At 61.2% G+C, this 56,068-nt stretch carries 54 protein-coding genes (1 of these 54 running past the window's edge); 31 read left to right on the top strand and 23 right to left on the bottom strand.

Annotated features, from left to right (window positions below; genetic code table 11):
• The 6 genes from ptsP to K5E37_RS01485 form a co-directional block, all read right to left on the bottom strand.
• A protein-coding gene (gene ptsP, locus K5E37_RS01510; protein ID WP_221532946.1) for a phosphoenolpyruvate--protein phosphotransferase crosses the window boundary here: on the bottom strand, positions 1-1,918 show its 5' portion. Its footprint begins 596 nt before the window's first position; the window shows 1,918 of its 2,514 coding nt (coding positions 1-1,918); the start codon lies at positions 1,916-1,918; its stop codon lies off the left edge, out of view.
• A gap of 35 nt (positions 1,919-1,953) precedes the next feature.
• Positions 1,954-2,976, bottom strand: a complete 1,023-nt coding sequence (locus K5E37_RS01505; RefSeq protein ID WP_139834502.1) for an SIS domain-containing protein — start codon at positions 2,974-2,976, stop codon at positions 1,954-1,956.
• Entirely contained in the window at positions 2,957-4,063 is a 1,107-nt protein-coding gene (gene nagA / locus K5E37_RS01500; RefSeq protein ID WP_221532945.1) for an N-acetylglucosamine-6-phosphate deacetylase, read from the bottom strand. Before nagA ends, K5E37_RS01505 begins: the two co-directional genes overlap by 20 nt.
• 30 nt (positions 4,064-4,093) lie before the next feature.
• Positions 4,094-4,825: a GntR family transcriptional regulator gene (locus tag K5E37_RS01495; protein ID WP_007954613.1), complete on the bottom strand. Its 732-nt coding sequence runs from the start codon at positions 4,823-4,825 to the stop codon at positions 4,094-4,096.
• Positions 4,826-5,156: 331 nt separating this feature from the next.
• A complete protein-coding gene (locus K5E37_RS01490) occupies positions 5,157-5,672 on the bottom strand; it encodes a murein L,D-transpeptidase family protein (protein WP_007954614.1) in 516 nt (171 codons plus the stop codon).
• Between the two features lie 102 nt (positions 5,673-5,774).
• Complete coding sequence (locus K5E37_RS01485; protein ID WP_085608171.1) at positions 5,775-6,326, bottom strand: NUDIX hydrolase; 552 nt, start codon at positions 6,324-6,326, stop codon at positions 5,775-5,777.
• 147 nt (positions 6,327-6,473) lie between these two features.
• Here K5E37_RS01485 and K5E37_RS01480 point away from each other — a divergent pair, with 147 nt between their 5' ends.
• The 5 genes from K5E37_RS01480 to purT all read left to right on the top strand — a co-directional run bounded on the left by K5E37_RS01480 (position 6,474) and on the right by purT (position 9,671).
• The gene (locus K5E37_RS01480; RefSeq protein WP_085608172.1) at positions 6,474-7,073 is read left to right on the top strand and encodes a CoA pyrophosphatase; all 600 of its coding nucleotides are present in this window, start codon (positions 6,474-6,476) and stop codon (positions 7,071-7,073) included.
• A 47-nt stretch (positions 7,074-7,120) separates the two neighbouring features.
• Complete coding sequence (locus tag K5E37_RS01475) at positions 7,121-7,645, top strand: gamma carbonic anhydrase family protein (RefSeq protein WP_007954617.1); 525 nt, start codon at positions 7,121-7,123, stop codon at positions 7,643-7,645.
• Positions 7,642-7,857: a DUF1289 domain-containing protein gene (locus tag K5E37_RS01470; protein ID WP_007954618.1), complete on the top strand. Its 216-nt coding sequence runs from the start codon at positions 7,642-7,644 to the stop codon at positions 7,855-7,857. The genes K5E37_RS01475 and K5E37_RS01470 overlap by 4 nt, the downstream gene beginning before the upstream one ends.
• 64 nt (positions 7,858-7,921) lie before the next feature.
• Positions 7,922-8,389 (top strand): preQ0 transporter, encoded by a 468-nt coding sequence (locus K5E37_RS01465; RefSeq protein WP_007954619.1) that lies wholly within the window; start codon positions 7,922-7,924, stop codon positions 8,387-8,389.
• 100 nt (positions 8,390-8,489) lie between these two features.
• A complete protein-coding gene (gene purT, locus K5E37_RS01460; RefSeq protein ID WP_064382418.1) occupies positions 8,490-9,671 on the top strand; it encodes a formate-dependent phosphoribosylglycinamide formyltransferase in 1,182 nt (393 codons plus the stop codon).
• A gap of 119 nt (positions 9,672-9,790) precedes the next feature.
• Here the strand turns inward: purT and K5E37_RS01455 are convergent, their stop codons facing one another.
• From K5E37_RS01455 to K5E37_RS01445, 3 genes are all read right to left on the bottom strand, one after another.
• Positions 9,791-11,107 (bottom strand): MFS transporter, encoded by a 1,317-nt coding sequence (locus K5E37_RS01455; RefSeq protein ID WP_085609287.1) that lies wholly within the window; start codon positions 11,105-11,107, stop codon positions 9,791-9,793.
• Positions 11,108-11,342: 235 nt separating this feature from the next.
• Entirely contained in the window at positions 11,343-12,584 is a 1,242-nt protein-coding gene (locus K5E37_RS01450) for a transporter associated domain-containing protein (protein WP_085609289.1), read from the bottom strand.
• 12 nt (positions 12,585-12,596) lie between these two features.
• Positions 12,597-13,409 (bottom strand): inner membrane protein YpjD, encoded by an 813-nt coding sequence (locus K5E37_RS01445; protein ID WP_007954625.1) that lies wholly within the window; start codon positions 13,407-13,409, stop codon positions 12,597-12,599.
• 209 nt (positions 13,410-13,618) lie between these two features.
• Between K5E37_RS01445 and ffh the strand changes: the two genes are divergently transcribed.
• From ffh to K5E37_RS01415, 6 genes are all read left to right on the top strand, one after another.
• Positions 13,619-14,995 (top strand): signal recognition particle protein, encoded by a 1,377-nt coding sequence (ffh, locus tag K5E37_RS01440; RefSeq protein WP_007954627.1) that lies wholly within the window; start codon positions 13,619-13,621, stop codon positions 14,993-14,995.
• A 411-nt stretch (positions 14,996-15,406) separates the two neighbouring features.
• Entirely contained in the window at positions 15,407-15,658 is a 252-nt protein-coding gene (gene rpsP / locus K5E37_RS01435) for a 30S ribosomal protein S16 (protein ID WP_003198088.1), read from the top strand.
• Between the two features lie 5 nt (positions 15,659-15,663).
• Entirely contained in the window at positions 15,664-16,200 is a 537-nt protein-coding gene (gene rimM, locus K5E37_RS01430) for a ribosome maturation factor RimM (RefSeq protein ID WP_007954628.1), read from the top strand.
• 3 nt (positions 16,201-16,203) lie between these two features.
• Positions 16,204-16,956: a tRNA (guanosine(37)-N1)-methyltransferase TrmD gene (gene trmD / locus K5E37_RS01425; RefSeq protein WP_007954629.1), complete on the top strand. Its 753-nt coding sequence runs from the start codon at positions 16,204-16,206 to the stop codon at positions 16,954-16,956.
• A 45-nt stretch (positions 16,957-17,001) separates the two neighbouring features.
• On the top strand, positions 17,002-17,352 hold the full coding sequence (rplS, locus tag K5E37_RS01420) for a 50S ribosomal protein L19 (RefSeq protein ID WP_003175895.1): 351 nt from the start codon (positions 17,002-17,004) through the stop codon (positions 17,350-17,352).
• A 90-nt stretch (positions 17,353-17,442) separates the two neighbouring features.
• A complete protein-coding gene (locus tag K5E37_RS01415) occupies positions 17,443-17,856 on the top strand; it encodes an acyl-CoA thioesterase (RefSeq protein ID WP_221532944.1) in 414 nt (137 codons plus the stop codon).
• 99 nt (positions 17,857-17,955) lie between these two features.
• Here K5E37_RS01415 and K5E37_RS01410 read toward each other — a convergent pair whose 3' ends face one another.
• The gene (locus K5E37_RS01410; RefSeq protein WP_221532943.1) at positions 17,956-19,764 is read right to left on the bottom strand and encodes a sodium:proton antiporter; all 1,809 of its coding nucleotides are present in this window, start codon (positions 19,762-19,764) and stop codon (positions 17,956-17,958) included.
• Positions 19,765-19,871: 107 nt separating this feature from the next.
• Here K5E37_RS01410 and xerD point away from each other — a divergent pair, with 107 nt between their 5' ends.
• The 7 genes from xerD (at position 19,872) to K5E37_RS01375 (ending at position 27,018) form a co-directional block, all read left to right on the top strand.
• Entirely contained in the window at positions 19,872-20,768 is an 897-nt protein-coding gene (gene xerD / locus K5E37_RS01405; RefSeq protein WP_085729749.1) for a site-specific tyrosine recombinase XerD, read from the top strand.
• 143 nt (positions 20,769-20,911) lie between these two features.
• Positions 20,912-21,643: a bifunctional protein-disulfide isomerase/oxidoreductase DsbC gene (gene dsbC, locus K5E37_RS01400; RefSeq protein WP_007954633.1), complete on the top strand. Its 732-nt coding sequence runs from the start codon at positions 20,912-20,914 to the stop codon at positions 21,641-21,643.
• 132 nt (positions 21,644-21,775) lie between these two features.
• On the top strand, positions 21,776-23,080 hold the full coding sequence (locus K5E37_RS01395) for a homoserine dehydrogenase (protein WP_018926703.1): 1,305 nt from the start codon (positions 21,776-21,778) through the stop codon (positions 23,078-23,080).
• A gap of 66 nt (positions 23,081-23,146) precedes the next feature.
• Positions 23,147-24,556, top strand: a complete 1,410-nt coding sequence (thrC, locus tag K5E37_RS01390) for a threonine synthase (protein WP_007954636.1) — start codon at positions 23,147-23,149, stop codon at positions 24,554-24,556.
• A 119-nt stretch (positions 24,557-24,675) separates the two neighbouring features.
• On the top strand, positions 24,676-26,046 hold the full coding sequence (locus K5E37_RS01385) for a transporter substrate-binding domain-containing protein (RefSeq protein ID WP_085609147.1): 1,371 nt from the start codon (positions 24,676-24,678) through the stop codon (positions 26,044-26,046).
• A 118-nt stretch (positions 26,047-26,164) separates the two neighbouring features.
• Positions 26,165-26,572: a DNA-binding protein gene (locus K5E37_RS01380; protein WP_221532942.1), complete on the top strand. Its 408-nt coding sequence runs from the start codon at positions 26,165-26,167 to the stop codon at positions 26,570-26,572.
• Positions 26,573-26,736: 164 nt separating this feature from the next.
• Entirely contained in the window at positions 26,737-27,018 is a 282-nt protein-coding gene (locus tag K5E37_RS01375; RefSeq protein WP_007954641.1) for a DUF3509 domain-containing protein, read from the top strand.
• Between the two features lie 175 nt (positions 27,019-27,193).
• Here the strand turns inward: K5E37_RS01375 and K5E37_RS01370 are convergent, their stop codons facing one another.
• Positions 27,194-28,087, bottom strand: coding sequence for a TIGR02285 family protein (locus tag K5E37_RS01370; protein WP_221532941.1), 894 nt, complete (start codon positions 28,085-28,087; stop codon positions 27,194-27,196).
• A gap of 13 nt (positions 28,088-28,100) precedes the next feature.
• Complete coding sequence (locus K5E37_RS01365) at positions 28,101-29,300, bottom strand: CaiB/BaiF CoA-transferase family protein (RefSeq protein WP_221532940.1); 1,200 nt, start codon at positions 29,298-29,300, stop codon at positions 28,101-28,103.
• Positions 29,301-29,446: 146 nt separating this feature from the next.
• Here K5E37_RS01365 and K5E37_RS01360 point away from each other — a divergent pair, with 146 nt between their 5' ends.
• The 4 genes from K5E37_RS01360 (at position 29,447) to K5E37_RS01345 (ending at position 33,716) form a co-directional block, all read left to right on the top strand.
• The gene (locus K5E37_RS01360; protein ID WP_007954646.1) at positions 29,447-29,989 is read left to right on the top strand and encodes a YaeQ family protein; all 543 of its coding nucleotides are present in this window, start codon (positions 29,447-29,449) and stop codon (positions 29,987-29,989) included.
• A 54-nt stretch (positions 29,990-30,043) separates the two neighbouring features.
• Complete coding sequence (recJ, locus tag K5E37_RS01355) at positions 30,044-31,753, top strand: single-stranded-DNA-specific exonuclease RecJ (protein WP_221532939.1); 1,710 nt, start codon at positions 30,044-30,046, stop codon at positions 31,751-31,753.
• 231 nt (positions 31,754-31,984) lie between these two features.
• The gene (locus K5E37_RS01350) at positions 31,985-33,091 is read left to right on the top strand and encodes an NADH:flavin oxidoreductase/NADH oxidase (RefSeq protein ID WP_085609151.1); all 1,107 of its coding nucleotides are present in this window, start codon (positions 31,985-31,987) and stop codon (positions 33,089-33,091) included.
• A gap of 91 nt (positions 33,092-33,182) precedes the next feature.
• Positions 33,183-33,716, top strand: a complete 534-nt coding sequence (locus K5E37_RS01345; protein WP_221532938.1) for a GNAT family N-acetyltransferase — start codon at positions 33,183-33,185, stop codon at positions 33,714-33,716.
• 12 nt (positions 33,717-33,728) lie between these two features.
• Here K5E37_RS01345 and K5E37_RS01340 read toward each other — a convergent pair whose 3' ends face one another.
• Entirely contained in the window at positions 33,729-35,357 is a 1,629-nt protein-coding gene (locus K5E37_RS01340; RefSeq protein ID WP_221532937.1) for a glucan biosynthesis protein D, read from the bottom strand.
• 403 nt (positions 35,358-35,760) lie between these two features.
• Between K5E37_RS01340 and K5E37_RS01335 the strand changes: the two genes are divergently transcribed.
• Positions 35,761-35,946 (top strand): hypothetical protein, encoded by a 186-nt coding sequence (locus K5E37_RS01335; protein WP_007954656.1) that lies wholly within the window; start codon positions 35,761-35,763, stop codon positions 35,944-35,946.
• Between the two features lie 10 nt (positions 35,947-35,956).
• Here K5E37_RS01335 and K5E37_RS01330 read toward each other — a convergent pair whose 3' ends face one another.
• Entirely contained in the window at positions 35,957-36,160 is a 204-nt protein-coding gene (locus K5E37_RS01330) for a hypothetical protein (protein WP_085609154.1), read from the bottom strand.
• Between the two features lie 99 nt (positions 36,161-36,259).
• Positions 36,260-36,766 carry a Bro-N domain-containing protein gene (locus K5E37_RS01325; RefSeq protein WP_221532948.1) on the bottom strand — a complete coding sequence of 169 codons (507 nt, stop codon included), beginning with the start codon at positions 36,764-36,766 and terminating at the stop codon, positions 36,260-36,262.
• A gap of 488 nt (positions 36,767-37,254) precedes the next feature.
• Between K5E37_RS01325 and K5E37_RS01320 the strand changes: the two genes are divergently transcribed.
• Both K5E37_RS01320 and K5E37_RS01315 read left to right on the top strand, forming a co-directional pair.
• Entirely contained in the window at positions 37,255-37,836 is a 582-nt protein-coding gene (locus K5E37_RS01320) for a ComF family protein (protein ID WP_221532936.1), read from the top strand.
• Between the two features lie 5 nt (positions 37,837-37,841).
• Positions 37,842-38,399: a hypothetical protein gene (locus K5E37_RS01315; RefSeq protein WP_085609157.1), complete on the top strand. Its 558-nt coding sequence runs from the start codon at positions 37,842-37,844 to the stop codon at positions 38,397-38,399.
• Between the two features lie 58 nt (positions 38,400-38,457).
• Here K5E37_RS01315 and K5E37_RS01310 read toward each other — a convergent pair whose 3' ends face one another.
• From K5E37_RS01310 to K5E37_RS01275, 8 genes are all read right to left on the bottom strand, one after another.
• Entirely contained in the window at positions 38,458-39,942 is a 1,485-nt protein-coding gene (locus K5E37_RS01310) for an APC family permease (protein WP_085609158.1), read from the bottom strand.
• A 144-nt stretch (positions 39,943-40,086) separates the two neighbouring features.
• On the bottom strand, positions 40,087-41,511 hold the full coding sequence (locus K5E37_RS01305; protein ID WP_007954662.1) for a gamma-aminobutyraldehyde dehydrogenase: 1,425 nt from the start codon (positions 41,509-41,511) through the stop codon (positions 40,087-40,089).
• Positions 41,512-41,682: 171 nt separating this feature from the next.
• Entirely contained in the window at positions 41,683-42,507 is an 825-nt protein-coding gene (locus K5E37_RS01300) for an ABC transporter permease (protein ID WP_085609159.1), read from the bottom strand.
• The gene (locus K5E37_RS01295) at positions 42,497-43,432 is read right to left on the bottom strand and encodes an ABC transporter permease (RefSeq protein WP_127797030.1); all 936 of its coding nucleotides are present in this window, start codon (positions 43,430-43,432) and stop codon (positions 42,497-42,499) included. The genes K5E37_RS01300 and K5E37_RS01295 overlap by 11 nt, the downstream gene beginning before the upstream one ends.
• Position 43,433: 1 nt before the next feature.
• Entirely contained in the window at positions 43,434-44,471 is a 1,038-nt protein-coding gene (locus K5E37_RS01290) for an ABC transporter ATP-binding protein (protein ID WP_221532935.1), read from the bottom strand.
• Positions 44,472-44,687: 216 nt separating this feature from the next.
• Positions 44,688-45,839, bottom strand: coding sequence for a putative ABC transporter substrate-binding protein YdcS (gene ydcS, locus K5E37_RS01285; protein WP_221532934.1), 1,152 nt, complete (start codon positions 45,837-45,839; stop codon positions 44,688-44,690).
• Between the two features lie 82 nt (positions 45,840-45,921).
• Positions 45,922-47,409, bottom strand: coding sequence for a gamma-aminobutyraldehyde dehydrogenase (locus tag K5E37_RS01280; RefSeq protein WP_085609163.1), 1,488 nt, complete (start codon positions 47,407-47,409; stop codon positions 45,922-45,924).
• A gap of 99 nt (positions 47,410-47,508) precedes the next feature.
• Entirely contained in the window at positions 47,509-48,423 is a 915-nt protein-coding gene (locus tag K5E37_RS01275; protein WP_007954670.1) for a LysR family transcriptional regulator, read from the bottom strand.
• Positions 48,424-48,599: 176 nt separating this feature from the next.
• Here K5E37_RS01275 and K5E37_RS01270 point away from each other — a divergent pair, with 176 nt between their 5' ends.
• From K5E37_RS01270 to K5E37_RS01245, 6 genes are all read left to right on the top strand, one after another.
• Positions 48,600-49,322: a tellurite resistance TerB family protein gene (locus K5E37_RS01270; protein WP_085609164.1), complete on the top strand. Its 723-nt coding sequence runs from the start codon at positions 48,600-48,602 to the stop codon at positions 49,320-49,322.
• Positions 49,323-49,581: 259 nt separating this feature from the next.
• A complete protein-coding gene (locus K5E37_RS01265; RefSeq protein ID WP_085609165.1) occupies positions 49,582-51,204 on the top strand; it encodes a methyl-accepting chemotaxis protein in 1,623 nt (540 codons plus the stop codon).
• A complete protein-coding gene (locus K5E37_RS01260; protein ID WP_085748077.1) occupies positions 51,204-51,740 on the top strand; it encodes a chemotaxis protein CheW in 537 nt (178 codons plus the stop codon). The genes K5E37_RS01265 and K5E37_RS01260 overlap by 1 nt, the downstream gene beginning before the upstream one ends.
• A complete protein-coding gene (locus K5E37_RS01255) occupies positions 51,737-53,014 on the top strand; it encodes a protein-glutamate O-methyltransferase CheR (protein ID WP_221532933.1) in 1,278 nt (425 codons plus the stop codon). Before K5E37_RS01260 ends, K5E37_RS01255 begins: the two co-directional genes overlap by 4 nt.
• Entirely contained in the window at positions 53,011-53,694 is a 684-nt protein-coding gene (locus K5E37_RS01250; RefSeq protein WP_127797036.1) for a chemotaxis protein CheW, read from the top strand. The genes K5E37_RS01255 and K5E37_RS01250 overlap by 4 nt, the downstream gene beginning before the upstream one ends.
• On the top strand, positions 53,691-55,982 hold the full coding sequence (locus K5E37_RS01245; RefSeq protein WP_221532932.1) for a hybrid sensor histidine kinase/response regulator: 2,292 nt from the start codon (positions 53,691-53,693) through the stop codon (positions 55,980-55,982). Before K5E37_RS01250 ends, K5E37_RS01245 begins: the two co-directional genes overlap by 4 nt.
• The last annotated feature ends 86 nt before the right edge of the window (positions 55,983-56,068 follow it).

The raw sequence follows: 56,068 nt of genomic DNA, 5'->3' as shown, positions 1-56,068 counted from the left end.
GGATTTCCGGGCGGGCCTGGGCCAGGCGAATACCGCGCAGGCCGAGCACCGGGTTGGCCTCGACCGGCAGTGGCAGGTAGTCGAGTTGCTTGTCGCCGCCGACGTCGATGGTACGGATGATCACTGACTTGTCGCCCATGGCATCGATCACAGATTGATAGGCGGCGCGTTGTTCTTCGACGTCCGGCGCAGTGTGGCGATCGACGAACAGAAACTCGGTGCGCAACAGGCCGACGCCGTCGGCGCCGTTGGCAAATGCATCCGCCGCTTCGTGGCTGGAAGCGACGTTGGCGACCACTTCGATGGCCACGCTGTTGCGGGTTTCCGCCGGCAGATAGGCCTGGGCTTGCTGGGCATCGCGCCGTTGTTGGCGGTCGATCTGTGCCTGGCGGACTTCGGTCAGACGCTCGGCATTTGGCGTCAGTTCGAGGCGACCGCCGTCGGCGTCGAGGACCACCGGTTGGCCTTGTGCTTGATCGAGCAGTGCAGAACCCAGTGCGACCATGCACGGCAGGCCTTTGCCCCGGGCCAGAATCGCCACGTGGGAAGTCGCGCCACCTTCGGCCATGCACAAGCCGGCGACGCCTTGCGCGCTGAGTTGCAGCAGGTCCGACGGCGTCAGTTCGTGGGCGGCGACGATGGCGCCAGCCGGCACTTCGTAATGCCAGGCTTCGCCGAGCAGGGCGCGCAGCACCCGTTGCTTGAGGTCGCGCAGATCGTTGGCGCGCTCGGCCAGCAGCGCGCTGCCGGTGTTTTGCAGCACTTCGCATTGCGCATCGATGGACTGGCTCCAGGCGTGAGTCGCCGCCGTGCCGGTTTCGATCGATTGCTGGGCGGCGTCGAGCAGGGCCGGGTCTTCCAGCAAGGCCAGGTGCGCGGCGAAGATCGCTTCTTCGTCGGCATTGCGCTGTTTTTTCGCCTGGGCGAGGGTGCCGTCGATTTCGCTGCGAACCTGGTTCAGCGCCGTGTCGAGAATCTGTAGTTGTTGCTCGGGCTGATGATTGCCGGTGTCGGCCGGCAGGCTGATCGCGTTCAGGCGAAACAGCGGCCCGCCGACCAGACCCGGTGCGGCGCACACACCGCGCAACACGCCAGCCTCGGCCGGGCGATTGCGTGGGGTAGCGGCAACCGGTGCGGCGGCGTGATGATCTTCGGCCAGGGCGGTGGCCAGTGCGGTGAGCAAGGCTTGCAACGCCGCCTGTGCGTCCGGGCCCTGGCAAGTGACCCGCACTTCGTCCTGCTCGCCAATCGCCAGGCCCATCAAACCGATGAGGCTGTTGCACGGTGCCGACTTGCCGGCGAAATGCAGCTGCGACTGGCTTTTGAAACCTTGCGCGGTCTGACGGATCAACGCCGCCGGGCGCGCATGCAGACCGCCGCGATGGGCGACCTGCACGTGACCGTGAACTTCCGGGCCGCCGAGTTCTTCTGTGTTCGCCGCTGCGCTGTGACGAGCGACGATGTGCAGCAGCGGCTCGCCCACCTTCACCGTTTTCAGGGTGATGGGGCGCGCCTGGAAATCCTGGCTGTTGGTCAGGATCAGCAGGCTGACCAGGCTTTTGCACTGGCGGCCGACCTTGTCCAGGTCATAGCGCAGCAGCGGCTGGCCATTGCTGACCCGCGCGCCTTCCTTGACCAGCATCGAGAAGCCTTCGCCCTGCAACTCCACCGTGTCCAGACCAAGGTGCAGCAACAGCTCGGCGCCGTTGTCGGCGCGCACGGTCAGTGCATGGCCGGTGCGGGCGACGTGGATCACCACGCCGGCGCAGGGCGAATACAGGGTGTCGTTCAGCGGATCGATGGCAATGCCGTCGCCCATCGCGCCGCTGGCGAACACCGCGTCCGGAACTTTGGCGAGCGTGAGCACCGGGCCGCTGAGCGGGGCGCTTAAAGTCAGCTCTTTATTGTTGTTGTGCATGGCTCGGTCTCATCAGGAAAACGTTCGGTTCGGACTCAGTGCGTACGGGTGACTTTGCTCAGGTGTCGCGGCTGATCCGGGTCCATGCCACGGGCCACGGCCAGACCGGCCGCCATCACGTAGAAACTCTGGATCGCCAGGATCGGGTCGAGCGCCGGATGCTCCGCGCGGCTCAAGGTCAGGTCACGTTCGCTCACGTCATCCGGGGCGGCCAGCAGCACGCGGGCGCCGCGCTGGCGCATCTCGGCCGCCAGGCTCAGCAGACCGGCCTGTTCGGCACCGCGCGGGGCGAACACCAGCAACGGGTAATGTTCGTCGATCAAGGCCATCGGGCCGTGACGGACTTCGGCGCTGCTGAAGGCTTCGGCCTGGATCGCCGAGGTCTCCTTGAATTTCAGTGCGGCTTCCTGGGCAATGGCGAAACCGGCGCCACGGCCGATCACCATCAACCGCTCGCAATCGCGCAGGGCGTCGATGGCCAGGCTCCAGTCCTGTTGCGCGGCTTCGCGCAGGCCCTCGGGCAGGGCGTTGTGCGCCTCCAGCAATTCGCTGTCTTCTTTCCAGTGGGCGATCAGACGAGCGCTGGCGCTGAGGGTGGCGATGAAACTCTTGGTCGCGGCGACACTGCTTTCGGTGCCGGCCAGCAACGGCAGGCTGAATTCACAGGCAGCTTCCAGCGGCGAATCGGCGGCGTTGACCATCGACACGCTGAGGGCGCCGCGTTTGCGCAGCAGGCGCAGGCTGTTGACCAGATCCGGGCTCTGGCCTGACTGCGAGAAGGCGAACGCGACCTGACCGCTGACCTTCAACGGCGCCTGTTGCATGGTCACCACCGACATCGGCAACGACGCCACCGGTACGCCAAGTTGCTGCATGGTCAGGTAGGCGAAGTAGCTCGCCGCATGGTCGGAGCTGCCACGGGCAACGGTCATCGCCACTTGCGGCGGCTGACGGCGCAGGCGCCCGGCGATCTCGATCATTTGCGGGTCGAGCTGTTGCAGTTGGGCTTGCACGGCCTCGAACGAGGACAGCGCCTCCTCAAGCATTTTTGAAGTCAATGTCTTCTCCTTCGACCATGACGGCGGTCAGTGTGAGTGAGCGATCCAGCCGCACGCAGTCGGCCCAGACGCCGGGTTGCAGGCGCCCGCGTTCGGTGATGCCGAGGTAGTCGGCGGGGAATTGCGAAAGACGTTGCGAGGCCTCGGCGATCGGCAGACCGATCTTCACCAGATTGCGCAGGGCCTGATCCATGGTCAGGGTGCTGCCCGCCAGGGTGCCGTCGGGCAGGCGCACGCCGCCCAGGCATTTGGTGACGGTGTGGCTGCCGAGCTTGTACTCGCCATCGGGCATACCGGCGGCGGCGGTGGAATCGGTGACGCAGTACAGGCATGGAATCGAGCGCAGGGCGACGCGGATCGCGCCGGGGTGCACGTGCAGCAAGTCCGGAATCAGCTCGGCGAATTTGGCATGGGCCAGCGCCGCGCCGACGATGCCCGGCTCGCGGTGATGCAGCGGGCTCATGGCGTTGTACAGGTGGGTGAAACTGGTGGCGCCGGCTTCGAGGGCGGCGACCCCTTCCTCGTAACTGCCGAGGGTGTGACCGATCTGCATGCGGATGCCACGGCTGCTCAACTCACGAATCAAACCGTCATGGCCGGCGATTTCCGGGGCGATGGTGATCACCCGGATCGGCGCCAGTGCCAGATACTCTTCAACTTCGGCCATCAACGCGGTGTGGGCGAAGTTCGGTTGGGCGCCGAGTTTGCCCGGGTTGATGTACGGGCCTTCGAGGTGAACGCCGAGCACCCGGGCGGCGCCTTTTGGACGCTGTTCGCAGAACTCGCCGACCTCCTTGAGCACGCTGGCAATCTCGGCACTCGGCGCGGTCATGGTGGTGGCCAGCAGCGAGGTGGTGCCGAAGCGCACGTGGGTCTTGGTGATGGTCTCGAACGCGCTGGCGCCTTCCATGATGTCCTTGCCGCCACCGCCGTGGACGTGCAGGTCGATGAAACCCGGCAGCAGATACGGCAAGTCATTGGTCGCCGGATCGCAAGGCACGCCTTCGATCGACACGACTCTGCCGTGTTCGTAAATCAGCCGGCCGCGAATCCAGCCGTCAGCGGTGAGGATGTTGTCTTCAGACATTTCGCTTCTCTCGTTTGGCCTGGCTGCTGATCAGCGGCGAAGCTCTGCAACAAAGTCGTAGTAGTCGTTGCGGCAATAGGTGTCGGTGACTTCGATCGGCGTGTTGTCTTCTAGGTAGCCGACCCGGGTCATCAGCAGCATCGCGGTGCCGGGGGCGATGCCGACCAGCGCGGCGAACTCGTCCGAGGCGTTGATTGCCTGGATGTGCTGCAAGGCGCGCACGATCGGTTTGCCGATGCTGTCGAGGTGTTCGTAGAGGGAATCGCCCACCACCTGTGGCTTGGGCATGATCGAGGCGGGCAGGGTGCTCATCTCGATGGCCATCACGGTGTCGTCGGCTTTGCGCAGGCGTTTCATGCGCGCGACCTTGTCGTTCGGCGACAGGCCGAGGCGGATCAGTTCTTCGTGGGTGGGCAGGGTGATTTCCCGCTCCAGCCATTGCGAGCTGGGTACGAAGCCCTTGAGGCGCAGCATTTCGCTGAACCCCGACAGGCGCGACAGCGGTTGTTCAAGGCGTGGGGTGATGAAGGTGCCTGAACCTTGCAGGCGGCGGATCAAGCCTTGATCGAGCAGGACTTCCAGCGCCTTGCGGGCGGTGACCCGGGAAATCCCCAGCATTTCGCTGAGATTGCGCTCCGAGGGCATCGCCTGTTCGGCTTTCCACTGGCCGGCATGGATCGCCGCTTCCAGGTTGCGCGCCAGTTGCAGGTACAGCGGCGTCGGCTGGGAGTCGTCAGGGCGCAGGGCGTGGAGATCGTTCATGCAAGGCACTTCCGGAGCTGATATTGGTTTGTTGTCGCTCGCTGTTTCGGCGAAAACTAATACCACTTGCATACCATGTCAACGCAGCGGAAAGGCCTGTAGTCCTTTGGAATCGGGTGTTTGAGAGAGGGTGGTTTCAAGTGGTATTAGCGGTGGGCTCTGGAAAGCAAAAGATCGCAGTCTGCGGCAGTTCTGGCGGGTGAAAGTGGTATCACCGTTCAGACGTTGCCGCAGGCTGCGATCTTTTTGATTTAATTTTTGCGAGCGACCAATGGTCGGGGGAAAGGGCCGCTTTTCGGCCCCTCGGGAGCGTGCTCCCTGGATGACAGAGTCAGGGGCGGATTTCGATCATCGTGCCATCCGGCACCAGGTTCCAGACTTCACGCATGTCGACGTTGCGCATGGCGATGCAGCCATCGGTCCAGTCCAGGGTGTGGAACAGTTGTTCCGGGTTGTCTTCGGAGTCCGGCGTGCCGTGGATCATGATCATGCCGCCAGGCTCGACGCCTTCGCGGCGGGCGCGGGCGGAATCGCTGATGTTCGGGTAGGAGATGTGCATCGACAGGTTGAATTTGTCGCTGGTCTTGCGCCAGTCGATCCAATAGAAACCTTCCGGTGTGCGCTTGTCGCCCTCAATCAGCTTCGGGCCTTTTTTCGCGCCCTTGCCCAAGGAAATGCGATAGCTCTTGAGTGGCTTGCCGTCGGCGATCAACTGCAGCTGATGGGCCGATTTGAGCACCAGTACTTTTTCGATGAGCGGGGTGTTCGAAGGCGTCACGGTGGTCACGAATGACGCTTGGGAGACGGTGACGAACGACAGGCAGAACAGGGCAAGCAACCAGCGCATTGAAACGATTCCCCAGAAATGAAGCAGATACTTTATTTATAGATAGTGTGCAGGCGCTGTCGCGGGCTGCGTTAGCCGGTTATCGGCCGGCTGCTGTCGAAATCAAGTGATGGCCGGTTGAGCGAGCGGCGGGATCGATTCGGAGCGAACCGGATAGACCTCGACGCGCCGGTCTGCAAAGAAGCATTCCAAAGTACGGCCCACCGTGCGGAAAGCCAGCTCGTCCCAGGGAATGTCGGCTTCGTCGAACAGTTGCACTTCCAGGCTTTCAGGGCCGGCGGCGAAGTCCAGATCCGCCAGCTCGGCGCGGAAAAACACATGCACCTGACTGATGTGCGGCACGTCGATCAGGGTGTAGATGCTCAGGTTGCGCACCCGGGCGCAGGCTTCCTCGGCGGTTTCGCGGATGGCGGCCTGCTCGATGGTCTCGCCGTTTTCCATGAAACCGGCGGGCAGCGTCCAGTAACCGAGGCGTGGCTCGATGGCGCGGCGACACAGCAGGACTTTGGTGCCCCAGGTCGGCACGCAACCGGCCACGATATTGGGGTTCTGGTAGTGAATCGTCTGACAGCTGTCGCAGACGAATCGCAGCCGCGAGTCGCCTTCGGGAATGCGCTGGGTCACCGGGTTGCCGCACTGGCTGCAAAATTTCATGCTGGGGTTCCTGAATGCTGCGCCTATCTTGGCGTGCAGCGGTGTCAGTCGGCAAGTTGTCGTTTCGCGACATGACGCCTGTTCGGGGCTTGGGCGGTCGCAATGATTGGTGCATGATGCAGGGTAAGGCACCGATCGAGAACACTTATGCTGGACGAGCTACTGCACCGGGTAAGCAATCACACGCCGCGCACGCTGGAGACCGACACGCGTTTCCCCGAGGCCGCTGTCCTGGTGCCGATTACTCGCAGTGACGAACCCGAACTTGTCCTCACCCTGCGCGCCAGCGGGCTCTCGACCCACGGCGGCGAAGTCGCCTTCCCCGGTGGACGACGCGATCCCGAAGACCCGGACCTGATTTTCACCGCCCTGCGTGAAGCCGAAGAAGAAATCGGCCTGCCGCCGGGACTGGTCGAAGTGATCGGTCCGCTCAGTCCGCTGATTTCCCTGCATGGCATCAAGGTCACGCCGTATGTCGGGGTGATTCCCGATTTTGTCGAGTACCAGGCCAATGATGCCGAGATCGCTGCGGTGTTCAGTGTGCCGCTGGAGTTCTTCCGCAAGGATCCGCGCGAACACACCCACCGCATCGACTATCAGGGTCGCAGTTGGTACGTGCCGAGCTACCGTTACGGCGAATACAAGATCTGGGGGCTGACGGCAATCATGATTGTCGAGTTGATCAACCTGCTCTATGACGCCAAAATCAGCCTGCATCAGCCGCCCAAAAGCTTTATCAATACCTGAAGCCATCGCTCGAATGGCCAGCCATCGTGAGCCCTGAGGAAAACAAGATGAAATACCGCCTGGGCGACGCCCGTGTCGAAACCCATCCGCAGAGCTGGGTCGCCCCCAACGCCGTGCTGGTGGGTAAAGTCAAACTGGAAGAGGGCGCCAACGTCTGGTTCAACGCCGTGTTGCGCGGCGACAACGAACTGATCCTGATCGGCAAGAACAGCAACGTCCAGGACGGCACCGTGATGCACACCGACATGGGCTATCCGCTGACCATCGGCACCGGCGTGACAATCGGCCACAACGCCATGCTCCACGGCTGCACGGTCGGCGACTACAGCCTGATCGGCATCAATGCGGTCATCCTCAACGGCGCGAAGATCGGCAAGAACTGCATCATCGGCGCCAATTCGCTGATCGGCGAAGGTAAGGAAATTCCTGACGGTTCGCTGGTGATGGGTTCGCCGGGCAAGGTGGTGCGTGAGCTGACCGAGCCGCAGAAGAAGATGCTCGAAGCCAGTGCTGCGCACTATGTGCATAACTCTCAGCGCTATGCGCGCGATCTGGTCGAGCAGGAAGAATGACAACCCCGGAAAGACCCGTCGCCTCGCCGTGCGTGAGCATTTGCGCGCTGGACGAAGACGACATTTGCACCGGTTGCCAGCGCACGGTCGAGGAAATTACTCGCTGGAGCCGGATGACGAATGATGAACGCCGGGTTGTCCTCGGGCTCTGTCATGAGCGGGCGAAGGCCAGTGGCCTGGTCTGGATGATCGGCAAAACGCCAGGGCAATAACCGATTTGATTGGCGTCATCGGAAGGCTGAAGTAACCTGTGCGCCAAATTGACAGGTCATGCCCATGATTTTCCTCATCGCTTACATCAGCAGCGTCGTGCTGATCAACTTCGCCTTCTCCACCGCGCCGCACCTGGACATCATCTGGTCGGCCTGGGGTGGGCTGGTGTTTGTGCTGCGCGACATGGTGCAGATCCGCTTCGGCCACGGCGCGATTGTGGCGATGCTGGCGGCGCTGGTGCTGTCCTATGTCACGTCCGATCCGTCGATTGCACTGGCCAGCGCCACGGCATTCGCGGTCTCCGAGTGCATCGACTGGCTGGTGTTCACCATCACCAAGCGCCCGTTGCGCGACCGCTTGTGGATCAGCTCGGCGCTGAGCATTCCCCTCGATACCTTCATCTTCTTCGGCATGATCGACCTGCTGACGCCGCCGGTGCTCATCACCGCGCTGGCCTCGAAGTTCGCCGGTGTGACTGCGGTCTGGCTGATCATGGCCTGGCGCGAACGCAAACAGGCTGTCGCCGGCTGAAGCCAAACCCTCAGGTTCATGTAAAATGCCGCGCTTTCTCCCCATGGAAAGCGCGTCTGGCGTTGCTTTCCTCGATGATCCGCTTCTTTGAGGACCTGAGATGACCCGTATCGGAACTCCATTGTCGCCGACCGCGACCCGCGTATTGCTGTGTGGCTGTGGTGAGTTGGGCAAAGAAGTGGTGATCGAGCTGCAACGCCTGGGCGTTGAAGTGATCGCCGTTGACCGTTATGCCAATGCGCCGGCCATGCAGGTTGCCCATCGCAGCCACGTGATCAACATGCTCGACGGCGCTGCCCTGCGTGCAGTGATCGAAGCCGAGAAGCCGCATTTCATCGTGCCGGAAATCGAAGCCATCGCCACCGCTACCCTGGTCGAACTGGAAGCCGAAGGCTTCACCGTGATCCCGACCGCTCGCGCCGCGCAACTGACCATGAACCGCGAAGGTATTCGTCGCCTGGCCGCCGAAGAGCTGGACCTGCCGACTTCGCCATACCACTTCGCCGACACCTTCGAGGACTACAGTAAAGCCGTTGAGGACCTGGGTTTCCCGTGCGTCGTGAAACCGGTGATGAGTTCGTCGGGCAAGGGCCAGAGCCTGCTGCGCAGCGTTGATGACGTGCAGAAAGCCTGGGATTACGCTCAAGAGGGCGGTCGCGCCGGCAAAGGTCGCGTGATCATCGAAGGCTTTATCGATTTCGACTACGAAATCACTTTGCTGACCGTGCGTCACGTGGGTGGCACCACCTTCTGTGCCCCGGTCGGCCATCGTCAGGAGAAGGGCGACTATCAGGAATCGTGGCAGCCACAGGCCATGAGCCCGGTGGCGCTGGCTGAATCCGAGCGTGTTGCCAAAGCCGTGACCGAAGCGTTGGGCGGCCGTGGCCTGTTCGGCGTCGAGCTGTTCATCAAAGGCGATCAGGTGTGGTTCAGCGAAGTGTCGCCGCGCCCGCACGACACCGGTCTGGTGACCCTGATTTCCCAGGACCTGTCGCAGTTCGCCCTGCACGCCCGGGCAATCCTCGGTCTGCCGGTGCCGCTGATCCGTCAGTTCGGCCCATCCGCTTCGGCGGTGATTCTGGTGGAAGGCCAGTCGACCCAGACCGCATTCGCCAACCTCGGCGCTGCACTGAGCGAGCCGGATACCGCGCTGCGTCTGTTCGGCAAGCCTGAAGTGAACGGTCAGCGCCGCATGGGTGTTGCACTGGCCCGTGACGAATCGATTGAAGCCGCTCGTGCCAAGGCGACCCGTGCTTCCCAGGCTGTTGTAGTAGAGCTGTAAACCGAGTCGCGTCCATCGCGAGCAAGCTCGCTCCCACAGGTTCGGCGGTGTTCACAAATTATGTGTGTGGCCACGGACACTGTGGGAGCGAGCTTGCTCGCGAAGCTTTTGATCTAAGATCAGGCAACCTGATTCAAATCGTTATTACGCGTTTCCTTCAGGCACAGCACAGCGATCAAGCTGAGCACCGCAGCCGCAGACACATACCCGCCGACGTAACTCAAACCACCCATCGCCACCAGTTTCTGCGCAAAGAACGGCGCCGCCGAGGCTCCGACAATGCCACCGAGGTTGTAGGCCGCCGATGCACCGGTATACCGAACGTGTGTCGGAAACAGTTCCGGCAGCAGCGCGCCCATCGGGGCGAATGTCACGCCCATCAGAAACAGTTCGATGCACAGGAACAGCGCCACGCCCCAGGTCGATCCCTGAGTCAGCAGCGGCTCCATCAGAAACCCGGAGAGAATCGCCAGCACACCGCCGACGATTAGCACCGGCTTGCGCCCGTAACGGTCACTGGCCCAGGCTGACAACGGTGTCGCGGCTGCCATGAACAGTACTGCGAAGCACAGCAGTCCGAGGAATGTCTCGCGGCTATACCCCAATGTGGATACGCCGTAGCTCAGGGAGAACACGGTCGAGATGTAAAACAGCGCATAGCACACCACCATGGCGGCGGCGCCCAGCAACGTCGGTGCCCAGTACTGACTGAACAGCTCGACCAGCGGCACTTTCACTCGCTCCTGACGGGCGATGGCATTGGCGAACACCGGGGTTTCGTGGAGCTTGAGGCGCACGTACAAGCCGACCATTACCAGCGCCGCACTGAGCAGAAACGGAATCCGCCAGCCCCAGCTGCGGAATTGTTCATCATTGAGCGTCATTGCCAGCGTCAGGAACAAGCCGTTGGCAGCCAGAAAGCCAATCGAAGGGCCGAGCTGCGGGAACATGCCGAACCACGCCCGTTTGCCTTTCGGGGCATTTTCGGTCGCCAGCAGCGCTGCGCCGCCCCATTCGCCACCCAATCCCAGGCCCTGGCCGAAGCGCAGCACGCACAGCAGGATCGGCGCCCAGGCCCCGATGCTGTCGTAACCCGGCAGCACACCGATCAGCGTGGTGCAGACACCCATCAGCAGCAGCGAAGCGACCAAAGTCGATTTGCGTCCGATCCGGTCACCGAAGTGGCCGAACAGCGCCGAACCCAAAGGTCGGGCGAGGAAGGCGATGCCGAAGGTCAGGAATGCCGAGAGCATCTGCGCCGTGCCGGAGGTCTGCGGGAAGAACACCGGCCCGATCACCAGCGCGGCAGCAGTGGCGTAGACGTAGAAATCGTAGAACTCGATGGCCGTGCCGATGAAGCTCGCCGTGGCCACGCGGGTGGCGGAGTTGGTCGGTTGGGCAGGCGTGGTGTCGCTGTAAGCGGTACTGGTCGTCATGCGGTGATCCCTGACAGTCATGAGCTCCGTTGGAGCGAATTATTATGGTCGAACACCCAGGGATGTGGGATGAGGCGCGATCGCTGCTTCAGGTAGGAACAGTCGTCGGTGTGATGCGGATATTGCCGATGAACCGGCCGGATTGTGTCGGGTGCGGGGTAAGCACGCGGTTCGGCGGGGCTTGGGTAAGCACCGCGATTATAGGAAGGTGGCTAACGATTGAACAAGGGGCTGTCTAGCGGGCCGTGGCCAGCGCCGGAGCCGAAGTGGTGTGCCAGATCAGGACTTTGCTCACCCGGTTTTCCTCGGTTTCGAGAATCTCCAGGCGATAGCGGCCGATCTTCAGGCAGACCGCGCTTTCCGGGATGGTTTCCAGCGCCTCGGTCACCAGGCCATTGAGGGTCCGGGGGCCGTCGCTGGGCAGGTGCCAGCCCAGGCATTTGTTCAGCTCGCGGATCGACGCCGCGCCATCGATCACCATGCGGCCATCGGCTTGCGGGTGGATGTGCGGGTTGTCGAGGCTGTGCTCGCTTTCGAATTCGCCGACGATTTCTTCGAGAATATCTTCCAGGGTGACGATGCCGAGGACTTCGCCGTACTCGTCCACCACCATACCCAGACGCCGCTGCTGCTTGTGGAAGTTCAGCAGTTGAAGTTGCAGCGGGGTGCTTTCAGGGACGAAATACGGCTCGTAACTGGCCGCCAGCAAGGCTTCGCGGGTCAGGCTGCCATTGTCCAGCAAGTGGCGGATCTGGCGGGTGTTGAGCACCGCTTCGACCTGATTGATATCGCTGTGGAAGACCGGCAGGCGAGTACGCCGGTTCTTGCGCAATTGCTCGATGATCTCTTCGATCGGGTCGTCGAGGTTGATGCCGTCGACATCGCTGCGCGGCACCAGAATGTCATTGACCGTGATGTTGTCCAGCGCATGGATGCCTGAAACCGGGTGCGGGCGCACCGGATGATCCGGGTCGTCATGACGCTCCGTTGGCACATCATCTTCGCTCTGTTGCACCACCTGGGCCTTGCGGATGAACGGGCGCATCAGCAAACCACTGATGCGGCTGAGGAGCCAGGCAAGCGGGTAAACGACTTTCAGCGGTACTGCCAGCAGCGTATTGCCGAACGACAACACCGCATCCGGATAACGCTGGGCGAGGGCGCGAGGGAAATAGTCGGCAAAAACCAGCAGCAGGGCGCCGGCGCCGAGACAAGCCGCCCAGGGGCCGTTTTCTTCACAGAGAAAGATTGCCAGCAGGGTGGCCAGGATGACGGCCAGGGCGCGGCACAGGGTATTGCAGAGGATCAGGCTGTCGAGCGGGAAGCTGAGCTTCGCCAGCGGCTTGTCGCTGGCGCGGGAGGCGGTGCGTTGCGCGAGCAGGTGCTGTTGCGCCGCTTCGACGGCGGTAAACAGCCCCGACCAGAGAATCAGCAGGACAAATACCGCGAGCATCGGCCCTATGGGCAAACCGTCCATTTATGCCGCCCGTCAGATGTGCAGGATGTATTCACGAACCAGTTTGCTGCCGAAATACGCGAGCATCAGCAGGCAGAAACCGGCGAGGGTCCAGCGGATTGCCTTGTGCCCGCGCCAGCCGAGGCGGTTACGGCCCCACAGCAGGACGCTGAACACGATCCAGGCCAGGCAGGCCAGCAGGGTTTTATGCACCAGGTGCTGGGCAAACAGGTTCTCGACGAACAGCCAGCCGGAAATCAGCGACAGCGACAGCAAAGTCCAGCCGGCCCAGAGGAAACCGAACAACAGGCTTTCCATGGTTTGCAGGGGCGGGAAGTTCTTGATCAGCCCGGACGGGTGCTTGTGCTTGAGCTGATGATCCTGCACCAACAGCAACAAGGCCTGGAACACCGCGATGGTGAACATGCCGTAGGCGAGGATCGACAGCAGGATGTGCGCGAGGATGCCCGGTTCTTCATCGATGACCTGCACCGTGCCGGTCGGCGCAAATTGCGCCAGCAGCACCGTGATCGCACCCAGCGGGAACAGCAGCACCAGCAGGTTTTCCACCGGGATCCGCGAGCAGGCCAGCAGGGTCAGGGCGATGACAGCCGCAGCAATCAGGCTCGAGGCGCTGAAGAAGTCCAGGCCCAGGCCGATCGGCGTCAATAAATGGGTGAGCAGGCTGGCGCTGTGGGCCAGCACGGCGAGGACGCCGAGCGAGACCAGCAGGCGCTTGTTGGCCTTGGCGCCAGTGGCCAGGCGGGTGCCCTGATAGAGAGTCGCAGCGGCATAAAGAAGGGCGGCGGCGAGGGTGGTCAGCAAACTCGGTGACAAGGGGAGCATAAATCCTGTTAGGCAAGCCCGAAAGGGGCTGAGTTTGGCATAGAACCGCCATTGCACGAAAGACCGACAAGCTGACAGCAAGGTGTCCGCCAGACGCAGTCTTCGCTATAATCCGCGACCTGCCCACGCCGCAGGCTCGCCGAGCACATGTTGATTCCGGTCTGGGCCGCCATTATCCCGGTCTACACAGGGCCTGAAAGGATCGCGCAATGTTTGAAAACTTAACCGACCGTCTCTCGCAGACGCTGCGCCATGTCACCGGCAAGGCGAAGCTGACCGAGGACAATATCAAAGACACCCTGCGCGAAGTGCGCATGGCGTTGCTCGAAGCCGACGTCGCCCTGCCGGTGGTCAAGGACTTCGTCAATTCGGTCAAGGAACGCGCTGTCGGCACCGAGGTGTCGCGCAGCCTGACGCCGGGCCAGGCGTTCGTGAAGATCGTCCAGGCCGAACTCGAAAGCCTGATGGGCGCGGCCAACGAAGACTTGAACCTGAGCGCCGTGCCGCCTGCCGTCATTCTGATGGCCGGTCTGCAGGGCGCGGGTAAAACCACCACCGCCGGCAAGCTGGCGCGCTTCCTTAAAGAGCGCAAGAAGAAGTCGGTCATGGTCGTGTCGGCGGACATCTACCGTCCTGCTGCTATTAAACAGCTGGAAACCCTGGCCAACGACATCGGCGTGACGTTCTTCCCGTCCGACCTGAGCCAGAAGCCGGTCGACATCGCCAACGCGGCTATTAAAGAAGCAAAACTGAAATTCATCGACGTGGTCATCGTCGATACCGCCGGTCGTCTGCACATCGACGAAGAGATGATGGGCGAGATCAAGGCGCTGCACGCCGCGATCAATCCGGTTGAAACCCTGTTCGTGGTCGACGCCATGACCGGTCAGGACGCGGCCAACACGGCCAAGGCCTTCGGTGATGCGCTGCCGCTGACCGGTGTGATCCTGACCAAGGTCGACGGTGATGCCCGTGGCGGTGCCGCGCTGTCCGTTCGCGCAATCACCGGCAAGCCGATCAAGTTCATCGGTATGGGCGAGAAGAGCGAAGCGCTCGATCCGTTCCACCCTGAGCGTATTGCTTCGCGGATCCTCGGCATGGGCGACGTGCTCAGCCTGATCGAACAGGCTGAAGCGACCCTCGACAAGGACAAGGCCGACAAACTTGCTAAAAAGCTGAAGAAGGGCAAGGGCTTCGACCTCGAAGACTTCCGCGATCAGCTGCAACAGATGAAGAACATGGGCGGCCTCGGCGGGCTCATGGACAAACTGCCGAACATCGGTGGCGTCAATCTCTCGCAAATGGGCAATGCCCAGAACGCTGCAGAGAAGCAGTTCAAGCAGATGGAAGCCATCATCAACTCCATGACCCCGGCCGAGCGCCGCGACCCTGAGCTGATCAGCGGTTCGCGCAAGCGCCGGATCGCCATGGGTTCCGGCACCCAGGTGCAGGACATCGGTCGCTTGATCAAGCAGCACAAGCAGATGCAGAAGATGATGAAGAAGTTCTCCGCCAAGGGCGGAATGGCGAAAATGATGCGCGGCATGGGCGGTATGTTGCCCGGCGGCGGCATGCCGAAAATGTAAGGTGTCCCGTCTCACCCATTCTGCTCACTTATGGCGGCGTCTGATGCCCTCATGCTGCGTTGCCGCTCCTCGCCATAGCGGGCTATGACTCGTCGCGGCGCCTTGCTTGAGGGCATCAGCCACTCGCCAAAAGTGAGCGAAATGGATGAGGCGGGACACTAGAATCCGCGCCGGTCGTCGTACTGGCGCAGACCCTGCAAGGACGCAGGATCAACAGCAAACCCGCACTCGGCGGGAGCTGACCGGCCGTTTTGAACGACGGCCCCATATGCAAATCTGCACGGCATGCCATAGGCGCCGGAAAAAGTCATTTGCAAAAGTCCGGATATTCCTTAGAATATGCGGCCTTTCGGGCACCCATGCCCGCTGTGCATTTAGATTTGCAGCACCGACTACAGGAACGATGTTCACATGCTAACAATCCGTCTTGCCCTTGGCGGCTCCAAAAAGCGCCCGTTTTACCACCTGACCGTAACCGACTCCCGCAACCCGCGTGACGGTTCCCACAAAGAACAGGTTGGTTTCTTCAACCCTGTTGCCCGTGGTCAGGAAGTTCGTCTGTCCGTGAACCAAGAGCGCGTTGCCTACTGGCTGAGCGTTGGTGCACAGCCTTCTGAGCGTGTTGCTCAGTTGCTGAAGGAATCTGCCAAGGCTGCAGCCTGAGCAGTATGAGCGCGACGCCAGAAAAAGCTGATGACCTGATCGTTGTCGGCAAGATTTTTTCGGTTCACGGCGTTCGCGGCGAGGTGAAGGTCTTTTCCTTTACCGATCCGATTGAAAACCTGTTGAACTACCGCAACTGGACGCTTCGGCGCGAAGGCGTGGTAAAGCAGGTCGAGCTGGTCAGCGGCCGATCCACTCAAAAGGATCTGGTTGCCAAGCTCAAAGGCCTCGACGATCGCGATGAAGCACGTCTTCTGAGCGGTTACGAGATTTGCATCTCGCGAAGCCTTTTGCCCAACCTGACTGGCGACGAGTACTACTGGTACCAGTTGCAGGGTCTGAGTGTCATCAACCAGAACGAAGAATTCTTCGGCAAGGTTGATCACCTGTTGGAGACCGGCGCGAACGATGTATTGGTGGTCAAGCCCTGCGTCGGCAGCCTGGATGATCGCGAGCGGTTGTTGCCCTATACGGAGCAATGCGTGCTGGCAATCGACCTGGAAGCAGGCGTGATGAGGGTGGAATGGGACGCGGACTTCTAAGCAATGGCCAGCCTGCGCGTAGACGTCATTACGCTGTTCCCCGAGATGTTCTCGGCCATCAGTGAGTACGGCATTACCAGTCGTGCGGTCAAACAGGGGCTCTTGCAGCTGACCTGTTGGAACCCGCGGGATTACACGACGGATCGGCATCACACTGTGGACGATCGCCCGTTTGGCGGTGGTCCGGGCATGGTGATGAAGATCAAGCCTCTGGAAGATGCTCTGGTTCAGGCCAAGGCAGCAGCCGGGGAGGCGGCGAAGGTGATTTACCTGTCCCCCCAAGGCCGTCAACTGACTCAGTCGGCGGTACGCGAACTGGCGAAATCGGATGCATTGATCCTGATTGCCGGTCGCTATGAAGGCATTGACGAGCGTTTTATTGATGCTCATGTCGATGAAGAGTGGTCGATTGGTGACTATGTGTTGTCTGGCGGCGAGCTGCCGGCCATGGTCATGATCGATGCGGTTACACGACTGCTGCCCGGAGCTTTAGGGCATGCGGATTCCGCTGAGGAAGATTCCTTTACGGATGGTCTGCTGGATTGCCCGCACTACACCCGACCTGAGGTGTATGCGGATCAGCGTGTTCCCGACGTGTTGCTGAGTGGCAATCACGCGCATATCCGGCGTTGGCGTTTACAGCAGTCCCTTGGTAGGACCTATGAACGACGCGCCGATCTTCTGGAAAGCCGCTCGCTTTCTGGAGAAGAGAAGAAGCTGCTCGAGGAATACATCCGCGAGCGGGACGATAGTTAACAACGTATCGATGGTAGATCAGACGATTTACCTTAGGAGCACAGCATGACCAACAAAATCATCCTTGCACTCGAAGCAGAGCAGATGACCAAAGAAATCCCTACCTTTGCCCCGGGCGACACCATCGTCGTTCAGGTGAAAGTGAAGGAAGGCGATCGTTCCCGTCTGCAAGCGTTCGAAGGCGTTGTAATCGCCAAGCGTAACCGCGGCGTGAACAGTGCGTTCACCGTTCGTAAAATCTCCAACGGTGTTGGCGTAGAACGTACTTTCCAGACCTACTCCCCGCAGATCGACAGCATGGCTGTCAAACGTCGCGGTGACGTACGTAAAGCCAAGCTGTACTACCTGCGCGACCTGTCGGGTAAAGCAGCTCGCATCAAGGAAAAACTGGCTTAAGTCCAGCTTCCGATGCAGAAAAAAGCAGCCTACGGGCTGCTTTTTTGTTGCCCGCAATTTATCCACAGCATTCCGTTTCAGGCCTGACCCATGACCCCTCGCGAGCAAGAAATCGAACGCCGCACCGAACTCTCGGTGACCCGCGTGACCAAGGCGGTTTTCCCGCCGACCACCAACCACCACAACACCCTGTTCGGCGGCACGGCGCTGGCCTGGATGGACGAAGTGTCGTTCATCACCGCCACGCGCTTCTGCCGTTTGCCGCTGGTGACCGTGTCGACCGATCGCATCGACTTCAATCACGCGATCCCGGCGGGCTCCATCGTCGAGCTGGTCGGGCGGGTGATCAAGGTCGGCAACACCAGTCTCAAGGTCGAGGTGGAAGTGTTCGTCGAAAACATGAGCTGCGACGGTCGTGAGAAAGCCATTCACGGGCAGTTCAGCTTTGTTGCCATCGATGATGACAAGCGTCCGGTGCCAGTGCTGCCGGGTTTCGCGACCTGATTTAGCACCGAGCCGCGGCATTCGCGGGCAAGCCCGCTCCCACAGATTTTGTGTTCGACACGGACACTGTGGGAGCGGGCTTGCCCGCGATTAGATCTGTCAGGCGCTGCCATTCTCCGGCTGAATCAGCGCCACCAGCGTCCACCCCGGCCCCGGCTTTAGCACGGTTTCCGGCGACACCACATGCACCCAGCCGCTGTCATCGCGCATGAACAGCAGCGTTGCGCGGTTGCCATGCAACGCACGGTAATCGTCCCAGCCAAACCCGTCCGTCAGCGTCGTGCTGTACAGGTCGGCGCCCTGACCCAATTGGCTGGCGAGTCTGGCGTAAGTCAGCGCCTCGCTCCCCAGTTGATTGCCGCGATGTTCGAGGCTGGCGCGGTGCTTGTCGCTGCGCCGGCTTTCCTGACCGCTGGCCAGCCCGAACAACCGCTGATGGCCAAAGTCATGACGAAAGCGCATGGCTGCCAGCGTATTGAGTTCGCCCGACGGTGACAGCGCCAGCAAATGCCCCAGTCCGACCAGGTCCAGATGCGCATCGGCGTGCTGCGATGCCGGATTGCCGAAGTAGGTCGGCAAGCCATCCATGCGCGCCGCGCGGATGTTTTCCCAACTTGAATCTGTCAGCAGCACCCGGCTGCCCAGCTGTTGCAGCGACTTGCCGAGCAGGCGCGCAGGCCCGTTCGCCCCGACGATCAGGAAACCACTGGGCGCCGGCTCCGCTACTTTCAACAGACGCGCCAGTGGCCGGGCAGTCGCGCTTTGCAGCACGACGGTGCCGATGATCACGGCGAAGGTCAGCGGCACCAGCAACAGCGCACCTTCATGGCCCGCTTCATCCAGGCGAATCGCAAAGATCGCCGAGACTGCCGCCGCGACGATCCCGCGCGGGGCAATCCAGCACAGCAATGCACGCTCACGCCAACTCAGACTCGAACCGGCGGTACTCAACACCACGTTCAGCGGTCGCGCAATCAACTGGATCACCAGCAACAGAATCAGTACCAGTGGTCCGAGACCGATCAACGCGTTCAGATCCAGTCGCGCCGCCAGCAGAATGAACAGCCCGGAAATCAGCAGTACGCTGAGATTTTCCTTGAAGTGCAGGATGTGCCGCACGTCCACGCCCTTCATGTTCGCCAGCCACATGCCCATCAGCGTCACCGCCAGCAGACCGGATTCGTGCATGACCTGGTTGGCGGCGATGAAAATTCCCAGCACCGCGGCGAGCGATGCCAGATTGTGCAAATACTCCGGCAGCCATTGGCGCCGGATGATCGTGCCGAGCAGCCAGCCACCGGCGACACCGAACGCACTGCCGCAGACAATCACCCCGCCAAACGTCAGCAGGCTCTGTTCCAGGCCATGGCCTTCCGCGCGGGCAATGATGAAGCTGTAGACCACCACCGCGAGCAGCGCGCCGATCGGGTCGATTACAATCCCTTCCCAGCGCAGGATGTTGGCGATCGAAGCCTTCGGCCGCACCACGCGCAGCATCGGCACGATCACGGTCGGCCCGGTGACCAGGGTCAGACTGCCGAAGAGGATGGCGAGCAACCAGTCGAAGCCCAGCAGCCAGTGGGTCGCGACCGCAATCACGATCCAGGTCGAGAGCGCGCCAAGGGTCACCAGCCGATGCACGACGCTGCCGATCTCGCGCCACTCCGACAGGTGCAGGGTCAGGCTGCCCTCAAACAGAATCAGCGCCACCGCCAGCGACACCAGCGGCATCAGCAGCGGGCCGAACATTGCCTGCGGGTCGAGCCAGCCCAGCACGGGGCCCGCCAGAATGCCGGTCAGCAGCAGAAACAGAATCGCCGGCAGCTTCAGGCGCCAGGCGAGCCATTGGCAGCCCAGCGCGGCGGCACCGATACCACCGAAAGCCAACAGAATTTGCTGCTCGTTCATTGAAGCTCCCTGTTCCTTGAAATAGCGGGCTATGAAAGACTAGCGGCCATTTCAACCGTTCACTCTTTATTTGCGCGCAGTGCCAAGCCTGCGTGTCTTGAGCGCCCATGCCTGCCATCGACCACCCACTGATCGACCAGTTTCTCGACGCCCTCTGGCTGGAAAAAGGTCTCTCCGACAACACCCGCGACGCCTATCGCAGTGATCTCGCGCTGTTCAACGGCTGGTTGCAGGAGAAAAACCTCGAACTGATCAATGCCGGTCGCGAACTGATCCTCGATCACCTGGCCTGGCGTCTGGAACAGAACTACAAACCCCGTTCCACTGCGCGATTTCTCTCCGGTGTGCGTGGCTTTTATCGCTACCTGCTGCGGGAAAAACTGATTTCGGTCGACCCAACCTTGCGCGTGGATATGCCGCAGCTCGGTCGGCCATTGCCAAAATCCCTGTCGGAAGCCGACGTTGAAGCGCTGCTCAAGGCGCCAGACCTCAGCGAAGCCATCGGCCAGCGCGACCGCGCCATGCTCGAAGTGCTTTATGCCTGCGGGCTGCGGGTGACCGAGCTGATCAGCCTGACCCTGGAGCAGGTCAACCTGCGTCAGGGCGTGTTGCGGGTCATGGGCAAGGGTAGCAAGGAGCGCCTTGTACCGATGGGCGAGGAAGCGATTGTCTGGGTCGAGCGCTATCTGCGCGATGGCCGCGGCGAGTTGCTGGGCGGGCGCCCCAGTGATGTGCTGTTCCCCAGCCAGCGCGGCGAACAGATGACTCGGCAGACCTTCTGGCACCGCATCAAGCATCAGGCCAAGGTCGCCGGCATTGGTAAATCGCTGTCGCCGCACACCTTGCGTCACGCGTTTGCCACACACTTGCTCAACCATGGCGCCGACTTGCGGGTGGTGCAGATGCTGTTGGGCCACAGCGACCTGTCGACCACGCAGATCTACACTCACGTCGCCCGGGCGCGTTTGCAGGATCTGCATGCCAAACATCACCCGCGCGGCTGAGCGCCATTTGTCTTGCGACAGGCGCATTCGGCCACGGGAGCCTTATGTGGTAGGCTTTGCCGGTTTGCACGATGGGCGGTTATGACCCGGTGTTCCGGCACGGGCGTTCTGATCGTTCCATTTGCCCGCCTTCAGGAGTTCTCATGCGTCTGACCCAGATTTTCGCCGCCGCAGCCATTGCGTTGGTCAGCACCTTTGCCGTCGCCGATGACGCGGCCGACAAAGCGATTCGCCAAAGCCTGGAAAACCTCCAGCTCGATGTGCCGGTGGACACCATCACCGCCAGCCCGCTGCCGGGCCTGTATGAAGTCAAGCTCAAGGGCAGCCGCGTGCTCTACGCCAGCGCCGACGGCCAGTACATCGTTCAGGGCTACATGTTCCAGCTCAAGGACGGCAAACCGGTCAACCTGACCGAGAAGACCGAGCGCCTGGGCATTTCCAAACTGATCAATGCGATCCCGGTGGCCGAGACCGTGGTTTACCCGGCCGTGGGCGAAACCAAATCGCACATCACCGTGTTCACCGACACCACGTGCCCGTACTGCCACAAGCTGCACGCCGAAGTGCCCGAGCTGAACAAGCGCGGCATCGAAGTGCGTTACGTGGCGTTCCCGCGTCAGGGCCTGGGCTCGCCGGGTGACGAGCAACTGCAAGCCGTGTGGTGCTCGAAAGACAAGAAAGCCGCCATGGACAAAATGGTCGATGGCAAGGAAATCAAGGCCGCCAAGTGCGAGAACCCGGTTTCCAAGCAGTTCGCCCTCGGTCAGTCGATCGGCGTGAACGGCACACCGGCCATCGTTTTGGCCGACGGACAAGTCATTCCGGGCTACCAGCCTGCGCCACAAGTCGCCAAACTGGCGCTGGGCGCGAAGTAATTCGCATCGTCATGCTCAGGCGTTGACGAGCGTGGTCCGGCGGCAGGATTGCCGGGCCATCAACAGAGAGCCGCGAACCTGCGGTTGTTTTCACGGCCGGCCTCGTGTCGGCCGTTTTATGGGGAGTTCACAGTGAAACCGGTCAAAGTAGGCATCTGTGGGTTAGGGACCGTCGGTGGCGGAACCTTCAACGTACTTCAGCGCAACGCCGAGGAAATTGCTCGTCGTGCCGGGCGTGGAATCGAAGTGGCACAAATTGCCATGCGCACGCCAAAGCCTCAGTTCCAGACGACCGGTATTGCGATTACCAACGATGTCTTCGAAGTGGCCACGAACCCTGAGATCGACATCGTCATAGAGCTGATGGGCGGCTACACCGTTGCCCGCGAGCTGGTACTCAAGGCCATCGAGAATGGCAAGCATGTGGTCACCGCGAACAAGGCTCTGATTGCCGTTCACGGTAATGAAATTTTCGCCAAGGCACGCGAGAAAGGCGTGATCGTGGCATTCGAAGCGGCGGTAGCCGGCGGCATTCCGGTGATCAAGGCGATCCGTGAAGGCCTGTCCGCCAACCGTATCAACTGGGTCGCCGGGATCATCAACGGCACCGGTAACTTCATCCTCACCGAAATGCGCGAGAAGGGTCGCACCTTCGAAGACGTGCTGGCCGAGGCTCAAGCGCTGGGCTACGCCGAAGCCGATCCGACGTTCGACGTCGAAGGTATCGACGCCGCGCACAAGCTGACGATCCTGGCTTCGATCGCATTCGGTATCCCGCTGCAGTTCGACAAGGCTTACACCGAGGGCATCACCAAGCTGACCACCGCCGACGTGAACTACGCTGAAGCGCTGGGCTACCGCATCAAGCACCTGGGCGTTGCACGCAGCACCGCCGCCGGTATCGAGCTGCGCGTACACCCGACGCTGATCCCGGCTGATCGTCTGATCGCCAACGTCAACGGCGTGATGAACGCGGTGATGGTCAACGGTGACGCTGCCGGTTCGACCCTGTTCTACGGCGCCGGCGCCGGCATGGAGCCAACTGCTTCGTCGGTGATCGCGGATCTGGTGGACGTGGTTCGCGCCATGACCTCCGACCCGGAGAACCGCGTGCCGCACCTGGCCTTCCAGCCGGACTCGCTGTCGGCCCATCCGATCCTGCCGATCGAAGCCTGCGAAAGCGCCTACTACCTGCGCATCCAGGCCAAGGACCACCCGGGCGTACTCGCTCAGGTGGCGAGCATCCTCTCGGAGCGCGGTATCAACATCGAGTCGATCATGCAGAAGGAAGTCGAGGAACACGACGGCCTGGTGCCGATGATCCTGCTGACCCACCGCGTGCTGGAGCAGCACATCAACGATGCGATCGCCGCCCTCGAAGCGCTGGCGGGCGTGGTCGGTCCGGTTGTGCGGATCCGCGTCGAGCACTTGAACTAAGCCGATCTCCTTCACCGGTCCCGCCAGCGGGGCCGGTGTCGTGAACACTGTCCATTGGAGTCAGTCATGCGTTACATCAGTACCCGCGGCCAGGCACCGGCCCTGAATTTCGAAGACGTCCTGCTGGCTGGTCTCGCCACCGACGGCGGTCTGTACGTCCCGGAAAACCTGCCACGTTTCACCCAGGAAGAAATCGCTTCCTGGGCCGGCCTGCCGTATCACGAGCTGGCTTTTCGCGTCATGCGCCCGTTCGTTACCGGCAGCATTCCGGACGCCGATTTCAAAAAGATTCTTGAAGAAACCTACGGTGTGTTCGCCCACAACGCCGTGGCGCCGCTGCGTCAGCTGAACGGCAACGAATGGGTGCTGGAGCTGTTCCACGGCCCGACCCTGGCGTTCAAGGACTTCGCCCTGCAACTGCTCGGTCGCCTGCTCGACTACGTGCTGGAAAAGCGCGGCGAGCGCGTTGTCATCGTCGGCGCCACCTCCGGTGACACCGGTTCGGCCGCCATCGAAGGCTGCAAGCACTGCGAAAACGTCGACATCTTCATCCTGCACCCGCACAACCGTGTGTCCGAAGTGCAGCGTCGGCAGATGACCACCATCCTCGGTGAGAACATCCACAACATCGCCATCGAAGGCAACTTCGATGACTGCCAGGAAATGGTCAAGGCCAGCTTCGCCGACCAGAGCTTCCTCAAGGGCACCCGTCTGGTGGCAGTGAACTCGATCAACTGGGCGCGGATCATGGCCCAGATCGTTTACTACTTCCACGCAGCGCTGCAATTGGGCGGCCCCGCGCGTTCGGTGTCGTTCTCGGTGCCGACCGGCAACTTCGGCGACATCTTCGCCGGTTACCTGGCGCGCAACATGGGCCTGCCGATCAACCAGTTGATCGTCGCCACCAACCGCAACGACATCCTGCACCGCTTCATGAGCGGCAACCAGTACGTCAAGGAAACCCTGCACGCCACGCTGTCGCCGTCGATGGACATCATGGTCTCGTCGAACTTCGAACGCCTGCTGTTCGACCTGCACGGTCGCAACGGCGCGGCGATTGCCGGCCTGATGGATTCGTTCAAGCAGGGCGGCGGCTTCAGCGTCGAACAGGAACGCTGGACCGAGGCACGCAAACTGTTCGACTCGCTGGCTGTGGACGATGCGCAAACCTGCGAAACCATCGCCGAAGTCTACGAGCAGACCGGTGAAGTGCTGGATCCGCACACCGCCATCGGCGTCAAAGCCGCTCGCGAATGCCGCCGCAGCCTGGACATCCCGATGGTGATTCTGGGCACGGCGCATCCAGTCAAGTTCCCGGACGCGGTGGAGAAAGCCGGTGTAGGAAAAGCTCTCGAACTACCTGCACATCTTTCTGATTTGTTTGAGAGAGAAGAGCGCTGCACTGTGCTGGCGAACGAGCTCAAAGCCGTGCAAGCCTTTGTCAGCCAGCATGGCAACCGCGGCAAGCCTCTTTAAGCCCGCAAAGCTGTCACATTTTGAAGCCCGTCTCCTGACGGGCTTTCTTGTTTTTGCATGCCACACTGCGCGCGTTTCGCCCACCAAGGACGGGCGAGTCGATGACGAAGGATGTGGCAATGCGGTTTTTTTCAGGATTGAAACCAGCTCTGTGCTGGTTGTTTTTATTGGGTTGCTTCGGGTTGTCGCAGTGGATCGAAGCAGCCCATCTGACGAAGCATTCCGATGCGCTGGAGGCGGTTCAGCCCATCGAGCTGAATGAGCATGAGCGTCAGTGGATTCGAGATAACCCACGGGTGACCGTCGCCTCGGTGCAATACCCGTTGTATCTGTTTCAGGACGAGCATGGCCAGTGGAGCGGCTTGAACAACGATGTACTCAAGCACATCAGCGCCATGACCGGATTGCAGTTCGTCCATCAGGAGTCGTTTTCCACCGACCACATGCTGGAACGACTCCAGAGTGGCGTGGCCGACATCAGCACGACGTTGGCAATGAACGACGAGCGCAAGGCGTTTCTGGAGTTCAGTCACGCGTTTGGCGGTGCCGGGTGGGTGTTCGTCGGTCATTCGGGCGAGCCGGCAATACGGTCGCTCGAGATGCTGGCCAAGCGAGTCCTGGTGCTGCCGGCCCGACATGCGCTGGAGGACAGCATTCGACGTGACTACCCGTCGATCGAGATCCGCTCGGTCAAGACCTATGCCGAGGCTCGGGCGCTGGTCGAAAGTGGCGAGGCTTACGCCACCATCGAAAACGAGATCGGCGCTCAGCTGTTTCCCTCCGGCCTGCTCAGGGTCGGTGGTCTCGTCGAGGGCAAGTGGGAGGCCGACCATCTGGCGGTACGTAAGGGGCTACCCGAGCTTGTGAGCATCCTCAACAAAGCCTTGGGCGCTTTCTCGGCGGCCGAACTGCGTGCCATGCGCCTGAAGTGGCTGGACGGAGTCTCACCTGCGCCGGCACCGTCGTTCCGCGCTCGGCTGATCGAGTGGGGATGCTGGGGGATGGGGGCACTCGGGGTGTTAGGCCTGCTTTCGCTGCTATGGAATCGTCGACTCGCTACCGAAATAAAACAGCGCAGGGAGGCTGAAAAGGGCCTGGGTGATCAACTGGCCTTTCAACACGCATTGATCGATGCGATGCCTGACCCTGTGTTCGTTCGCGATCTGCAGGGCCGGTTGATCATGTGCAACCGCAGTTATGAAGATGCGCTGTCGGTCCGGCTGGAGCAGGTGCAGGGCCGGATGCTGTTCGAATTCGATGCACTGCCACAGGCCACGGCATTGATGCTGCATGACGAATTCATGGCGCAACTGGGTACGCGTAAAACACGCTTCAGCAAGCGGCAACTGATGTTCAAGAGCGGGCCCCGTCAGATCTATCAATGGACGGTGCCGTTTTACAGTGTCGATGGAAAACTGCGCGGCCTGCTCGGGGGCTGGACGGACATCACCGAGCGGCGGAAGGAGAGCGGGTGTCGATGTCTGCATTAAAGATGGGAAAAGTCCTATAAAACGCGGCTACTTTTCTGATGGGAGGCTTAGGACGAACACCCTAGAGTGACAAGCCACTGCGGCGTGAATCCGCGATTGTCGTTCCAGAGGTCGTCCCATGCGCTCGCTCAAGATCCTGATTCTCGAACCCAACCCGTTCCAGTTGATGGCGTTGCACCAGATGCTCAACGCCATCGGTATCTACGATGTGCTGACCGCACCGTCGCTGGGTTCGGCAAAGCGTTCACTGGAGCGCCGCGGGGCCGTCGACATCGCCGTGTGCAATCCACAGTTGCAGAGCGGCGACGGGTTGGCGCTGATCCGGCATCTGGCCGACCGGCAAGCAGCGCGGGCACTGATTATGGTGGGGGCTGTGGCGCCCGCCATGCTGGATGATCTGGAAACCCTGCTGGGCGAGCACCGGATCACCTTGCTGGGGCGTCTGCACACGCCGGTCTCGGCGGTATTGATGAGGGCGTTGCTGGACACCTACATGACCATCCCCCGGCATTGCGTCGACGCTTGACCCCCATGGTTATTTTTCTGTCATCTTCACCATGCATGCTCCGATAGGCCGGTGACGCTCCGGGAGAGGCCGGCGACGAGCAGAACTTTCCTCTCGGGCCGGTGGTCATTTACTGTGAACACGCCCCAGACACTGTGTTTTCGGACTATTGAGTGGAGATCGAGATGGAAAGTATCAGTCTATTGCTCGGTGAGGCTCTGAGCCCGTATCAGGTGACGTTGACCCCTCGCGGTCGCCACGGCGAATGCCTGGTGACCTTGAAGAACGGCAGCGGCGCGATCGTGGTGGAGCGCGAATTCAATCAGGCGCAATTGAGCGACAAGCGCCAACTGACGGATGTGGTCGACGGCCTGCACCGTGACATCCTGATTGCCGAAGGCCGGCTGGAACCCTGTGTGATCGCCGCGTTGCGAAACGCAGCCCTCGACAAGCACCCGTCCCTCTGAAAACTGATTTTTCAATTGTGGGAACCTTCCTGCATCCCGATCAGTCAGACCCCGTAACAGCAGGATCAAGCATTGTGCTCCGGTGCTTGTCGCTTGCTGCTACGGGTCTTTGATACAGACCACGTTTAACCCCGAGTCGTCTCCCCACTTCTCGGGGTTTCTTTTTGTCCGGATTTCACTGCGCGGCTTGCTGCTCGAAGAAAATCCGCGCCTCTTCCAGGTAGTCTTGGCGCCGCTCGGGGTCGAGCCAGTCGGCGTAGAGCTGGTTGAGGTGGTCGTGAGGCAGGGTGCGCAACAGTTGGTTGATCTCCGTGATCGCCTGCCGGCCCGCCGTGGTGTCGGTGCAGCCGACATGGCCCGACAGGTACTTGCCCGTGCCGCGAATCGGGAAGAACAGCAGTTCGTCCTCGGCGATCTCGGCCTGGCGCGCCTGGTAACGGATTTCCGGCCAGTAACCCAGCACCACCTGCAAACGCCCCAGACGCTGCATCGACAGCAGGCTGCTGAGCGCATCGTTGCCGTAGTGGGGCGTCAGCGCGCCGGTTGGTGCCTTATGCAGCAATGTATCGATGTACTCGCCATAACTGCGTTCCGCCACCACTCCGACTTTTCGCTCGCCGTTCGCCAGAAACGCCGACAGATCGACTTCGTCCTCGACCAGAAACGGCTCCAGCACTTCGCGATCTCTCTGACGCACCACCAGACCATTGCTGACCGCGCGAAACGCAGGGATGGAGAACGCGATCCACTGTGCCCGTTCCTTGTTCCAGATCAGCGACGGGTCGCAGGCGAAGGGATGCTCATGAAGCATTTGAATGCCGCGGGCGCGATTGACCCGCATCAAGGTGTGGTCGTATTGCGGCATGCCGGCAATCAGCATCGGCATCAATTGATCGATAACGCCCTGGCCCTTTTTCGGGCCTTCGAAGATCGTCAGCGGCGGCAGGTCGCGCAACAGCCAGATCAACGTCGGTTTGGCCTGCGCCCACGCCGGCAGCACCAGCAGAAATAGCAGGCCGAACAACCGCCAGGTCCACCAATGGTGGGCGCGGTTCGTGGCCGAGGGCATCAGGCGCTTCAGCTCAGATGGCTCCGTCTTCGCGCAGCCGGGCGATCTGCTTCTCGTCGTAGCCAAGATCGTGGAGTACCTGCGCATTGTGTTCACCGAGCTGCGGTCCGACCCATTCGGACGTGCCGGGTGTATCAGAGAGTTTCGGCACGATGCCCGGCATCTTGAAGGGTTTGCCGTCCGGCAGTTTGGCGTGCAGGAACATTTCCCGGGCCAGGTACTGCGGATCGTTGAACATGTCTTCGGCACTGAATATCCGGCTGGCGGGCACTTCGGCCTGGTTCAGCAGATCCAGCACGGTTTGCAGCGGCAGCGAATTCACCCAGCGGTCGATCACCCCATACAACTCGTCACGACGGCTGTCGCGCCCGTCATTGCTGGCCAGCGCCGGGTCATTGGCCAGATCTTCACGGCCGATGATCAGCATGAAGCGCTTGAAGATCGCATCGCCGTTGGCGCCGATTTGCACGTGTTTGCCGTCGGCGCTGGTGTGGATCGAGGAGGGTGTGATGCCCGGCATAATGTTGCCGGTGCGCTCGCGAATGAAGCCGAACACATCGAACTCCGGCACCATGCTTTCCATCATGGCGAAGATCGCTTCGTACAACGCCACATCCACCACCTGGCCGAGACCGCCGTTGACCTCGCGATGACGCAGGGCCATCAACGCACCGATCACCCCCCACAAAGCCGCAATCGAATCGCCAATGGAAATCCCGGTGCGCACCGGCGGCCGGTCTTCGAAACCGGTGATGTAACGCAGGCCGCCCATGGATTCGCCGACTGCGCCAAACCCAGGCTGATCTTTCATCGGTCCGGTCTGGCCGAAACCGGACAGGCGCACCATCACCAGTTTCGGGTTCAGTGCGTGCAGGGTTTCCCAGCTCAGGCCCAGTTTTTCCAGGACGCCGGGGCGGAAGTTCTCGATCAGGATGTCGGCTTCGCCCAGCAGTTTTTTCAGGATCGCCAGGCCATCGGAGTGTTTCAGGTTCAGCGTCAGGGACTTTTTGTTGCGTGCCTGGACGAACCACCACAGCGAGGTGCCTTCGTACAACTTGCGCCATTTGCGCAGCGGATCCCCGCCGTCCGGCGACTCGATCTTGATCACTTCGGCGCCGAATTCGCCGCAGATGCGCGAAGCAAACGGCCCGGCAATCAAAGTACCCAATTCAATGACTTTCAGACCGCTGAGCGGTTTGTTGGCGAACGGCATGCGAGATCCTGTAGGACAAGGCTGAGCAGATACAGCGTTTTAACATAGCCGGCTGTCAGTCGCGCAAGGTTGATCGCCATCAATTCGTGGATTGCCTACAGCATCGGTTAGACTTGCCGACTTTCCTCGTATCAAGAAGCCCGTTCATGGCCCAGCCGTCCACTACCTACAAATTCGAACTGAACCTCACCGATCTCGACCGCAGCGTCTACGAGAACGTGAAGCAGACCATCGCCCGTCACCCTTCGGAAACCGAAGAACGCATGACCGTACGCCTGTTGGCCTACGCGCTCTGGTACAACGAGCAACTGTCGTTCGGTCGTGGTCTGTCGGACGTGGATGAACCTGCGCTATGGGAAAAGAGCCTGGATGACCGCGTTCTGCACTGGATCGAAGTCGGCCAGCCAGATGCGGATCGCCTGACCTGGTGCTCCCGTCGCACCGAGCGTACCAGCCTGCTGGCCTACGGCAGCCTGCGTGTCTGGGAAGGCAAGGTGATTCCGGCGATCAAAAACCTGAAGAACGTCAACATTGCCGCTGTTCCTCAGGAAGTGCTGGAAACCCTGGCCCAGGACATGCCTCGCGTCATCAAGTGGGACGTGATGATTAGCGAAGGTACGATCTTCGTCACCGACGATCGCGGTCAGCACGAAGTCCAGCTCACCTGGCTGCAAGGCGAGCGCGGCTAAATCCGCGTTACTCCCGAAAAATCCCACGTATTCAAGAGAAGCTTCTGTCACCCCATGCGTATCGATCCTCGCCCGTTGCCCGCCACTCTGCCGTTTCTCGGTGAACTGCCACCGCTACTGACCCGCCTGTATGCGGCGCGGGGCGTGCAGTCCGAGGCGGAGCTGGACAAGAGCCTGGCGCGGCTGATTCCGTTCCAGCAGCTCAAAGGGATCGATGCGGCGGTGGACCTTCTGGTGACGGCGCTGGAGCAGCGTCAGCGGATCCTGATCGTCGGCGACTTCGACGCCGACGGCGCGACGGCCAGCACCGTGGGCGTGCTCGGTTTGCGCTTGTTGGGCGCGGCGCACGTCGATTATCTGGTGCCGAACCGTTTCGAATACGGCTACGGCCTGACCCCGGAAATCGTCGAAGTCGCGATGACCCGCGAGCCGCAACTGTTGATCACCGTCGACAACGGTATTTCCAGCGTGGAAGGTGTGGCGGCTGCGAAACGTCACGGTCTGAAGGTCTTGATCACCGACCACCACTTGCCCGGCGATGAACTGCCGCAAGCCGATGCGCTAGTCAATCCGAACCAGCCCGGCTGCGAGTTCCCGAGCAAGGCGCTGGCCGGGGTCGGGGTGATTTTCTATGTGTTGATGGCGTTGCGCGCACGCCTGCGCAGCCTCGGCTGGTACGAGAGCAAGCCACAACCGAACATCGGCGAACTGCTGGATCTGGTGGCGCTGGGCAGCGTCGCCGACGTGGTGCCGCTGGATGCCAACAACCGGATTCTGGTGCACCAGGGCCTGGAACGAATTCGCGCCGGACGTGCGCGGCCGGGGATCAAGGCGATCCTTGAAGTGGCCAAGCGAGAGGCTTCGCGCATCACGTCTACCGACCTCGGTTTCATCGTCGGCCCGCGCCTGAACGCGGCGGGGCGTCTGGATGACATGAGCCTGGGCATCGAATGCCTGCTGACCCACGACGCTGCGCAGGCCCGGGAAATGGCCGCGCAACTGGACGGCATGAACCAGGATCGCAAATCCATCGAGCAGGGCATGCAGCGTGAGGCGCTGGCTCAGCTCAAGGACTTGCCGGTCGAGTCGATGCCGTTCGGGTTGTGCCTGTTCGATCCGGAATGGCATCAGGGTGTCATCGGTATTCTGGCGTCGCGGATGAAGGAGCGTTATTTCCGCCCGACCATCGCCTTCGCCGATGCCGGTGACGGTTTGCTAAAGGGCTCGGGGCGTTCGGTTCAGGGTTTCCACATCCGTGACGCGCTGAGCGTGGTCGCGGCGCAGCATCCGGATCTGATCAGCAAGTACGGCGGCCACGCGATGGCGGCCGGTCTGACCTTGCCGCAGGAGAATTTTCCATTGTTTGCCGAGGCCTTCGACGCCGAGGTGCGTAGGCAGCTTCGCGAAGAAGACCTGACCGGGCGCCTGCTGTCGGACGGCACGCTGGCAGTCGAGGAATTTCATCTGGAACTGGCCCGGGCCCTGCGTCACGCCGGGCCGTGGGGGCAGCATTTTCCCGAGCCGCTGTTTCACGGTGTGTTCCAGTTGGTCGAGCAGCGGGTGGTTGGCGAGCGGCACCTGAAAGTGGTGCTGAAAACCGAATGCGGTTCGGTGAAACTCGACGGTATCGCCTTCGGGATTGATCGCGATATCTGGCCGAACCCGACGATCAAATGGGTCGAACTGGCCTACAAACTCGATCTCAACGAGTTTCGCGGCAATGAGACCGTGCAGTTGATGATTGCCCACATCGAACCGCGTTAAGGGCTTAGCGCCCCTCTATTAAGGGGCGCAGTAGCCTTCAATTGTCCTGTTTCATTTCTGAACCCTCCCTCATCCCCGGATGTCGACTAGGCTCTAAGCACTGCTTGATTGGCCTTGTGACGTCTTGTCGAATTTTTTGCCCGCGGGGGCGGGTGCTGCACCTTTTTCCTGTCACTCGTCGACTTTTCAAACAGAACCCTGGAGCCTGCCCACTGATTTGAGAGGTGCCCCATGAGTCTGCTGCTTGAACCCTTTACCCTTCGCCAACTGACCCTGTCCAACCGCATCGCCGTGTCGCCCATGTGCCAGTACTCCAGCGTCGATGGCCTGGCCAACGACTGGCATCTGGTGCACCTCGGCAGCCGTGCCGTGGGGGGCGCTGGCCTGGTATTTACCGAAGCCACGGCGATCACGGCCGACGGGCGGATCACCGCCGAAGACCTGGGCCTGTGGAACGACGAACAGATCGCACCGCTGCAACGCATCACCCGTTTCATCAACGCGCAGGGCGCAGTGGCCGGCATTCAACTGGCCCACGCCGGGCGCAAGGCCAGCACCCATCGGCCGTGGATCGGCAAGCATGGCAGCGTCAAACCGGATGACGGCGGCTGGACGCCGGTGGGTCCTTCGCCGATTGCCTTTGACCCCCAACACACTCAACCGAAACAGCTGGATGAGAGCCAGATCGCCCAAGTCATTCAGGATTTCGTGGCCGCAGCCAAACGCGCGCTGACCGCCGGTTTCAGTGTGGTCGAGGTGCATGCGGCGCACGGTTATCTGTTGCACCAGTTTCTGTCGCCACTGAGTAATCAGCGCCGCGATCAATACGGTGGTTCGTTCGAAAATCGCATTCGTCTGGTGCTGCAAGTGACCGAGGCGGTACGCGCGGTGTGGCCGGAAGAACTGCCGGTGTTTGTGCGCCTGTCGGCCACCGATTGGGTTGAAGACGGGTGGAACCCCGATGAAACCGTGGAGCTTGCGCGACGCCTGAAAGCCTTGGGGGCCGACCTGATCGACGTGTCATCGGGCGGCACGGCAGTCAACGCTGAAATCCCCGTGGGGCCGGGTTATCAGACGCGTTTCGCCGAACGGGTGCGCAAGGAGTCAGGCATCGCCACCGGCACCGTGGGAATGATTACCGAGCCGGCCCAGGCCGAGCACATCCTGCGGACCTGTCAGGCCGACATCATCTTCCTCGCCCGCGAGCTGCTGCGTGATCCGTATTGGCCGCTGCATGCCGACGATGACCTGGGCGGACGCAAAGCGGTGTGGCCGGCGCAGTATCAACGTGCGACTCATCGGGATCAGCCGATTCACGAGTCTGATCTGCGGGATTGATTCCGACCGCTCGCAAAGCCTATAAAACCCGCCATTGAACCGGCGGGTTTTTTCTTGCCTGTCGTTTGGAATCGCAAAGGAATGGATCGCAATGTTGATCGAGCGTGAGCTGGCTGAATCGGACTTGCCTTTGCTGGCGCTGATCGACCGCAGTGAACTGGTCGAGGAGTGTTATCGCGTGGAAAACGGTGAGCTGGTTCTGTATCCGGCGCGTTTCGACATGCGCGGATGGCCCGAAGGGGAAGCGGAGGAAAATGCGCGGGTATTGGAAAAATGCTGGCGCAGCGGCGGGTGGCTACACGGACTATTCAATGGAGAGACGTTGGTGGCGGCGGTGGTTGTGGATAACCGGGTTATTCACAATCAGGGTTTGAAGATGCGGCAATTGAAGTTTTTGCACATCAGCCGTGCCTGGCGCGGGCAGGGATTGGGCGGGCGGTTGTTCGCCTTGGCTTGCAAGCATGGCCGAGAGGTCGGCGCCGGGGCGTTGTACGTGTCGGCCACCGAGTCGCGCAATACCGTGGAGTTCTATCAGCGCCAGGGTTGCCGGTTGTTGGAACAACCGGATCCCGAGCTGTTTGATCTTGAACCCCACGATATCCACTTGTACTGCCCGTTGGCCTGACGGCTCAACGCATCAAGGGTATTTGCGCTTGTCCGGCGCTGGCGGGAAGTACTGGTACAGCCAGGTCTCGCTCAGCGTGCGGTCGTTGGTGCGGATGAACAGTCGTAGCTCAACTGGCTCAACGCTGTCATTGGTCGGGTACCAGTCGAACAGGATCCGGTAGCCCTTGATGTCATCCAGCACCAGCACGCTGAAATCCTGCACCTTGCCGTTGGAGCAGGTCACCACCGGTTCGATCCCGGTGCCCCGCGGCAGGCGATCCAGACCGCCACCCGTGAAGTCCACGGCAAAACGACGGGCCCAGACCGGCGGGTAATGCTCGCCCGGTGCCCAGCCTTCGACGAATCCACCCATGCCCGAACGGGTCGCATGCACCCGCGCCAGCGGCGTGCCGACCGGCGGCAGGGCGCTCCAGTAGAGCTTGTAGCCGTAGTTCAGCGAGTCGCCGGCGGCTACCGGTTTCTTCGGCGTCCAGAACGCAACAATGTTGTCGAGGGTTTCACCGGTTGTAGGAATTTCCAGCAGATCGATAGAGCCTTCGCCCCAGGCGGTTGTAGGTTCTACCCACAGGCTCGGACGCTTGCTGTACCAGTCGACGGTGTCCTGATAGTTGGCGAATTCGTGGTCGGTCTGCACCAGACCGAAACCTTTCGGATCGGTGTCGGCGAAGGCGTTGAATTGCAGGGTCGCCGGGTTGTTCAGCGGGCGGCAGATCCACTCGCCGTTGCCGCGCCACATGGCCAGACGATCCGAGTCATGGATTTGCGGGTGAATGGTGTCGCACATCCGGCGCTCGTGGGTGCCGCAGCTGAACATGCTGGTCATCGGGGCGATGCCCAGTTGTTCGATGGCAGTGCGGGCGTTGATGTGGGCGTCGACTTCCATCACCACGCGCTCGGCCTGGCAATCGATGTCGAAGCGATAGGCGCCGGTCGCGCTCGGCGAGTCGAGCAGGGCGTAGACCACAAAGCGGGTCGCGTTCTGATCCGGAGTTTCGAACCAGAACTTGGTGAAATCAGGGAATTCTTCGCGTTTCTTGGCGTAGGTGTCGACGGCCAGGCCACGGGCGGAGAGGCCATATTGGCCAGTGGCATCCACCGCGCGGAAGTAGCTGGCGCCGAGGAACGACACCACGTCATGCCGATCCAGTTCCGGTGCCTTGAACAGCTTGAAGCCGGCAAAACCCAGGTCGCCCTTGAGCTGCTGGGTGTCGACCGAAGTGTTTTCATAGTTGAACAGCTGAGGGCGGAAATGCACCTCGCGGGCCGTGCGGGTTTTCGGATCGACGCTGTACATGCGCACCGGCTGACGGAAACCCATGCCGACGTGGAAGAACTGCACATCGAGCTGACCCTTGTTCTCCTTCCACAGCGAATGCTCGCCGTCGTAGCGGATCGCGTTGAAGTTCTGCGGGGTCATGGTCGCCAGGGTCGGCGGCAGCACCTGTTTGGTGTCCTGATACGCGCTGCCGGCCAGTTGCTTGGCCTGGCGCTTCAGCGTCTCGAAGTCGAAGGCCTGGGCTTCACCGTCGGCGGCACCGCCAGAGGCGGCCCAGGCGCGTGCGGCGAGCAGGCCGGAAGCGGAAAGGCCGGTGTAAGCCGCAATGGCCATGGACGCTTTGAGCAAATTCCTGCGGTGCATAGATACAACCTGTCGTGGACAATCCCGCGCCGTTCCTGGCACGTACTGGATCAGAAATTACGGTTCGGACAAGCCTTCGGCCAAACGCTACGGACTAGTAACAGATGCCCGCTAGCTTAATCCGTTCGCTGATTTTGCAAAATTCATTGATAGCACCGCGACAGCGTCTCAATGAAACAAGACGTTACGGTTACTTATCCCACAGCCTTTTCTGATTTATAGGGCATATCTGCTTTTTTCGACTAATTACTCTAAAAACAGCTTTTCAGCGCCGATTTAATTTCTATTCTATGGGCATCGCCGGTCACGACCCATCCGACCGGCAGGGCTCAAATCGCTGCTTAAAGGAGCAGGGCGATGCGGTTTTCGAAAATTTCTGACGTACTGGAAAAGGACATCGTCCATGACAAAAGGACAAGGCATCACCGAAATGTTGGGCATCTTTCCCTGCCTCACCAACGTCCGGCGAAGACGCCGGCTCAGTCCTGACGAGCTGAAACTGGTGGAGCGTTACCGGGAGTTGTCGGAAAGCGACCGGATTGCGATGCGGTATCTGGTGGATGCGATGAGGAGTGTTTCGCGGTTTTGAAACAGGAGGTTCACCGTGAAAGCCATTTGGCTTTCACGGTGGCCAGATCAATCAACTTACCCGCGTCAGCATCGGCGATGCCGACATGGATTGCGTCCAGATGCTTGGCGACCGCGCATTGTTTGACGAATTTTTGCAGGTAGTCTTCAGCAAAACCCTCGTCGCTCGGGATGATTTCGAGAATGGGCGGCAGTGCAGGGATGGCGTTGTGCATCTGTTAGGGACTCGGTCAGAAATTGGTCGAGGTAGATGGTGAACATTGAAGGGGCGGGCTCTGGAGTCCGCCCCTTTTTCATTGGGCCAAGTGAGGCCGTCAGCTACATGTACCCGATACCTGATATGGCTGCTGACCGCGCACCAACTCCGGCATATCACGCCATTTCACCCAAGCCTGTTGTTGCCAGTGCAGCAGCGGCACGGTGACGCCCGCCCAATGCATCGAGCTCAGGCTCGGGCAGTTTTCCGCTGTTGCTGAGCTGGTTTCTCGCAAAATGGGAATCACCTCATTGCTCAGCCATTGGCGCAGATTGCGGTTTTCCGGGATGAAATGGTGGACGAGCAGCGCGTACATGCCGGATTCGCTGACCATCGGTGTCTCGACAACTTTGCCGTACTTGCGCAGGCGGACGATGCGGCGTTGGTCGGGGTCGAGTTTCAGGGTGACGCGTGGGTTCAAAGGATGGCCCATCATGCGGCCCAGATCCTGAGTGCAGAACCAGGCTTGGTGACCGAGTAGGAGGGCGTGGAGGAAGCGGTTGTGGCGGGTGAAGACCGTAGGGGTGAAGTGCGTCTGGGTCTCAGGTGAATTTTGCGCGTGCATAGTCAATTTCTACTCCATGTTGAAATGAGAGCCGCCACTAATCCTTCGACAGATTTGGGTGGCGAACCGCGCGGCGTTCGAAGTCGGAACATTCTCGATCAACATGGAAGCCGAGAGGCCCGCGCCACACGGTCCGCCATAACGCGAATCCGAAAGGCAAAAAAGCCTCGGTTTCTATGGAGGACGCAGTTGCGCCATGTTGATGATGTACCGGCTTCGACCCCGGGCCGCTGATTGGGCAGCGACGGGACAAAGCCTATCGGTCAGGCGCTAGCGGCGCCAAGTCTACGCTGTGGACGCGTAGCGTAGGAAATGTGGCTTCTTCTTGAAGCCTGCATCTGTAGGAAATTCCTGTTTTTGTATGGCGGTCAGCCAGACTGCACCTGAAGCGTGATTTTTCCTTTATTTATTTGAATCTCAGGCATCCCCCGGGTGCTCGGCCCTTGGTCTCAGGGCTTAAAGGATTTTTGTGAATAATGGAGAATTCAATGAAGGTGTCCCTCAAACAGATCAACGGCCCATGGGATCAGGGATGGGTGCTGGACAAGCACATGGTAAGTAGTACCTTTCTCGGCAACGATGATCGCGGACACCCCTGTTTCGATAATCAGCGCACAGAGATTGGTGAGGCGACATACCAGCTCAAATACCAGAAAGACTGGAATCAGGTCGGCCCGCTGGCCCAAGCGGTAGCGACAAATGTGTTCCCTATGTTGGATCAAGTAGGGTTTGTGCTGCCCATGCCAGCTTCAAATGTCCGGCAGCGACAACCGGTTACTGAGGTCGCTCTGGAGTTGGGACGAATTGTCGGGCGGCCGGTTTTCTCGGATTTGCTTCGAAAAGCGACTACGGGAAAGTCGCTCAAGGATCTGCACTCCAAAGCAGAAAAGGTTGCTGCGATTGGAAACAGTTTCAGCGTCAATGACGAAATTACGACAGAGGGATGCTGGAATGTTTTGGTCGTAGACGATTTGTTTGACAGCGGAGCGTCGATGGACGCGGCTTGTGCTGTCTTGCGTGAATATCCGAAGGTGGGGAAGATCTACGTAGCGGCGCTAACCTGGAAGTGAATTCAATGACGACTGTATTTATTGCTGGCTCTATCAACATCAAGAACCTTGATCCTAAGGTTAAGGAGCGTATCAGTAATATCGTTGCGTCTGAATTCGAGGTGGTCGTTGGTGATGCGGGTGGCGCCGATACCTCCATTCAGGAATATCTGCTGAGTCTCGAACGATCCAGAACCACTGTGTTCTGTAGCGGTCCAGCGCCGCGGAACAACCTCGGACAGTGGCCCGCCAGAACAGTGGACTCCAAACACTCCAAAGGATCGAGGGCCTTCTTCACCGAGAAAGACGTGGTGATGGCCGAAGCTGCTGACTACGGCTTGATGATATGGGATGCGAAGAGCACCGGTACGCTCAGCAACGTCATAGAACTGCTGTCGAGAAAGAAGAAGTCCCTTGTCTTCGTCAACAAGGAGAAGGAATTCAAAGTGGTGGGAGACGTCAATCAGCTCGAAGAGTTGATTGCATTCATGTCTGACCACGCCAAGCAAAAAGCCAACGAAAAAATCAAACTGTTCGATCGTATTTCCTCACTGAAATACGATCAGTCCGAGCTTTTCTTTTGATGTTTTGCGTCGGCTTTCTTGAACCCCGGCACTCTATCGGTGCCGGGGTCAAACGCTTTTAGCGACTAACTTTCCACGCATCCCCAGCCGGCGCCTTCCCATGGTCATACGGCTTGCCAATCCACATGTAAATCAACCCCAGCCCAATCACGATCGCCGTGCTCAGCACCATCGCGTAGTTGATGTACCACGCTGCATCCGGCGTGCGTGGCCAGGCCATGTTGATGATTGCGCCGACGCCGTACACCAGCGCGCCGATGTTCACCGGCCAGCCCCAGGCGCCGAGGGTGAATTTGCCGCTCGGTTTCCAGCCTTTGCTGCGGGCGTACAGGGCGGCGAGGACGATCATTTGAAACGCGAGGTAGATGCCGATGGCGGCGAAGCTGACGATGGTGGCCACGGCGTCTTGCAGGAAGAAGCCGAGGGCGATGATCAGGCCGGGCAGGACGCCGGACACGAACAGCGCAGCAACTGGCACTTGGGTCGTAGGAGAAATCTTTTTCAGCAGTCGGCTGCCGATGACCATTTCATCTCGAGCGTAGGAATACAGCAGACGACTCGCCGCCGCTTGCAGGCTGATGACGCAGGAGATGAAGGAAATCATTACCACACCCATCACCACTTTCGAACCGACCGGGCCGAACGCGTTGTTGAGGATGGTGGTGACTGGGTCCTTGTCGGTGCCGTTGATCACCGCTTGCATGTCCGGCACGGCGAGGATCAGTGCCAGGCAGGCGAACATCGCCGCGATGCCGCCGATGTAGATGGTCATGCGCATGGCCACCGGGATTTTCTTGCTCGGGTTCGGGGTTTCTTCGGCCACGTCGCCGCAGGCTTCGAAGCCGTAGTAGAGGAACATCCCCGCCAGCGAAGCGGTGAGGAATGCCGGCAGGTAGGAGCCGTCGACGCTGATGTCGAAGGTGTTGAACAGCACGCTGATTGGCTGGTGACGCTCGAAAATCAGCAGGTACACGCCGACGATCACCGCGCCCACCAGTTCGCAGAGGAAGCCGAACATAGCGATCCGCGCCAGCACTTTGGTGCCGCTGAGGTTCACCAGCGTGGCGAACAGCGTCAGCACCAGGGCGATGACGATGTTGGTGTTGTTGCTCGGCTCAAAACCCAGCATAGCCGCGAGGTACGGGCCGGCGCCGACCGCAACAGCGGCGATGGTCACGCACAGGGCGATGGAGTAGATCCAGCCGACCATCCACGCCCATTTCTTGCCCACCAGGCGACGTGCCCAAGGATAAACGCCACCGGAAATCGGGAACTGCGAAACCACTTCGCCGAAGATCAGGCACACCAGCAATTGCCCGCAACCGACCAGCAAATAGGCCCAGAACATCGGTGGCCCGCCGGCGGCCAGGCACAGGCCGAACAGGGTATAAACCCCTACGACCGGTGACAGATAAGTGAAGCCCAGCGCGAAGTTTTCCCACAGGCTCATGCTGCGGTTGAAGTTGGAGGTGTAGCCCAGTTGGCGCAGTTGTTCGGCATCGCTGTCGGCAACGGCGGCTGAGAGATCGGGTGATGCACTCATGTGTGTTTGCTCCGTGAAATCGGCAGATTTCGGATGGCCGAAGCCGTGGCGGTGCTTGGTGAGCGCCGCCCGGATCGGTAGTTATTGTTTTGAATGCCTGGTGATGCGGATGACCGGTTTCTGCCTTGAAGCCGGGGGATGCCTTTAGTGCTTGAACATCACATGCCGAACCGTGGTGTAGTCCTCCAGTCCGTACATGGACATGTCCTTGCCGTAGCCGGACAGTTTCTGACCGCCATGAGGCATTTCGCTGACAAGCATGAAGTGCGTATTCACCCAGGTGCAGCCGTACTGCAACCGAGCGGACAGTCGATGCGCACGTCCTACATCCGCCGTCCACACCGAGGACGCCAGGCCGTAGTCCGAATCGTTGGCCCATTCCAGCGCCTGCGCCTCATCGGTGAACTTGGTCACCGACACCACCGGCCCGAACACTTCGCGGCGGACGATTTCGTCGTCCTGCTGGGCGTCGGCCAGCACGGTCGGCTCGAAGAAGAAACCGTTGCCGTCCACCGCCTTGCCGCCAGTGATCAAGCGAATGTGCGGTTGCGCCACAGCGCGTTCGACAAACCCGGCCACGCGGTCGCGATGCTGGGCGGTGATCAGCGGCCCGAGTTCCGTGGACGGATCATCTTGCAACCCGTACTTGATGCTGCTGACCGCCGCGCCGAGCTTCTCGACGAACTTGTCGTAGATGCCTTGCTGGGCGTAGATCCGGCAGGCGGCGGTGCAGTCCTGGCCGGCGTTGTAGAAACCGAAGGTACGAATGCCTTCGACTGCCGCGTCGATGTCGGCGTCGTCGAAGATGATTACCGGCGCCTTGCCGCCCAGTTCCATGTGCATGCGTTTGACGCTGTCGGCGGTGCTGGAAATGATGTTCGAACCAGTGGCGATGGAGCCGGTCAGCGAGACCATGCGCACTTTCGGATGGGTCACCAGTGGACTGCCTACGCTCGGCCCACGCCCGAACACCAGATTGAGTACACCGGCCGGGAAAATATCTGACGCCAGTTCGGCCAGACGCAATGCGGTCAGCGGGGTTTGTTCCGACGGCTTGAGCACCACGGTATTACCGGCGGCGAGGGCCGGGGCGATTTTCCAGGCGACCATCATCAGCGGGTAGTTCCACGGCGCGATAGAGGCGATTACGCCCACCGGGTCGCGGCGGATCATTGAGGTGTGGCCGGGCAGGTATTCGCCGCCGGCCGAACCGCTCATGCAACGGCTGGCGCCAGCGAAGAAACGGAACACGTCGGCAATCGCCGGGATCTCGTCATTCAGCGCGGCGCTGTAGGGTTTGCCGCAGTTGTCCGATTCCAGTTTCGCCAGCTCTTCGCCATGTGCTTCGATGGCGTCGGCGAGTTTGAGCAGCAGCAGCGAACGGTCTTTTGGCGTGGTCTGCGACCATTCGGCGAAGGCACTGTCGGCGGCGCGCACGGCGGCATCGACCTGGGCCTCGGTGGCCTCGTTGATTTCCACCAGCACTTCGCCACGCGCCGGGTTGAGCACCGGTTGCGCCGGGCCTTCGCCGTTGACCAGTTGGCCGTTGATCAAGAGTTTGGTTTGCATGTTGTTGTCCTCTTCGAAGCAATTGTTATTTTTCTGAAGAAACCGGGTTCCATTGTGGGAGCGGGCTTGCTCGCGAAAGCGGTGGGTCAGCCGACATCAATGCGGAATGTGATGACCTCTTCGCGAGCAAGCCCGCTCCCACATTTCGATCCGGTTTCTTCAGTTATTCGGTTATTTACCGCCGCTGCCTGCGACGCTCTCGCCACCCCGGGTCAGGTAGTAGGCGCCGAGGATCGGCAGCATGGTCACCAGCATCACGAGCATCGCCACGACGTTGGTCACCGGCACGTCCCGTGGGCGGCTCAGTTGATTGAGCAACCACAGCGGCAAGGTGCGTTCATGGCCGGCGGTGAAAGTGGTGACGATGATTTCGTCGAACGACAGCGCAAATGCGAGCATGCCGCCGGCGAGCAACGCCGAGCCGAGGTTCGGCAGGATGATGTAGCGGAAGGTCTGCCAGCCGTCGGCGCCGAGGTCCATCGACGCCTCGATCAGGCTGTGCGAGGTACGGCGCAAACGGGCGATGACGTTGTTGTAGACGATCACCACGCAGAAGGTCGCGTGGCCGACGATGATGGTGAACATCCCCGGCTCGATCCCCAGCGTCTTGAAGGTCGCCAGCAGCGCGATCCCGGTGATGATCCCCGGCAGTGCGATGGGCAGGATCAGCATCAGCGAAATGCCCTGTTTGCCGAAGAAGTCCCGGCGGTACAGCGCCGCCGAAGCGAGGGTGCCGAGCACCATCGCAATCAACGTGGCGATGGCCGCAATCTGCAACGACAGCTTGATCGCTTCCAGCACATCCGGCCGGGAAAACGCCACGCTGAACCAGTGCAGCGTGAAGCCTTTCGGTGGAAAGCTGAACGCCGCGTCTTCGGTGTTGAAGGCGTAGAGGAAGATGATCAGGATCGGGAAGTGCAGAAACACCAGCCCGCCCCAGGCTGCGATGCGCAGACCGATAGAAGCACGCCCTTGTGATGAAGAGTCAGAGTGCATCGAAGGCCCCCAGTCGTTTGACGATGGACAGGTAGATGGCGATCAGCACGATCGGCACCAGCGTGAACGCCGCAGCCATGGGCATGTTGCCGATCGCACCCTGTTGCGCGTAAACCATGCTGCCGACGAAGTAGCCCGGCGGGCCCACCAGTTGCGGCACGATGAAGTCGCCCAACGTCAGCGAGAACGTGAAGATCGAACCGGCCGCAATCCCCGGCACCGACAGCGGCAGAATCACCTGCATGAAGGTCTGGCGCGGCTTGGCCCCGAGGTCGGCGGAGGCTTGCAGCAACGACGGCGGAAGGCGTTCCAGCGAGGCCTGGATCGGCAGGATCATGAACGGCAGCCAGATGTAGACGAACACCATGAACCGCCCCAGATGCGAGGTCGACAAGGTGCTGCCGCCGACCCCGGGAATCCCCAGAATGAACTGCAGAACCGGCTCCAGCCCCAGGTGCTGAACGAACCACTGCGCCACGCCGCCCTTGGCCAGCAGCAGCGTCCAGGCGTAGGCCTTGACGATGTAACTGGCCCACATCGGCATCATCACCGCGATGTAGAAAAACGCCTTGGTCTTGCCGGTGGTGTAGCGCGCCATGTAGTAGGCAATCGGGAACGCGACGATGGCGCTGGCGATCGACACCACGACGGCCATGCTCAGGGTGCGCAGGATGATGTCGAAATTCGACGGCTGAAACAGCGCGGCGAAATTGGCCAGGGTCAGGTCCGGGGTGACTGCCATCGTGAAATCGTCGAAGGTGTAGAAACCTTGCCACAGCAACATCAACAGCGAGCCGAGATAGATCGCGCCGAACCACAGCAGCGGCGGTATCAGCAGCATCGACAGATACAGGTTCGGCTTGCGATAGAGCAGGTTGGAAAACCTGCGCAACGGCGCCGATTGAGGGAGGGCGAGGGCGGTCATGTCACACCCCGCTCGCAACGGTGTCGTGCAGCGGAATCATCGCTTCCCGCGCCCAGCGCGCACTGATGCGCTGACCGGTCTGGTGCTGCGCGCTGCTGTCGATCCACTGATTATTGGCCTGGCTGATGCTCAGGGTCTGGCCGTTTTCCAGGGTCAGTTCATAGCGGGTGGCGCTGCCTTGATACTGGATATCATGCAGCAGGCCGGTGACTTCGATCTCATGGCTGGCCAGCGGGCCTTCGGCGAAACGCACGTGTTCAGGGCGGATCGAAAACGGCTGCGGATGGCCGCTGAGCTGACGCGCCAGATCGCCGCGAATCACGTTCGAAGTGCCGACGAATTCAGCGACAAACGTGGTGGTGGGTTTCATGTACAGATTGCGCGGGGTGTCGACCTGTTCGATGCGGCCCTTGTTGAACACGGCCACGCGGTCGGACATCGAAAGCGCTTCGGTCTGGTCGTGGGTGACGAAGATGAAGGTGATGCCGAGCTGGCGTTGCAGCTTCTTCAGTTCGCTCTGCATCTGTTCGCGCAGCTTCAGGTCGAGGGCGCCCAGCGGCTCGTCGAGCAACAGCACACGCGGACGATTGACCAGGGCGCGGGCGAGGGCGACACGTTGGCGCTGACCGCCGGACAACTGCACCGGTTTGCGGGCGCCGTAGCCACCGAGGGCGACCATGTCCAACGCTTCTTCGGCGCGTTTGTGGCGCTCGGTTTTGCTTACGCCTTTGACCTTCAGGCCGTAGGCAACGTTGTCCAGCACGTTCATGTGCGGGAACAGCGCGTAATCCTGAAACACCGTGTTTACGTCGCGTTGATAGGGCGGCAGACCGGCGGCTTCGGCGCCGTGAATGCGGATCGAGCCAGCGCTCGGTTGCTCGAACCCGGCGATCAGGCGCAGACACGTGGTCTTGCCCGAACCGGAAGGGCCGAGCATGGAAAAGAACTCGCCGTCCTGGATGTCGATGGAAACCCGGTCAACGGCTTTCACTTCGCCGAACTGCCGGGAAACGTTGGTGAACTGGACTGCAAGCGTCATGGTGCGGTGCTCCGAAAAGGCGAGGGTCGTCGCAGCGGCCCTGCCTGGACTTCTGAAAAACAGTATTCGAATTGATCGTTCCCACGCTCTGCGTGGGAATGCAGCCCGTGACGCTCTGCGTCAGCTCATGCGAATGGACGCGGAGCGTCCGGTGATGCATTCCCACGCGGACGGTTCGACGCCTCGACGTGGGAACGATCGGGCTAGAGCGGCGTGTCAGCGACCGCCCATAATCGCAATGTAGTCCTGCGTCCACCGGCTATAAGGCACAAACTTCCCACCCTCAGCCTGCGGTGTTTTCCAGAAGGCGATCTTGTCGAACTGATCGAACCCGTTGGTCTTGCAGCCTTCAGCGCCGAGCAATTCACTGCCCTGACACGCCGCCGGAACCGCCGGCAACGAGCCAAACCACGCCGCCACATCACCCTGGACTTTCGGCTGCAGCGACCAGTCCATCCACTTGTACGCGCAGTTCGGGTGCTTGGCCTCGGCGTGCAGCATGGTGGTGTCGGCCCAACCGGTGGCGCCTTCTTTCGGTACGGTCGACGCGATCGGCTGTTTCTCGTTGATCAGGCCGTTTACCTGATACGGCCAGGCGCTGGACGCGACCACGCCTTCGTTCTTGAAGTCGCTCATCTGCACCGTGGTGTCGTGCCAGTAGCGGTGAATCAGCTTCTGCTGGGCGCGCAACAGTTCCAGCACAGCCTTGTACTGATCTTCAGTGAGTTGATACGGATCCTTGATCCCCAGCTCAGGCTTGGTGGATTTCAGGTACAGCGCCGCGTCGGCGATGTAGATCGGGCCGTCGTAGGCTTGCACGCGGCCCTTGTTCGGCTTGCCGTCAGGCAGGTTCTGCGCGTCGAACACCACGTTCCAGCTGGTCGGCGCAGTCTTGAACACGTTGGTGTTGTACATCAGCACATTCGGGCCCCACTGGTACGGGGTGCCGTAGGTCTGATTGCTGACCACGTACCACGGCGCGTCTTTCAGGCGCGGGTCGAGAGATTTCCAGTTCGGGATCAACGCGGTGTTGATCGGCTGCACACGCTTGCCGACGATCAACCGCAACGAGGCATCGCCCGACGCTGTCACCAGGTCGTAACCGCCCTTGGCCATCAGACTGACCATTTCGTCAGAGGTGGCGGCAGTTTTCACATTGACCTTGCAGCCGGTTTCCTTCTCGAAACCGGTCACCCAGTCGTAGGCCTTGTCGCTTTCACCGCGTTCGATGTAGCCGGGCCAGGCGACGATATCCAGCTGGCCTTCGCCGGCGCCGACGGCTTTCAGCGGCTCGGCGGCCTGCAGGCTGGCGCTGGCCAGCAGGGCCGTGGTGATTGCACTGAGCAGTGCGGTCTTGTGCACGAACATGGTGAACCCTCTTCTTCAAATTATGGTCGGGGCAGTTGTGAACGCGGTGAAGCATGCCGTGGTCGGCTTGTTATTAGCGTAGTCAGAGATGCTGGCCGTGGCGGGCCATGATGTGCCGCACCACGCTGTAGTCCTGTAGCGAATCGCTGGATAAGTCTTTGCCGTAACCGGAGCGTTTCAGCCCGCCGTGGGGCATTTCGCTGACCAGCATGAAATGGCTGTTGATCCAGGTGCAGCCGTATTGCAGGCGCGCGGCGACTTGCATCGCCTTGTCCAGGTTCTGCGTCCACACCGACGAGGCGAGGCCGTATTCCGAGTCGTTGGCCCAGTCCACCGCTTGCGCCAGTTCATCGAAGCGGGTCACGGTCACCACCGGGCCGAACACTTCGCGCTGGACGATTTCATCGCTCTGTTTGCAACCGGCCAGCAGGGTTGGCTGATAGAAGAACCCGGCACCGGAATGCACGGCCGCACCGGTCACTCGTTCGATGTGCGGCTGACCGAGGGCGCGCTCGACGAAACTGGCCACGCGGTCGCGCTGGCGGGTACTGATCAGCGGGCCGATTTCGTTATCCGCATCGCGTTTGCCGGCGAAGCGCAGGCTGCTGACCGCCGCACCGAGTTCGGCCACTAACTTGTCGTGAATCCCCGCCTGGGCGTAGATCCGGCAAGCCGCCGTGCAGTCCTGCCCGGCGTTGTAATAGCCATAAGTGCGCACGCCCTCGACCACGGCTTTAATGTCGGCGTCGTTGCACACGATCACCGGGGCCTTGCCGCCGAGTTCGAGGTGGGTGCGCTTGAGGGTTTTGGCGGCGGCCTGGAGGATTTTCTGGCCGGTGACGATATCGCCGGTCAGCGACACCATGCGCACTTTCGGATGGCCAACCAGGTGACTGCCGACGCCTTCGCCGCCACCGCAGACAATGTTGATCACCCCGCGCGGCAAGATTTCGGCCAGCGCTGGCGCCAGCGCCAGAATCGACAGCGGCGTGTGCTCGGACGGCTTGAACACCAGTGTATTGCCGGCGGCGAGGGCCGGGGCGATCTTCCACGCGGCCATCATGATCGGGTAGTTCCACGGCGCAATTGAGGCGACGACGCCAATCGGGTCGCGGCGCACCATGCTCGTGTAGCCCGGCACGTATTCGCCGCTGAGCTGGCCGGTCTGGCAGCGCACGGCGCCGGCGAAGAAGCGGAATACATCGACGGTGGCGGTCAAATCGTCCTGACGCGCCAGGTGCAGCGGCTTGCCGCAGTTCAGGGCTTCGAGGCGGGCGAGGTGGTCGGCGTGTTTTTCGACGGCGTTGGCGATTTCCAGCAGCAGGTTCGAGCGTTGTTGCGGGGTGGTGCGCGACCACTCGGCAAAGGCGCGGTGGGCGGCGAGGATGGCGGCTTCGACTTGCTCGGTGCTGGCTTCGGCGATCTGGGTCAGGACTTCGCCGGTGGCCGGGTTGAGGATCGGCTCGACAAAACCCTGACCGGCGACCAGTTCGCCGTCGATCAGCAACGCGGTGTGCATGTGGGTCTGCGCGCCAGCCATTTTCCGTGATCTCTTTTCTTGTATGGCCATGTTGCTCCCTGTTCCGGGAGCCGACCGTCTTATAGATGCAGCAAGACTAGTGCGCGGCTCCGGGGTCGACAAATTCTAAATACTGAAGGTGGCATTCGATTAAATAGATGGCTTGCGTCCGCCGTGCGGCTGTTCGCGAGCAACGGTCAGGAAGGGATCGACCAGCGCGGGGCGGGCGGTGCCGCGACGCCAGGCCAGGCCGACGTCGAGGGTCTGGTTGAGGTCGGCAATCGGCCGGGCTTCGATGATGTCGCCTTCCAATGACCATGGGCGGTAGGTCATGTCGGGTTGGATCGAGACGCCGAGACCCGCCGCTACCAGGCTTCGCACTGCCTCGGTGGACGCGGTTCTTAGGGTGATCTTCGGTTGCAGTCCCGCGCCGCGCCACAGGCGTTGGGCGTTGCGATCCATCTCGTCGACGTTCAGTTGAATCAGCGGCTCCCGGGCGACATCGGCGAGGTTGATGCTGTCGTGTTCCAGCAGCGGATGTTGGGCCGGCAACCACAGCCGGTGCGGCGAGTGGGTCAGCACTTCGGTCTGCAGGGCGTGGCGGTCTTCGAGGTTGGAGAGGATCAGCACACCGACATCGATCTCGCCGCTGACCAGCAGATGCTCGATGTACGGCCGTTCATCCTCCATCACGCGGATCTCGACATTGGGGTAGGCGCGCTGGAAACGGGTGAGCAAATCCGCCAGGTAATAACCGGCCACCAGACTGGTCACCCCGACGATCAACTGCCCGGCGACCTGATCGGTGCTCTGTTGCAGGCTGCGTTTGGCGTTGTCCACGGTCGCCAGAATCAGGTGCGCCTGGCGCAGGAACTGGTGTCCCTGATGGGTAAGCGTCATGCCCTTGGCGTGGCGATTGAACAGGCTGACGCCGATTTCTTCCTCCAGTTGCTGGATAGCCAGGGTCAGGGTCGATTGGGAAATGAACGCGGTTTGCGCGGCGGCGGAGATCGAGCCGGTCTCGGCCACGGCGATGAAATGGCGGATCTGACGCAAGGTCATCATGGAAGGATTACCCGGTGGGCGGTTTTTATAGATTGCCTCGAGTGTATATCTATTTTTACGAAGGGCTGCTGTGGTTCAGGCAACATCTGGAAGCACACTTGCGCCCAAGTGACGGGCACTTTCGAACTAGGCTGAAGGCCTTATTGATCCGGATAACCCCTGTTTGGAGACGGAACATGAACACCCGTGGATTGCTCGATCAACTCCTCAAGTCCGGCCAGGATCTGCTGCAGAACAAGGCGGGCGGGGCGCAGAACAAACCGGCGGCCGGTGGTCTGGGCGGCTTGCTGGGCGGATCTTCCAGTAATGGCGCACTCGGTGGTTTGCTGTCAGGCGCAGGCGGCGGTGCTTTGGCGGCCGGCGCCATGGGCCTGCTGCTGGGCAGCAAAAAGGCCCGCAAGGTTGGCGGTAAAGTCGCCCTCTACGGTGGCCTCGCCGCACTGGGCGTGATCGCCTACAAAGCCTACGGCAACTGGAACGCCCAGAAAGGCACCGCCCCACAAAGCGAGCCGCAAACCCTTGATCGCCTGCCACCCGCCCAGGTCGAACAACACAGCCAGGCCATCCTCAAGGCCCTGGTCGCCGCCGCCAAGGCCGACGGCCACATCGACGACCGCGAACGCCAATTGATCGAAGGCGAATTCACCAGACTCGACAACGATCAGGAGCTCAAACACTGGCTCCACGCCGAACTCAACAAACCCCTCGACCCCACCGACGTCGCCCGCGCGGCGAGCACGCCGGAAATGGCCGCCGAAATGTACGTGGCGAGCGTGATGATGGTGGATGAGGAAAACTTCATGGAGAAGAGCTATCTGGATGAACTGGCGCGGCAGTTGAAGCTGGAGCCGGGGTTGAAGGTGGAGCTGGAGAAGCAGGTCCGTGTAGCTACCCAGTGAAGCCGCTGTCAGCGATATCAGAACCCGCGATCCCGCACAGGATGGCGGGTTCTTTCGTTGCGGCAGTTGAAATGGCCAATCCATCGCCCCTTTTTGCCATTGCGTCACTGGCACGCTGACCGCTGATTGCCGGAAAGTCCCAGTCCAGAGCCCATCGCGTTTCATGACCGAAAGGCCTGAGCGCGGCAAACCGTCTTATAAATGAAACACCGCCCTCAGCTATACTCCCCCGCATTTCGACCCGCCCCGAGGACTGACTGTGAAGAACTGGACGTTGCGCCAACGCATTTTGGCGAGCTTTGCGGTGATTATCGCCATCATGCTGCTGATGGTGGTCGTCTCGTATTCGCGGCTGCTGAAGATCGAAGCCAGTGAAAACAGCGTCCGTGACGACGCGATTCCCGGCGTCTATTACAGCTCGATGATTCGTGGCGCGTGGGTCGACAGTTATCTGCAGACCCAGGAGTTGCTCGGCCTCAAGCAGGGCGAGGGCATCAGCACTGAAGATGCGGCGGACTACAAGGCGTTCGAAACCCGCTTGCAGGAGCAGATGGCCAACTACCGCAGCACTATGGCGACGGATGAAGACCGTAACGAATTCGCTGCTTTCGAGAAGTATCACGACGCTTACATGCAGATCCAGAACTCGGTTCTGGACCTGCACAAGCGCAATCTGGAAGCCGATGCGGTCAAGCTGTTCAATGAGAAACTGACGCCGACCTGGTACAGCGGCCGGATGAAACTCAACGACATCATTGGCGAGAACAAGAAAGTCGCCGATCAGGCCATGGCCAACATTGACGAAGCGGTATCGGCGGCCAAGGTCAGCATGTTCATCTCGTTGCTGATCGCCGTGCTGGCGGCCGGCCTCTGCGGTCTGCTGCTGATGCGCGCGATCATGGCGCCGATGAACCGCATCGTGCAGATCCTCGACATCATGCGCACCGGCGATCTGAGCAGCCGCCTGAACCTCGACCGCAAGGACGAGTTCGGCGCCGTGGAAACCGGCTTCAACGACATGATGACCGAGCTCACTTCGCTGGTGTCCCAGGCCCAGCGCTCGTCGGTGCAGGTCACCACGTCGGTGACCGAGATCGCCGCTACGTCCAAGCAACAACAGGCGACCGCCACCGAAACCGCCGCCACCACGACTGAAATCGGCGCGACGTCCCGCGAGATCGCGGCGACCTCCCGTGATCTGGTGCGTACCATGACCGAAGTCTCCACCGCCGCCGATCAGGCCTCGGTGCTGGCCGGTTCCGGGCAGCAAGGCCTGGCGCGCATGGAAGACACCATGCACTCGGTGATGGGCGCGGCGGATCTGGTGAACGCCAAACTGGCGATCCTCAACGAGAAGGCCGGCAACATCAATCAGGTGGTCGTGACCATCGTCAAGGTCGCCGACCAGACCAACCTGCTGTCCCTGAACGCCGCGATCGAAGCGGAGAAGGCCGGTGAATACGGTCGCGGTTTCGCCGTGGTCGCCACTGAAGTTCGGCGTCTGGCGGATCAGACCGCTGTCGCGACTTACGACATCGAACAGATGGTCCGCGAGATCCAGTCGGCGGTGTCCGCCGGGGTGATGGGCATGGACAAGTTCTCCGAGGAAGTGCGTCGCGGCATGGCCGAAGTGCAGCAGGTCGGCGAGCAGCTGTCGCAGATCATCCATCAAGTGCAGGCGCTGGCGCCGCGGGTGTTGATGGTCAACGAGGGCATGCAGGCCCAGGCCACCGGTGCCGAGCAGATCAACCACGCGCTGGTGCAGCTGGGTGATGCCAGCAGCCAGACGGTCGAGTCGTTGCGTCAGGCCAGTTTCGCCATCGACGAACTGAGCCAGGTGGCCGTGGGCCTGCGCAGCGGCGTTTCGCGATTCAAAGTCTGATGAGCGAAATCACCGCCAAACGCAGCGCTGCACCGGTGGCGAAGCAGGCGTTGTTCCTGCTGTTTCGCATCGGCAGCGAACGCTACGCCTTGCGTGCCACGGAAGTGGCCGAAGTGCTGCCGCGCCTGCCGTTGAAGCCGATTGCCCGGGCGCCGCACTGGGTGGCGGGAGTGTTTGCCTATCGCGGCACGGTGGTGCCGGTGATCGACCTCAGTGCCCTGACCTTCGGCCATCCTGCGGAAGCGCGCACCAGCACGCGACTGGTGCTGGTGCATTACCGCGCGGATGACTCGCAACCCTCGCAATGGCTGGGCCTGATCCTCGAACAGGCCACCGATACCCTGCGTTGCAACCCGGATGATTTTCAGCCGTACGGCCTCGACAATCGTCAGGCGCCGTACCTCGGCCCGGTGCGTGAAGACGCGCAAGGGCTGGTGCAGTGGGTGCGGGTCAACGACTTGCTTGACGAGTCGGTGCGTACGCTGTTGTTCCCGACACCGCCGCTGGACCCGGCGCGGCTTGAGGAGCAGCCATGAGCAGCGACCAGCGCTTCTTCGACTTCCTCAAGGAACGCATCGGCCTTGACGTCGCCTCGGTCGGGCCGGCGATCATCGAGCGGGCCGTGCGCCAGCGCATCACCCTGTCGCAAACGGTGAATGCCGATGAGTACTGGCAGACGCTGCAAGGCTCGCGGGATGAACAGCAGGCGCTGATCGAAGCGGTGATCGTCCCCGAGACCTGGTTTTTCCGTTACCCGGAATCCTTCGCCACCCTCGGCAAACTGGCGCGCAAACGTCTGGGCGAACTGAACAACATGCGTGCGCTGCGCATCCTCAGCCTGCCGTGTTCCACCGGGGAAGAACCCTATTCGATTGCCATGGCCTTGCTCGATGCGGGCCTCAAGCCCCATCAATTCAAAGTCGATGGCATGGACGTCAGCCCCTTGTCAGTGGACAAGGCGCGGCGCGCGCTATACGGCAAGAACTCATTTCGCGGCCAGGAACTGGACTTTCGTGAGCGGCATTTTTTCGCCGAGAACGAAGGCTATCGGGTGAATGAAATTGTCCGCGAGCAGGTGCGCCTGCATGTCGGCAACGTGCTTGATCCTTCATTGCTGGTCAACGAGCCGCCGTTCGATTTCGTGTTCTGCCGCAACCTGCTGATCTATTTCGATCAGCCAACCCAACAGCAGGTGTTCGCAGTGCTGAAGCGCCTGACCCATGTCGATGGCGTGCTGTTTATCGGCCCGGCCGAGGGCAGCCTGCTCGGGCGGTTGGGCATGCGTTCGATCGGGATTCCGCAGTCATTCGCCTTCAGTCGTCATAGCGAGCCGCAGCTCGAACCGTTGCCGATGCCGACCGCGATTCCGGTGCCGTTGCCTGTGCGCCAACCGGTGCGCAGCACGCCACCGCCGCCGGTGCGCAATCGTCCGTTTGCTGGCGTGACGCCGATGCCGGCGACAGCTAAAAGCACTAATCCCGACGCCGCGACGTTGCTGGCCAACATCGCCGCCCTGGCCAACGAAGGCAAAAGTGCCGAGGCCCGGGCCGCGTGCGAACAGTATTTGCGCAGTCATGAGCCGGTGGCCCAGGTGTTTTACTGGCTCGGCCTGCTGAGCGATGTCGCCGGCAGCGCCCTCGAAGCCCAGGGCTTTTACCGCAAGGCGCTGTACCTCGAACCGCAACACCCCGAAGCCTTGATGCACCTGGCTGCATTGCTGCAGGCCCAGGGCGACACGGCCGGCGCCAGACGATTGCAGGAGCGCGCCGCCCGCAGCGACCGCACCGCCGACAGTGAGCGTAAACGATGATCCCGTCCGACACCTTGAACGTCACCCACGAAGACGCCCGGGCCATCGACGATTGCTGGAATCGCATCGGCATCCACGGCGACAAGTCCTGTCCGCTGCTGGGCGAGCACATCCATTGCCGCAATTGCTCGGTGTATTCCGCCGCGGCCACGCGTTTGCTCGACCGCTATGCGTTGCAGCAGGATGAGCGTGATCCGGTGGCGACCCAGGTCGAAGCCGAGCTGAAGACCCGTTCGCTATTGATGTTCCGCCTCGGCGAAGAATGGCTCGGCCTGGCCACCCGCAGTCTGGTGGAGGTTGCGCCGTTGCAGGCGATTCACTCGCTGCCGCACCAGCGCTCCCGAGCCTTGCTCGGCGTGGCGAACGTGCGCGGTGCGCTGGTGGCGTGTCTGTCGCTGGTCGAACTGCTCGACCTCGACAGCAACGTAGCCCCGGCGACCGGCGCGCGAATCATGCCGCGCATGCTGATCATCTCGGCCCAGGGCGGGCCGGTGGTGGTGCCGGTGGACGAAGTCGACGGGATTCACGCCATCGACGAGCGAATCCTCGATGCCGCGTCACGTTCCGGCGCACAGGCCAGCGCCAAATACACCCGAGGCGTGCTGCCTTTCAAAGGTCGCAGCCTGCGTTGGCTGGATGAAGAACAGCTGTTGTCCGCCGTGTCCCGGAGCCTCACATGACCCCCGAGCAAATGCGCGACGCCTCCTTGCTCGAGCTGTTCAGCCTCGAAGCCGAAGCCCAGACCCAGGTGCTCAGCGCCGGGCTGCTGGCGCTGGAGCGCAACCCGACCCAGGCCGATCAGCTCGAGTCGTGCATGCGTGCGGCGCACTCGCTGAAAGGCGCGGCGCGGATCGTCGGCATCGACAGCGGCGTCAGCGTCGCCCATGTGATGGAAGATTGTCTGGTCAGCGCTCAGGAAGGGCGGTTGTTCCTGCGCCCGGAACATATAGACGCGTTGTTGCAGGGCACCGATTTGCTGATGCGCATCGCCACCCCGGCCAATGGCCCGCAGCCGGCGGACATCGAGGCTTACGTGGCGTTGATGGGCGGTTTGCTCGATCCGACGGCACCGGCCGTGGTGCCCGCCGCTCCGAGTGCTCCAGTGATGGCGGAGTTGCAGCTTCAGCCGCCGGTGGTTGAACCAACCCCGGTTGAAATTCCCGTTGAGGTTGCCGAGCCGGAACCCGCGCCGCGCAAGAGCAAGCGCACCACCGAAGGTGGCGAGCGAGTGCTGCGGGTCACCGCCGAACGCCTGAACAGCCTGCTCGATCTGTCGAGCAAGTCCCTGGTGGAAACTCAGCGCCTCAAACCGCACCTGGCCACCATGCAGCGTCTCAAGCGCATGCAGAACAACGGCCTGCGAGCGCTGGAAAGTCTTAACGTTCATCTCAAGGAACACGCCCTGAGCCTTGAGGCTCAAGAGGCACTGGAAGACGCGCGGCGTTTGCTCGCCGAATCCCAGCAACTGCTGGCAGAGAAAAACGCCGAACTCGACGAGTTTGCCTGGCAAGCGAGTCAGCGCGCGCAAGTGCTCTATGACACCGCGCTGGCCTGCCGCATGCGACCGTTCGCCGATGTGCTGTCCGGGCAGGTGCGGATGGTGCGCGACCTCGGTCGCAGTCTCGGCAAGCAGGTGCGGCTGGAGATCGAGGGTGAGAAGACTCAGGTCGACCGCGATGTGCTGGAAAAACTCGAAGCACCGCTCACGCACCTGCTGCGCAACGCGGTCGATCACGGCATCGAAACCCCGGAAGAACGCCTGCTCAAAGGCAAGTCCGAAGAAGGCCTGATCCGTCTGCGTGCTTCGCATCAGGCCGGTCTGCTAGTGCTGGAATTGAGCGACGACGGCAACGGTGTGGATCTGGAGAAGGTCCGCCGCAGCATCGTTGAACGCCAGTTGTCGCCAGCGGAAACCGCCGCTCAGTTGAGTGAAGAAGAACTGCTGACTTTCCTTTTCCTGCCGGGTTTCAGCCTGCGCGACAAAGTCACCGAAGTGTCCGGCCGTGGCGTCGGCCTCGACGCCGTTCAGCACATGGTCCGCCAGTTGCGCGGTGCGGTGGTGCTGGAGCAGACGGCGGGCGAGGGCAGTCGCTTCCATCTGGAAGTGCCGCTGACCCTGTCGGTGGTACGTAGCCTGGTGGTGGAAGTCGGCGACGAGGCCTACGCGTTCCCGCTGGCGCACATCGAGCGCATGTGCGATCTGGCGCCGGAGGACATCGTGCAGGTCGAAGGGCGCCAGCATTTCTGGCACGAAGGCCGACATGTCGGTCTGGTCGCGGCCAGTCAGTTGTTGCAACGTCCGGCCAGTCAGAACAGCGGCGATACGCTGAAAGTCGTGGTGATCCGCGAGCGCGATGCAATCTACGGCGTGGCGGTCGAGCGCTTCATCGGCGAGCGCACGCTGGTGGTGCTGCCGCTGGACGAGCGGCTGGGCAAGGTGCAGGACATTTCCGCCGGTGCCTTGCTCGACGATGGCTCGGTGGTGCTGATCGTCGACGTCGAAGACATGCTGCGTTCGGTGGACAAACTGCTCAACACCGGGCGTCTGGAGCGCATCGCGCGTCACGGCCATCAGGCCGCAGAAGCCGCGCGCAAACGGATTCTGGTGGTCGACGATTCGCTGACCGTGCGCGAGTTGCAACGCAAGCTGCTGCTCAATCGCGGCTACGACGTGGCCGTCGCGGTGGACGGCATGGACGGCTGGAACGCCCTGCGCTCAGAGAACTTCGATCTGCTGATCACCGACATCGACATGCCGCGCATGGACGGCATCGAACTGGTCTCGCTGCTGCGCCGCGACAACCGTCTGCAATCGCTGCCGGTGATGGTGGTGTCGTACAAGGATCGCGAGGAAGATCGCCGCCGTGGACTGGACGCCGGCGCCGACTATTATCTGGCCAAGGCCAGTTTTCATGACGACGCCCTGCTCGACGCGGTGGTTGAGCTCATCGGAGGAGCGCGGGCATGAAGATCGCAATCGTCAACGACATGCCTCTGGCGGTGGAGGCCCTGCGTCGTGCGCTGGCCTTCGAGCCGGCGCATCAGGTGGTGTGG

It is taken from the genome of Pseudomonas sp. RIT778, from assembly GCF_019718735.1.
GTDB lineage: Bacteria > Pseudomonadota > Gammaproteobacteria > Pseudomonadales > Pseudomonadaceae > Aquipseudomonas > Aquipseudomonas aphyarum.
This window is presented reverse-complemented; position numbering and strand designations above follow the sequence as displayed.

What these genes read in the sequence shown, in the direction of transcription:
- nagA (WP_221532945.1), bottom strand. Translation starts at nt 4,063, where the DNA reads ATGTCTGAAGACAACATCCTCACCGCTGACGGCTGGATTCGCGGCCGG.
- K5E37_RS01495 (WP_007954613.1), bottom strand. Translation starts at nt 4,825, where the DNA reads ATGAACGATCTCCACGCCCTGCGCCCTGACGACTCCCAGCCGACGCCG.
- K5E37_RS01490 (WP_007954614.1), bottom strand. Translation starts at nt 5,672, where the DNA reads ATGCGCTGGTTGCTTGCCCTGTTCTGCCTGTCGTTCGTCACCGTCTCC.
- K5E37_RS01485 (WP_085608171.1), bottom strand. Translation starts at nt 6,326, where the DNA reads ATGAAATTTTGCAGCCAGTGCGGCAACCCGGTGACCCAGCGCATTCCC.
- K5E37_RS01480 (WP_085608172.1), top strand. Translation starts at nt 6,474, where the DNA reads ATGCTGGACGAGCTACTGCACCGGGTAAGCAATCACACGCCGCGCACG.
- K5E37_RS01475 (WP_007954617.1), top strand. Translation starts at nt 7,121, where the DNA reads ATGAAATACCGCCTGGGCGACGCCCGTGTCGAAACCCATCCGCAGAGC.
- K5E37_RS01470 (WP_007954618.1), top strand. Translation starts at nt 7,642, where the DNA reads ATGACAACCCCGGAAAGACCCGTCGCCTCGCCGTGCGTGAGCATTTGC.
- K5E37_RS01465 (WP_007954619.1), top strand. Translation starts at nt 7,922, where the DNA reads ATGATTTTCCTCATCGCTTACATCAGCAGCGTCGTGCTGATCAACTTC.
- purT (WP_064382418.1), top strand. Translation starts at nt 8,490, where the DNA reads ATGACCCGTATCGGAACTCCATTGTCGCCGACCGCGACCCGCGTATTG.
- K5E37_RS01455 (WP_085609287.1), bottom strand. Translation starts at nt 11,107, where the DNA reads ATGACGACCAGTACCGCTTACAGCGACACCACGCCTGCCCAACCGACC.
- K5E37_RS01450 (WP_085609289.1), bottom strand. Translation starts at nt 12,584, where the DNA reads ATGGACGGTTTGCCCATAGGGCCGATGCTCGCGGTATTTGTCCTGCTG.
- K5E37_RS01445 (WP_007954625.1), bottom strand. Translation starts at nt 13,409, where the DNA reads ATGCTCCCCTTGTCACCGAGTTTGCTGACCACCCTCGCCGCCGCCCTT.
- ffh (WP_007954627.1), top strand. Translation starts at nt 13,619, where the DNA reads ATGTTTGAAAACTTAACCGACCGTCTCTCGCAGACGCTGCGCCATGTC.
- rpsP (WP_003198088.1), top strand. Translation starts at nt 15,407, where the DNA reads ATGCTAACAATCCGTCTTGCCCTTGGCGGCTCCAAAAAGCGCCCGTTT.
- rimM (WP_007954628.1), top strand. Translation starts at nt 15,664, where the DNA reads ATGAGCGCGACGCCAGAAAAAGCTGATGACCTGATCGTTGTCGGCAAG.
- trmD (WP_007954629.1), top strand. Translation starts at nt 16,204, where the DNA reads ATGGCCAGCCTGCGCGTAGACGTCATTACGCTGTTCCCCGAGATGTTC.
- rplS (WP_003175895.1), top strand. Translation starts at nt 17,002, where the DNA reads ATGACCAACAAAATCATCCTTGCACTCGAAGCAGAGCAGATGACCAAA.
- K5E37_RS01415 (WP_221532944.1), top strand. Translation starts at nt 17,443, where the DNA reads ATGACCCCTCGCGAGCAAGAAATCGAACGCCGCACCGAACTCTCGGTG.
- K5E37_RS01410 (WP_221532943.1), bottom strand. Translation starts at nt 19,764, where the DNA reads ATGAACGAGCAGCAAATTCTGTTGGCTTTCGGTGGTATCGGTGCCGCC.
- xerD (WP_085729749.1), top strand. Translation starts at nt 19,872, where the DNA reads ATGCCTGCCATCGACCACCCACTGATCGACCAGTTTCTCGACGCCCTC.
- dsbC (WP_007954633.1), top strand. Translation starts at nt 20,912, where the DNA reads ATGCGTCTGACCCAGATTTTCGCCGCCGCAGCCATTGCGTTGGTCAGC.
- thrC (WP_007954636.1), top strand. Translation starts at nt 23,147, where the DNA reads ATGCGTTACATCAGTACCCGCGGCCAGGCACCGGCCCTGAATTTCGAA.
- K5E37_RS01385 (WP_085609147.1), top strand. Translation starts at nt 24,676, where the DNA reads ATGCGGTTTTTTTCAGGATTGAAACCAGCTCTGTGCTGGTTGTTTTTA.
- K5E37_RS01380 (WP_221532942.1), top strand. Translation starts at nt 26,165, where the DNA reads ATGCGCTCGCTCAAGATCCTGATTCTCGAACCCAACCCGTTCCAGTTG.
- K5E37_RS01375 (WP_007954641.1), top strand. Translation starts at nt 26,737, where the DNA reads ATGGAAAGTATCAGTCTATTGCTCGGTGAGGCTCTGAGCCCGTATCAG.
- K5E37_RS01370 (WP_221532941.1), bottom strand. Translation starts at nt 28,087, where the DNA reads ATGCCCTCGGCCACGAACCGCGCCCACCATTGGTGGACCTGGCGGTTG.
- K5E37_RS01365 (WP_221532940.1), bottom strand. Translation starts at nt 29,300, where the DNA reads ATGCCGTTCGCCAACAAACCGCTCAGCGGTCTGAAAGTCATTGAATTG.
- K5E37_RS01360 (WP_007954646.1), top strand. Translation starts at nt 29,447, where the DNA reads ATGGCCCAGCCGTCCACTACCTACAAATTCGAACTGAACCTCACCGAT.
- recJ (WP_221532939.1), top strand. Translation starts at nt 30,044, where the DNA reads ATGCGTATCGATCCTCGCCCGTTGCCCGCCACTCTGCCGTTTCTCGGT.
- K5E37_RS01350 (WP_085609151.1), top strand. Translation starts at nt 31,985, where the DNA reads ATGAGTCTGCTGCTTGAACCCTTTACCCTTCGCCAACTGACCCTGTCC.
- K5E37_RS01345 (WP_221532938.1), top strand. Translation starts at nt 33,183, where the DNA reads ATGTTGATCGAGCGTGAGCTGGCTGAATCGGACTTGCCTTTGCTGGCG.
- K5E37_RS01340 (WP_221532937.1), bottom strand. Translation starts at nt 35,357, where the DNA reads ATGCACCGCAGGAATTTGCTCAAAGCGTCCATGGCCATTGCGGCTTAC.
- K5E37_RS01335 (WP_007954656.1), top strand. Translation starts at nt 35,761, where the DNA reads ATGACAAAAGGACAAGGCATCACCGAAATGTTGGGCATCTTTCCCTGC.
- K5E37_RS01330 (WP_085609154.1), bottom strand. Translation starts at nt 36,160, where the DNA reads ATGCACAACGCCATCCCTGCACTGCCGCCCATTCTCGAAATCATCCCG.
- K5E37_RS01325 (WP_221532948.1), bottom strand. Translation starts at nt 36,766, where the DNA reads ATGCACGCGCAAAATTCACCTGAGACCCAGACGCACTTCACCCCTACG.
- K5E37_RS01320 (WP_221532936.1), top strand. Translation starts at nt 37,255, where the DNA reads ATGAAGGTGTCCCTCAAACAGATCAACGGCCCATGGGATCAGGGATGG.
- K5E37_RS01315 (WP_085609157.1), top strand. Translation starts at nt 37,842, where the DNA reads ATGACGACTGTATTTATTGCTGGCTCTATCAACATCAAGAACCTTGAT.
- K5E37_RS01310 (WP_085609158.1), bottom strand. Translation starts at nt 39,942, where the DNA reads ATGAGTGCATCACCCGATCTCTCAGCCGCCGTTGCCGACAGCGATGCC.
- K5E37_RS01305 (WP_007954662.1), bottom strand. Translation starts at nt 41,511, where the DNA reads ATGCAAACCAAACTCTTGATCAACGGCCAACTGGTCAACGGCGAAGGC.
- K5E37_RS01300 (WP_085609159.1), bottom strand. Translation starts at nt 42,507, where the DNA reads ATGCACTCTGACTCTTCATCACAAGGGCGTGCTTCTATCGGTCTGCGC.
- K5E37_RS01295 (WP_127797030.1), bottom strand. Translation starts at nt 43,432, where the DNA reads ATGACCGCCCTCGCCCTCCCTCAATCGGCGCCGTTGCGCAGGTTTTCC.
- K5E37_RS01290 (WP_221532935.1), bottom strand. Translation starts at nt 44,471, where the DNA reads ATGACGCTTGCAGTCCAGTTCACCAACGTTTCCCGGCAGTTCGGCGAA.
- ydcS (WP_221532934.1), bottom strand. Translation starts at nt 45,839, where the DNA reads ATGTTCGTGCACAAGACCGCACTGCTCAGTGCAATCACCACGGCCCTG.
- K5E37_RS01280 (WP_085609163.1), bottom strand. Translation starts at nt 47,409, where the DNA reads ATGGCCATACAAGAAAAGAGATCACGGAAAATGGCTGGCGCGCAGACC.
- K5E37_RS01275 (WP_007954670.1), bottom strand. Translation starts at nt 48,423, where the DNA reads ATGATGACCTTGCGTCAGATCCGCCATTTCATCGCCGTGGCCGAGACC.
- K5E37_RS01270 (WP_085609164.1), top strand. Translation starts at nt 48,600, where the DNA reads ATGAACACCCGTGGATTGCTCGATCAACTCCTCAAGTCCGGCCAGGAT.
- K5E37_RS01260 (WP_085748077.1), top strand. Translation starts at nt 51,204, where the DNA reads ATGAGCGAAATCACCGCCAAACGCAGCGCTGCACCGGTGGCGAAGCAG.
- K5E37_RS01255 (WP_221532933.1), top strand. Translation starts at nt 51,737, where the DNA reads ATGAGCAGCGACCAGCGCTTCTTCGACTTCCTCAAGGAACGCATCGGC.
- K5E37_RS01250 (WP_127797036.1), top strand. Translation starts at nt 53,011, where the DNA reads ATGATCCCGTCCGACACCTTGAACGTCACCCACGAAGACGCCCGGGCC.
- K5E37_RS01245 (WP_221532932.1), top strand. Translation starts at nt 53,691, where the DNA reads ATGACCCCCGAGCAAATGCGCGACGCCTCCTTGCTCGAGCTGTTCAGC.